Origin of the sequence: Methylobacterium sp. J-090 (genome assembly GCF_022829345.1) — a bacterium.
Lineage (GTDB): Bacteria > Pseudomonadota > Alphaproteobacteria > Rhizobiales > Beijerinckiaceae > Methylobacterium.
In genome coordinates, this window is the sequence record NZ_JAKSXV010000067.1 from 1 (window position 1) to 52291 (window position 52291).

38 protein-coding genes and 1 pseudogene are annotated in these 52291 nt (G+C 70.7%); 22 read left to right on the top strand and 17 right to left on the bottom strand.

The window, feature by feature from the left end; genetic code table 11:
- The 3 genes and pseudogenes from MKK49_RS10535 to MKK49_RS10545 form a co-directional block, all read left to right on the top strand.
- Positions 1–231: pseudogene (locus tag MKK49_RS10535) on the top strand (HlyD family type I secretion periplasmic adaptor subunit); the annotation flags it as partial.
- A gap of 318 nt (positions 232–549) precedes the next feature.
- Entirely contained in the window at positions 550–2916 is a 2367-nt protein-coding gene (locus MKK49_RS10540) for a calcium-binding protein (protein WP_244028206.1), read from the top strand.
- Positions 2917–3272: 356 nt separating this feature from the next.
- The gene (locus MKK49_RS10545; RefSeq protein ID WP_244028207.1) at positions 3273–3563 is read left to right on the top strand and encodes a PAAR domain-containing protein; all 291 of its coding nucleotides are present in this window, start codon (positions 3273–3275) and stop codon (positions 3561–3563) included.
- 79 nt (positions 3564–3642) lie between these two features.
- On the opposite strand, the gene MKK49_RS10550 is transcribed toward MKK49_RS10545, so the two are convergent.
- From MKK49_RS10550 to MKK49_RS10605, 12 genes are all read right to left on the bottom strand, one after another.
- Positions 3643–4164 carry a hypothetical protein gene (locus tag MKK49_RS10550; RefSeq protein ID WP_244028208.1) on the bottom strand — a complete coding sequence of 174 codons (522 nt, stop codon included), beginning with the start codon at positions 4162–4164 and terminating at the stop codon, positions 3643–3645.
- A 67-nt stretch (positions 4165–4231) separates the two neighbouring features.
- Positions 4232–5005: a hypothetical protein gene (locus MKK49_RS10555; protein WP_244028209.1), complete on the bottom strand. Its 774-nt coding sequence runs from the start codon at positions 5003–5005 to the stop codon at positions 4232–4234.
- A 42-nt stretch (positions 5006–5047) separates the two neighbouring features.
- Positions 5048–6724, bottom strand: a complete 1677-nt coding sequence (locus MKK49_RS24790) for a transglycosylase SLT domain-containing protein (RefSeq protein ID WP_409565053.1) — start codon at positions 6722–6724, stop codon at positions 5048–5050.
- A gap of 3 nt (positions 6725–6727) precedes the next feature.
- Positions 6728–8611, bottom strand: a complete 1884-nt coding sequence (locus tag MKK49_RS10565; RefSeq protein WP_244028210.1) for a serine/threonine-protein kinase — start codon at positions 8609–8611, stop codon at positions 6728–6730.
- Entirely contained in the window at positions 8608–9465 is an 858-nt protein-coding gene (locus MKK49_RS10570) for a PP2C family protein-serine/threonine phosphatase (protein WP_244028211.1), read from the bottom strand. Before MKK49_RS10570 ends, MKK49_RS10565 begins: the two co-directional genes overlap by 4 nt.
- Positions 9462–10151, bottom strand: a complete 690-nt coding sequence (tagF, locus tag MKK49_RS10575) for a type VI secretion system-associated protein TagF (protein ID WP_244028212.1) — start codon at positions 10149–10151, stop codon at positions 9462–9464. The genes MKK49_RS10570 and tagF overlap by 4 nt, the downstream gene beginning before the upstream one ends.
- 4 nt (positions 10152–10155) lie before the next feature.
- Entirely contained in the window at positions 10156–13794 is a 3639-nt protein-coding gene (gene tssM, locus MKK49_RS10580) for a type VI secretion system membrane subunit TssM (protein WP_244028213.1), read from the bottom strand.
- A gap of 159 nt (positions 13795–13953) precedes the next feature.
- Positions 13954–15399: a type VI secretion system protein TssL, long form gene (gene tssL / locus MKK49_RS10585; RefSeq protein ID WP_244028214.1), complete on the bottom strand. Its 1446-nt coding sequence runs from the start codon at positions 15397–15399 to the stop codon at positions 13954–13956.
- A 61-nt stretch (positions 15400–15460) separates the two neighbouring features.
- Complete coding sequence (gene tssK / locus MKK49_RS10590) at positions 15461–16798, bottom strand: type VI secretion system baseplate subunit TssK (RefSeq protein WP_244028215.1); 1338 nt, start codon at positions 16796–16798, stop codon at positions 15461–15463.
- Between the two features lie 250 nt (positions 16799–17048).
- Positions 17049–18476, bottom strand: coding sequence for a type VI secretion system-associated FHA domain protein TagH (tagH, locus tag MKK49_RS10595; RefSeq protein ID WP_244028216.1), 1428 nt, complete (start codon positions 18474–18476; stop codon positions 17049–17051).
- An 85-nt stretch (positions 18477–18561) separates the two neighbouring features.
- Positions 18562–19116: a DUF6931 family protein gene (locus tag MKK49_RS10600; RefSeq protein WP_244028217.1), complete on the bottom strand. Its 555-nt coding sequence runs from the start codon at positions 19114–19116 to the stop codon at positions 18562–18564.
- A gap of 8 nt (positions 19117–19124) precedes the next feature.
- Entirely contained in the window at positions 19125–20912 is a 1788-nt protein-coding gene (locus MKK49_RS10605; RefSeq protein WP_279595456.1) for a type VI secretion system tip protein TssI/VgrG, read from the bottom strand.
- A 157-nt stretch (positions 20913–21069) separates the two neighbouring features.
- Between MKK49_RS10605 and MKK49_RS10610 the strand changes: the two genes are divergently transcribed.
- The 14 genes from MKK49_RS10610 (at position 21070) to MKK49_RS10675 (ending at position 35816) form a co-directional block, all read left to right on the top strand.
- Positions 21070–21606: an OmpA family protein gene (locus tag MKK49_RS10610; protein ID WP_244028219.1), complete on the top strand. Its 537-nt coding sequence runs from the start codon at positions 21070–21072 to the stop codon at positions 21604–21606.
- Between the two features lie 50 nt (positions 21607–21656).
- Positions 21657–23030 carry an ImpA family type VI secretion system protein gene (locus MKK49_RS10615; RefSeq protein ID WP_244028221.1) on the top strand — a complete coding sequence of 458 codons (1374 nt, stop codon included), beginning with the start codon at positions 21657–21659 and terminating at the stop codon, positions 23028–23030.
- Between the two features lie 219 nt (positions 23031–23249).
- On the top strand, positions 23250–23801 hold the full coding sequence (tssB, locus tag MKK49_RS10620; RefSeq protein WP_244028222.1) for a type VI secretion system contractile sheath small subunit: 552 nt from the start codon (positions 23250–23252) through the stop codon (positions 23799–23801).
- Between the two features lie 50 nt (positions 23802–23851).
- Positions 23852–25378: a type VI secretion system contractile sheath large subunit gene (tssC, locus tag MKK49_RS10625; RefSeq protein WP_244028223.1), complete on the top strand. Its 1527-nt coding sequence runs from the start codon at positions 23852–23854 to the stop codon at positions 25376–25378.
- Positions 25379–25491: 113 nt separating this feature from the next.
- On the top strand, positions 25492–25971 hold the full coding sequence (locus MKK49_RS10630) for an Hcp family type VI secretion system effector (RefSeq protein WP_244028224.1): 480 nt from the start codon (positions 25492–25494) through the stop codon (positions 25969–25971).
- A 226-nt stretch (positions 25972–26197) separates the two neighbouring features.
- A complete protein-coding gene (gene tssE / locus MKK49_RS10635) occupies positions 26198–26746 on the top strand; it encodes a type VI secretion system baseplate subunit TssE (protein ID WP_244028225.1) in 549 nt (182 codons plus the stop codon).
- A gap of 49 nt (positions 26747–26795) precedes the next feature.
- Positions 26796–28748: a type VI secretion system baseplate subunit TssF gene (gene tssF, locus MKK49_RS10640; RefSeq protein ID WP_244028226.1), complete on the top strand. Its 1953-nt coding sequence runs from the start codon at positions 26796–26798 to the stop codon at positions 28746–28748.
- A gap of 46 nt (positions 28749–28794) precedes the next feature.
- A complete protein-coding gene (tssG, locus tag MKK49_RS10645) occupies positions 28795–29835 on the top strand; it encodes a type VI secretion system baseplate subunit TssG (RefSeq protein WP_244028227.1) in 1041 nt (346 codons plus the stop codon).
- A complete protein-coding gene (gene tssH, locus MKK49_RS10650; protein ID WP_244028229.1) occupies positions 29832–32597 on the top strand; it encodes a type VI secretion system ATPase TssH in 2766 nt (921 codons plus the stop codon). Before tssG ends, tssH begins: the two co-directional genes overlap by 4 nt.
- Before the next feature lie 64 nt (positions 32598–32661).
- The gene (locus MKK49_RS10655; RefSeq protein ID WP_244028231.1) at positions 32662–33090 is read left to right on the top strand and encodes a hypothetical protein; all 429 of its coding nucleotides are present in this window, start codon (positions 32662–32664) and stop codon (positions 33088–33090) included.
- A 69-nt stretch (positions 33091–33159) separates the two neighbouring features.
- Positions 33160–34602, top strand: coding sequence for a hypothetical protein (locus tag MKK49_RS10660; protein WP_244028233.1), 1443 nt, complete (start codon positions 33160–33162; stop codon positions 34600–34602).
- A 21-nt stretch (positions 34603–34623) separates the two neighbouring features.
- Positions 34624–34923, top strand: a complete 300-nt coding sequence (locus tag MKK49_RS10665; RefSeq protein WP_244028234.1) for a hypothetical protein — start codon at positions 34624–34626, stop codon at positions 34921–34923.
- A 115-nt stretch (positions 34924–35038) separates the two neighbouring features.
- Entirely contained in the window at positions 35039–35518 is a 480-nt protein-coding gene (locus MKK49_RS10670; RefSeq protein ID WP_244028235.1) for a hypothetical protein, read from the top strand.
- 4 nt (positions 35519–35522) lie between these two features.
- The gene (locus MKK49_RS10675) at positions 35523–35816 is read left to right on the top strand and encodes a hypothetical protein (protein WP_244028236.1); all 294 of its coding nucleotides are present in this window, start codon (positions 35523–35525) and stop codon (positions 35814–35816) included.
- A 48-nt stretch (positions 35817–35864) separates the two neighbouring features.
- Here MKK49_RS10675 and MKK49_RS24650 read toward each other — a convergent pair whose 3' ends face one another.
- Positions 35865–37220 (bottom strand): M23 family metallopeptidase, encoded by a 1356-nt coding sequence (locus MKK49_RS24650; RefSeq protein WP_244028238.1) that lies wholly within the window; start codon positions 37218–37220, stop codon positions 35865–35867.
- Between the two features lie 263 nt (positions 37221–37483).
- Here MKK49_RS24650 and MKK49_RS10685 point away from each other — a divergent pair, with 263 nt between their 5' ends.
- Positions 37484–38908 (top strand): tetratricopeptide repeat protein, encoded by a 1425-nt coding sequence (locus tag MKK49_RS10685; RefSeq protein WP_244028239.1) that lies wholly within the window; start codon positions 37484–37486, stop codon positions 38906–38908.
- On the opposite strand, the gene MKK49_RS10690 is transcribed toward MKK49_RS10685, so the two are convergent.
- Positions 38884–39621 (bottom strand): GntR family transcriptional regulator, encoded by a 738-nt coding sequence (locus tag MKK49_RS10690; protein WP_244028240.1) that lies wholly within the window; start codon positions 39619–39621, stop codon positions 38884–38886. The genes MKK49_RS10685 and MKK49_RS10690 overlap by 25 nt on opposite strands.
- A gap of 111 nt (positions 39622–39732) precedes the next feature.
- Here MKK49_RS10690 and MKK49_RS10695 point away from each other — a divergent pair, with 111 nt between their 5' ends.
- The 4 genes from MKK49_RS10695 to MKK49_RS10710 all read left to right on the top strand — a co-directional run bounded on the left by MKK49_RS10695 (position 39733) and on the right by MKK49_RS10710 (position 49761).
- The gene (locus tag MKK49_RS10695; protein ID WP_244028241.1) at positions 39733–40779 is read left to right on the top strand and encodes a PfkB family carbohydrate kinase; all 1047 of its coding nucleotides are present in this window, start codon (positions 39733–39735) and stop codon (positions 40777–40779) included.
- A 384-nt stretch (positions 40780–41163) separates the two neighbouring features.
- Positions 41164–42924, top strand: a complete 1761-nt coding sequence (locus MKK49_RS10700; RefSeq protein ID WP_244028242.1) for a ShlB/FhaC/HecB family hemolysin secretion/activation protein — start codon at positions 41164–41166, stop codon at positions 42922–42924.
- Positions 42925–42971: 47 nt separating this feature from the next.
- On the top strand, positions 42972–47750 hold the full coding sequence (locus tag MKK49_RS10705; protein WP_244028243.1) for a beta strand repeat-containing protein: 4779 nt from the start codon (positions 42972–42974) through the stop codon (positions 47748–47750).
- A gap of 55 nt (positions 47751–47805) precedes the next feature.
- Positions 47806–49761: a caspase family protein gene (locus MKK49_RS10710; protein ID WP_244028245.1), complete on the top strand. Its 1956-nt coding sequence runs from the start codon at positions 47806–47808 to the stop codon at positions 49759–49761.
- A gap of 449 nt (positions 49762–50210) precedes the next feature.
- On the opposite strand, the gene MKK49_RS10715 is transcribed toward MKK49_RS10710, so the two are convergent.
- The 3 genes from MKK49_RS10715 to MKK49_RS10725 form a co-directional block, all read right to left on the bottom strand.
- On the bottom strand, positions 50211–50654 hold the full coding sequence (locus MKK49_RS10715) for a ParB N-terminal domain-containing protein (protein WP_244028247.1): 444 nt from the start codon (positions 50652–50654) through the stop codon (positions 50211–50213).
- Between the two features lie 16 nt (positions 50655–50670).
- Positions 50671–51891, bottom strand: coding sequence for an MFS transporter (locus MKK49_RS10720; protein WP_244028250.1), 1221 nt, complete (start codon positions 51889–51891; stop codon positions 50671–50673).
- Between the two features lie 235 nt (positions 51892–52126).
- Positions 52127–52291 (bottom strand): integrase core domain-containing protein (locus MKK49_RS10725; protein WP_244028251.1); only part of this gene is annotated, 165 nt, incomplete at its 5' end.

Sequence of the window (52291 nt, forward strand, 5' to 3'; positions counted from 1 at the left end):
GGGGTGGTGAGCCGGGTCTCGGCGGACGTGACCACCGATCCGAAGACCGGCATGAGCCACTACACCGCCCGCATCCGCCTGCCGCCGGACCAGGCCGCCCGTCTCGGCGCCGTGCGCCTCATCCCCGGCATGCCGGTGGAAAGCTTCATGCAGCTCGGCGACCGCTCCGTGCTCAGCTACCTCGTCAAGCCGCTCTCCGATCAGATCGCTAAGGCATGGCGCGAGCGATGAAGAAGCTCGGACATTTCGAATGTCACCGCAGCAAAGGACAGAATACAAACCAAAACTTGAAAATACGAAACTATAGACCTATATAAACATCTTGATCTGATCTTAGGTCATACTTAATCGGCAATCATTCAAATTTCAGCATGCTTGTACGAATCTGAATTGAGATTTATCAAATTCTATATTATCTCAATATGGACTTATAACCAGTATTATCGGAGAAAATTATAATTTTATCAATTTACAAAACACAGTCGGTAAGTTGCTCCAGTAAAACCCGTCAAAGCCACTTGCGGTTGCTTTGGGCAGGAGAACCGGAAAATGACGACGATCACGACGAAGTGGGCCAGCGATTGGGCGCGCAATGCCGTGGGAGACAAGGCTGAAGTCTTTCTCGCCACCGCCCAAAGGGCCGCCAATGAATGGGCCAAGCATCTCCAGGGCGACCAGGACATCGTGATCGAGGTCGGGATCGGCAATGTCGGTGGCGCACGCTTCCACGCCAATGGCGGGCCGATCTATCATCACAATGGCTCGTGGTGGGAACAGCCAGCCATGACCAAGGCCCGTGATGGACGCGACATCAACGGCGCCATCTCGGACGGCCACGCGACGGTCGGTTTCGAAACCTGGGAGCACCTCTTCTACGATCCGAAGGTCGAGCATCACGTGCCCGGCCACCAGACGGATGCGTTCTCGCTATTCGTGCACGAAATCGGCCATGCCATCGGCTTCGTCGGCATTTCCTGGCAGAACGACCAGTGGGGCAACCCGATCTTCGATGGACCCAACGTCAGGGCGGTCGCCGGTGGACCCATCGGGATCGACGCGACCCGATCGCATATCTGGGGCGGCGCCAACGTCATGGATCCCTTTCTCGGCACGGGTGTCCGGGAATGGGTCTCGCCCCTCGACCTCGCCGTCCTCCAGGACCTCGGCATGCCGATCGCGTCCGAGCGGGCCGATACCATCGGGCTCGGCAGCGTCAACGACACGTTCTTCGCCTACGGCGGGGATGACCGGATCGATGGCGGCTGGGGGGACGACCGGATCGACGGCGGCGCCGGCAACGACACCCTGCTCGGCGGCGACGGGAACGACACGCTGATCGGCGGCGCCGGCGACGACATCCTCGAGGGCGGCGCGGGCCGGGATACGCTCGACGGCGGCGAAGGCACCGACCAGGCAAAGTTCTCCGGCAAGAGTTCGGACTACGTCGTGATCTACGACGCTTCGAGCGCCACGGGCGCGCTCAAGATCAAGCACCTCGCCACCGGCGACGTCGAAACCCTCACGGGGATCGAGACCGTGAAGATCGGCGACGATGCGCTCGACGCGAAGGGGCTGTTCGCCCACCTGCAGGGGCGCTTCGGTCCCGTCGCGGCCGGGTCGAAGACCGTGTTCGAGATGGCGTTGAACGCGGCCTCCGACAAGCCGTACGTCAATGACGTCCCCGAGATCGACGGCGCCTTCGTGGCGAGCGCCCTGGTGCGGTTCGACGACCTCGCCAGCGGCTTCTTCCAGCGCGTTTTCGACACCGGCAACGGGGCGTGGAGCGACAATGTCTGGCTCGGCCAGGTCGGCAGCGGCCGCGACATGGCGTTCGAGATCCTGGATGGGTCGACGACGCACCGGATCACGGCCAGGGACGCCATCGTCGAGGGCGTCGAGGCGCGCTGGACGGCCGCCGTGGACCCGAACGGCCGCATGAGCCTGTACAAGGACAACGTGCTCCTCGCCCAGGGCCAGGGCGCCGTGCCCCGGGACATCGCCCGCGCGAACGAATTCGTGGGCCAGTCCAACTGGTCCTGGGACACGAAACTCGTCGGCACCGTCCACGACCTGAGCTTCAAGGCGGACCCCTTCGCCGACATCGACGGGGCGTTCACCGCCACCGTGAAGGCGCGCTTCGACGACCTCGATGCCGGCGCCTGGCAGCGCGTCTACGATTTCGGCAACGGGCCCGATATCGACAGCGTGTGGCTGGGCCAAGTCGGCACCTCGAGCGACATGCAGTTCACGATCATCAACGGTAGCCAGGTCGGGCAGGTGGTGGCGAAGAACGCCATCGTGGAGGGCAAGGAGGCCACCTGGACGACCAGCGTCAACGAGGCGGGCTGGATGCGCCTGTTCAAAGATGGCGCGATCGTCGCCGAAGGGCAGGGCATCGTGCCGAAGGACGTCGACCGCGCCAATGAGTTCGTCGGCAAGTCGAACTGGTCGGACGTCAAGCCGCTGGTCGGCAAGGTGAGCGACCTGGAGATCACGCCGCACAAGGCCATTCCGGAGATCGACGGCGCCTTCAAGATGTTCGCCGAGGTCCGCTTCGACGACCTCGACAGCGGCTACTTCCAGCGCGTCTTCGACACCGGCAACGGCGCGGACAGCAACAACATCTGGCTCGGCCAGGACTGGAACGGCGACGACATGGTGTTCGAGATCCTCACCGGATCGACCAAGCACCGGATCACCGCGCCCGATACGATCGTGGAGGGCGAGATGGCGAAGTGGCAGGCCAGCGTGGACGAATCCGGCTACATGCGCCTCATGAAGAACAGCACGCTGGTGGCCGAGGGACAGGGCGCGGTTCCGCTGGATGTCCTGCGCACCAGCGACCTGATCGGCAAGTCCAACTGGTCGCATGACGGCGCCCTGGTGGGTCAGATCAACGAGCTGATCTTCATGTGACGCCCGTCTCGGGCGGGCGCCATCGATCCGAGCGCTTCCTGTCCGGGCGGGCCCCGCGCGGGTGAGGAAGCGGATCGGATCGGTGCCCCGTCTCCGTCGGGAAGCGGGTTTCCACCTGTCCGCCCCGTGCGGGACGCGTCTCGCACGGGCATCTCGCTCGGCCGTGTGCCGCGGGCGTGATGGGCCCCCGGGCCGCGCCCGGTCCGGTTGATCCGGCCCCCATAGCCTTGGTCTCTGTCGCCCGGACGGGGCGCGTCCGGTCCGGTCCGGCGATGCGAGGGGATCTGTTCGGGAGGGGGCAAGCCTGATAATTTCACGGGACTTTCCGGTAGACACGCCTCGGGGAACCGCGCGCCATGGGCCAGCCGTCGGCGAGGATCAGCGACCTGCATGTCTGCCCCATGGTGACGGGCATCGTCCCACATGTCGGCGGGCCGATCGTCCTCGGGTGCCCCACGGTCCTGATCGGGAGCCAGCCGGCGGCCCGGGTCGGGGATCTCGCCACCTGCGTCGGCCCGGTGGATTCCATCGTGAAGGGCTCGGCCACCGTGCTCATCGGCGGACAGCCCGCCGCGCGGATCGGCGACCTGACGGTCCATGGCGGCGTCATCACCACCGGCCTGCCGACGGTCCTGATCGGCGGATAGTCCGGCATCGGCCATCCTGCGGGCAAGGCTTGGCGCGCTTCACAGGCCTTGCGCGCCGCACGGTGCGCCGGGGCCCGCGTCAGGGGAACCGGGTCATGCCCTGCGCGCCGATCCAGGCGATGATGCCGTTCTCGAACCACATATAGGCCGGCTCGGTCCGCTTCATCACTTCGGTCTTGACGGCACGGCTGAGGCCGCACTTCTTGTCCATTTGATAGACCTTCTCGATCAGCTCCGCGGTCTCGCAGAGGAACAGCGGCGTCAAGGCCCCCTCGGTCGCCGCCGCCGCGGCCGCCGCACGGAACGACTTGAAGAAGCCGATCCCGACGATCGCCGCCGCCAGGCCGCATTGATACCGCTCGGCGGCGCTGCCCATCCGGGCGATGCCGATGCCCTTCTCGATCAAGGCGATCGACAGCTTCTCGGGCGTGATCTTCGCGCCCTTGGCGATCAGCTCGTAGGCGAAGGCGTACTGGTCCGCCAGGCCGCTGGCGACGTTGTCGTGGATGTCGGCCTTGATGAGGCCCCGCTTGAGCCCTTCCTTCGAGGCCTTCTTGATGATCTTGACGAAGACGTCCTTCGATACGTCGGAAACGGCCATCGGGTTCGAGTCTCGCAGGAGGAAAGGGATGCCCCGGTAACGGACCGCTCCGGGCCCGCGGTCGCCATCAGATCGCCGAGGCCACGGCCTCGAGGCCGAGCGCCCTGGCCCGGGCGCGGATACGGGCCTTCTGGTCCTCGCGCAGGACGCCGAGGAGGGGGCGCGCCGCCCAGTAGATCCGCATGGACACGCTGCTGCCGAAGGCGTCCTCGGCCTTGTGCCCGGCCTTCACCAGGGCGACCTGCTGCGCGCCGATCTCCTGGAGGAGCGCCTCCACGGGAGGCCAGTGCGGCGTCTGCTCCGGGGTCAGGCGCAGGGCGATCCGGATGCGCCTGACCTCGTCGGGCGTCAGCACGCCCTCCATGCGCGGATCGGCGCGGGGCCGCAGGACGGGGGCGGCGGTCAGGCGTGGCGGCTCCGGCGCCGCGCGGCGCAGGGGGGCTGGCGCGGGGGATGGGACTTGGGGCGGCTCCGAGGGCAGGGCCGCCATGTCCACACGGGGCGCGGTCCTGCGGGGCGGACCCGTGGGCCGTGCCGGCGGCACGACCGCCGCGTCGGTCTCCCGGGGCTCCGGGGCGGCGGATCGTGGCTCCGCCTCTCGCAGCGAAGGCTTCGGCGGCATGGAAGGGGCCGTCGCCCGCTCGGTGACGGGCTCCAGGGCCGGGGGCACCGGCGACGGCGTGCGCTCGATGAGGAGCGCTTCCCGCGGCAGGGTCGGTGGAGTGGCGGCCGGGGTCAGGCCGGTGACGATGGCGAAGGCGCCGGCCGCCACCGCCGCCGCGAAGGCCAGGGCGAGGCCCGCCGACAGGGCGATGGACCTCCAGCGCGTGGTGAGCCTCATGGTGCGCCTCCCGATGCAAATCCGCCGACATGAGGGACGTGGTCATCGCCCACGCGGCCCCTCGCCCATTCCCTTTCCGTCGCCCGTGCCTTTTCCGTCACCCATGCCCTTCACGGTTCGGTAGCGGTCCAGCCTCAGGGAGATCATCGTCTCGAACTTCCCATGCACCTGAGCCACCGACAGGCTCTTCGAGGCGCCCTCGCCCCCGGCGCCGTAGAAGATCGACTTGTTGGCCGCCGCCGGGCGCGGCAGGAGCTCGGCCGCCACCGTCTCGGGCTTGCGCGCCATCTGGGCGATGAAGCGCTCGGCCCCGTCGGGGCCGAGGAAATGGACGAGGTAGACCTCGCCGCCGGTGAGGTTGCGGCCGATGCGCTGGGCGATCCGGCCGCTGTCGCGCTTCAGCATCTCGGCGGCCATCACCGCCGACAGGTAGGCGTCGCGCCGGAGGTCGAGCACCTCCGTGCGCTCGGCCGGCGTGAGGTCGCGCTCGCGCATCAGCCGCGCCTGCGCGTCCATCCCGTGCTGCGGGCCGAACTCGCGCACGACGCCGAGCCAGGTCTTCTCGATGAACTGGAACAGGCCGGAGGCCGAGGAGGTGGCGGCCTGGACCTCGGTCTTGAAGCTCGATTCCTTGTCGGCGATGGCCATGAGCAGGACCGGGTCCATGCTGACCACCCGCGCGGCGCGCATGATCTTCTCGACGAGGTGACGCCGGATCTGCATCGGCCCGAACACCAGCAACTCGTCGGGGTTGCGCGGCCCCTTGGCCTCGAGCTCGCGGGCCAGCGACGTGTAGGCGGCGAGCTCCGGCCGGTCGCGCCCACCCGCCCGGGCCGCGGCGGCGTTGCCGTCGAGGAGCGACTTGCCGAGGCCGACCGAGAGCCGGACGGCCGGGATCGCCGCCGGGGGCGCCGCGGCGCGCTGCGCCGGTCCCGGGCCGGCCGGGGTGATGCGGATGGCGGAGGCGAGGGAGGCGGAGGGGTCGGCATCGACGTCGGTGACGTCGTAGAGCTGCGCCGCCACCTCGGCGGAGACCAGGATGACGGGCTTGTCCTCGCCGAGCGACAGGATCACCGTGGCCTGCGCCAGCTCGGCATCGGGCTCGGGCGGAGCCGGGGCCATCAGCCAGCCCACCCCCGCGCCGACGAGCATGAACCCGCCGAGGGCGGCGGCCACGCCGAGCGGCCGGCCCTCGATCTGCGGCAGGGCGATCACGGAGCGCAGGGTCTGCCACAGGGTCTCGCGCTCGGACGGATGCGCGGACGTTCCTCGATTCAGGGGGGCGCCGCGCGTTTCGGGAGCCCCTGCGGCTTCGTTCAGGCGCTCCGCCACGAAGGCGGCGATGCCGGCCGCGAGGGCGCGCTCGGTGGGTGCGGCCTCCGGCGCGGTCATCCGGGCCACCGCCTCCGCCAGGGGCCCGGCGACCTGCCGGCTCAGGCCGAGGCCGCGGCGCAGGAAGCGGGCGCTCACCGGCGCCCGCGCCGCCTGGTGGATCGCCCAGAACCAGACCGGCAGGGGCGGCTGGGGCCGGGCGAACGGCGTCCCCTGGCAGGGAAAGGTCTTCAGCCCGCAGGCGCGGCAGGAGAATGCCCGGTTCCGCGCCTCGCGCCGATGGCCGGCGCGCGCGTCGCAGGCGCGGCAGGGCGCGTCGCCCATCCGCAGTGTCATCAGGGCATCGAGGCAATCGGCCTCCGAAAGAGCGGCGGGCGGGAGCCGCATGCCTCACCCTCCCACCTTGACGTAGCGCACGGCGAGGCCGACGGGCGAGCCGGGACGGGTCGCCTCGTCGGCGAGCTGGCGGAACACCGCCTCGGTGCGCAGGCCGCGGCGCTCGGCGAGGAAGGGCAGGGCCGCCGGGCTCGACACGGCCACGAGCAGCTGCCCCCGCACCGCCGCGGCGGCCGGCGTTTCCAACCGAACGGCGAAGCTCGCCTTCCGGCCCTTGCGCGTGAGGTGGGCCGCGAGGTTGTGGGCCCCCCCCTCCCCGTCGAGCAGCAGCAGGGTGACGTCGGCGTCCTCGCCGAGCTCGATGGCGCCCCGCAGCTCCTCGCCGCTGCGCATGACGTCCCGCTCCAGGGTGAGCTTGGGCGCGTGGGCCCGGGTCAGCACGGCCGGATGCGCCAGCACGTCGACGGCCGGGCATTGCGGCGCGTCGATTTGCCGGAGCTGGATTCGGGGCTCGAAGCCGAGATCCGCCGTGAAGGCGGTGTCGAAGGCCGCGAACGGCGCGCGGGCCGCCCCGTAGGCCTCGATCACCGCCTCCCGCGCGCTCACCGTGAGGGGGTTCAGGTAGAAGCACGATCCGCCCCGATAGCCGCGGATATAGGCGGCGACCTGCTCCATGCTCGGGGCGGGTTTCGGGGCGGGCTTCGTCTCCGGATTTGGCGGCGCGGGCCGCAAGGTATCGGGCGGCGAATCGGGTTTGTCCGCACGGGGCGGGGCGGTGGGCGGCTTGGGAGGCTCGGGTGCGGGCGGGGTCGGCGGTGGGACGGACGGCTCGGCCGGGCGCGTCTCCAGCGGCGTCTCCGCCTGTTTCCGGGGCGGGTCCGGCGGTGGATCGGGCCGGGGAACCGGCCGCTCGTCCAGGATCACGTCCGGCGCGAAGACGGGACCGCCCGGATCGGACCCGAAGCCCAGGAACGCCAACCCGCCGGCGGCCAGCACGCAGGCGACGAGCCCGGCGGCAAAGGCGAGGGGCCGCCGGCGCAGGGGCAGGCGTTCCACCGCCTTCGGGGGGGGCGCGGCGACGCGGGGCGGATCGGCCGGCGGCGGCGACCAGGCCGCCACCTCGGCCATGCTGGCGGGCCGCCGCGCCGGGTCCGGATCGAGCATCGCCTCGAGGAGGGGGCGCAGGCGCGGATCGACGCCGGACAGGTCGGGGACCGACGCGCGCCGGACGATCACGTCGGCGGGGCTTGTACCCATGTCGATGCCGCGCCCGAGGCTCGCCTCCGCCAGGACGAGGCCGAGGCTGTAGATGTCCGAGCGGGCCGTGACCGCGCCGCCCTGGAGCCCGAGCTGCTCGGGCGAGACGTGGCTGTACTTGCCGGCAAAGCCGTCGCCGATCACGGTCTGGCCGCCGAGGGAGGAGCGCGCGATGCCGAAATCGATGATCTTGGCCCGGCCCGGGTCGCCGGCCGGCAGGATGACGTTGTCCGGCGTGACGTCGCGGTGGACGATCCCGGCCCGGTGGGCCACCTCCAGCCCCGAGGCGAGGCGCCGGCGCAGGATGTCGAGGGCTTCGTAGGGCAGCGGGCCGCGCCGGAACAGCTCCGCGAGGGCGATGCCCTCCACGAACTCCATGGCGAGGTAGGGCAGGTTCAGGACGCGGTCGATGGAGAACACGTAGTAGCGGATGATGGCTTCGTGATGCAGGTTGTGGAGGGCGGAGGCCTCCTTGCGGAACAGGGCCAGGGCCGGGCCGCTCCCGGCAAGGTCGGGCCGGATCGTCTTGATGGCGACGACGTCCCCGGTCTCGATGGCGTGGCCGCGGTAGATCTCGCCCATGCCGCCGACGGCGATGAGGCTCTCGATCTCGTAGAGCTCGTTGAGGCGCGTGCCCGCCGGGATGTGCGGGCGCGGATCGAACACCGTCGGCCCGGTCATGGCGCGCCTCCGCCGGCGGGTGGGGGATTGGGCGGAACGACCACCGTCTCGGAGGCGCGCCGCGTGGGCGCGGCCGTGCGCGCGGCCCCGGGCGCCACGCCCGAGCGCAGCACCACCACCGTCACGTTGTCGGCGGCGTCCCGCCGGAGGGTCATCGCCAGGAGCGCGTCGCAGGCGGCCTGGGGGGCGTTGGCCAGGACGCAGGCCAGGATCTCGGCATCGTCCACGTCGCCGACGAGGCCGTCGGAGCAGAGGATGAACACGTCCCCGTCGACCAGGGTGCCGTGCTCGAGTTCGAGCTCCGGGTCCGGCCGCGCGCCCACCGCCTTGGTGATCACGTTCCGGCGCGGCCAGACCTTGGCCTCCTCGGGCGAGAGGATGCCCTTCTCCACGAGGTCGCGGGCCTCCGTGTGGTCGCGCGAGAGCTGCGCGATGGCGCCGTCGCGCACGCGGTAGACCCGGCTGTCGCCGGACCAGACGCAGGCGAAATGGCTGTCGAAGGTGAGGAGAACGGCCAGCGTCGATCCGATGGTCGCGCCCCTGGCCCGCCCGAGGGACCACAGAGTCGCGTTGGCCCGCAGCACCCGGTCTTCCAGCCGCGCCAGGAGGTCGGGCGCCGACACGGCCGCCCCGATGGAGCCCAGCGCCTCCACCAGGGTGGCGCTGGCGAGCGCGCCGTCCTCGTGGCCGCCCATCCCGTCGGCGACGGCGAAGACGCCGAATTCAGGCGCGGCGAAGTAGCGGTCCTCGTTCTGGCTGCGGACCTTGCCCGCATGGGTCGCGCAGCCGAACTCGATGGGTGCCGGGTTGCCCTTGCCGGCATCGACAGGATGGGGATCGACAGGATGGGTCATGGTGCCCCCCCCTCGAACACGCCCGTGAGCATCCCGGCGAACAGGTCCGGCGCCGGCAGGCCCAGGCAGGCGGCGGCGCGCGGCGGGAACCCCTCGCCGCCGGCCGTCCACCAGTACGACATCCCGGCATGGACCCGGCCGCGGTCGATGGGGCGCAGGGCGGCCATCACCCGCGCGAAGGCCCCGGCCTCCGCCAGGGCGATCAGCGTCCCGTCCCGGGCGCGGGTGGCCCCCGCCTCCGCCGGATCGGGCCCCGCGCCCGCGGGCCCCGGAAGGCGCGCCGCCGCCTCGGTCAGGTCCTCGAAACGGGTCTCCTCCGCCAGGGCCGAGAGCAGCACCCGTTCGGCCTGCCCGAACCAGTCGTCGAAGGCGTCGTATTCGGGCGGAGCGACGGGGTCGTCCGCCGCCGCCCGGTCGAACAGGGTCAGGGGAAAGTAGCGGCCGATGCCGTCCACCGAGGGCATGAACGCGCCGAGCACCGGCGCGCCGCAGAGTCCCGCGCCGAGCCAGAACCGCCAGATCGGCGCCCGCAGGAACGCCGCCTGCCAGTCGCGCCCCAGGGCGAGGCGGCTCGCCGAGAGGCCGGCCTGCATCCACGGCTCGAAGGCGCCGAGGAACCCGCGCGAGGCGCCGACGGCGACGAAGTCGCGCTTGGCCGGCAGCTTTCCGTAGAGGCCCGAGGGCATGGCGTCAGATCCCGTTCGGACAGCGGAACTCGCGCAGGGCCTGGAGCGCGAGCGGATTCTGGGCGGTGGCGGCGGTGAACCGGTACGACAGCTCGCGGCCCGCTGCGGCGAGGGTGACCACCACCGCGTCGCCCTGCTTCAGGACCGAGCCGGAATCGACGAGGCGGAACAGCGACCAGGTCCCGGTCTTCTCCGCGAGGGTGGTGGGCGCGGTGCCGCCGCCGAAGAAGCCCGCCGGCGTGCCCTCGATGACGATGGAGGTCCGCGCCGGGCTCGCGGGGCCCGGCCACGTCACCGTGGACGGCGTGTTCACCCCCTGCTGGGTCACCACCGCGCTGCCGTTGACGTCGAGCTTCGCCCGCACCGCGTCGCCCGAGAGGGTGAGGGGCGCCACCGCGAAGGTCACCAGCGGCATGTTGCCCCCCGTCGAGAAGAACGCGTCGCGGATCTCGGCCGCGCGCTGGAACTCGCGCAGGGTCGCGGCCGAGAGCCCGCGCGCCACCTGATCGTCCGGCCGCCACGCCCATTGCGGGCGCGAGCGGTCCGTGCGCGACGCGAGGTTCTGGGTGAAGAAGCGGTCGAACACGCCGTTGGGCGCGAACAGCTTGGCGAAGTCCGCCGCCGGAATCTCGCGCTCGCTCGTCCGGATGAAGGGGTAGCGGTTGGCGGCGACCTGCTGGCATTCGCGGATCACCTGATCGGTCAGGGCCTGGGCGATCTGCGACACGGCGGCCCCCGCGGCGTTGCCCTCGAACTCGTTGGCCACCTGCCGGATCATCGGCTCGAACGGCGCGGGGAAGCGCGCGGCCAGGGAGCGCAGGGCGCGCGTCTGCGTCACCAGGGTGGCGTTGGCCGGCTCGGCCTGATTGGGGTTGGTCGCCTCGATGGCCGCGTTCTTGATCTCGTTGAGGGTCGTGATCAGCACGTCGATGGTGCGGCGGCCGGCCTCGCCCTCCAGCAGCAGGTGGAACGGGCGGAACGCCGCTTCGATGTTGGCGCCCGGCGCCTCGTTGGCGGGCGCCGCGTACCGGTCCCCGGCGGCACTCGGACCGCCCTCCAGGGCGATGCGCCCGAGGGCTGAGGCCGCGCCGGCGGCGGCCCCCGGCAGGATCGCCCCGGCCCTGGATTCGGCCTCCTTCGCCGCGCCGGCGGCCAGGACGGTCTTGATCCTGGCCGTTCGCGGATCGGTGCCGTCGCCGGGCTTGGCCGGCCGCTCGCGGGTGAGCCGCGTCTCGTCACGCAGGGATTCGAGGAGCTGGCGCAGGGGCGAGGTCGGGGCGGCGATGGCCTGGAGCGCCACGTAGCGCGGCTTGTCGGCGGCGAGCGAACGCAGCTTGAGCTTGCCCAGGGCCTGCATCCAGGCGGGCTGGAAATCGCGGGCGTAGAGCTTGAGCAGGTCGGCGAAGAGCGAGCCGTACTGCGCGGTGTAGGCCTGCTGGCGTCCGGCCTCGCCCAGCACCCAGCGGTCGCGCTCGGCCGCCTCGGCGACATCGCCGAAGCGGTCGATGAAGGCCTGGAAGAAGCCGTCGTAGGTGAAGAAGAACGGCACCCGCAGGGTGTCGAGGCCGGCCCCGCCCGGCGCGTCGAAGACGAGGCCGGAATCGGGGCCGCCGGCGCGGGCCACGGTCCAGTCCCGCGCCGTGGCCGACCGGGCCTGGGACTTCAGCAGCTCGTAGGCGCGCTCGGCGACGCTGAGGCGGGCGAGTGTCCGCTGGCTGTCCTCTACCAGGGATTGGTTGATCGAGACGAGGGGCGGGGTGCCGTCGTCGAGGTCGAGCATCGCCGTGAGATGATCTTCGAGGAGCTGGCGCCCCCGCGCGAAGCCGGCGCCGGGGTAGAGGTTCTCGGCCCAGTCGCGCCGCATCCACTGCACCACGAGGTCGCGGTCGAGGGGCGCGTCCGGGCGGCCGCCGAGCATGAGGTAGACCTTGAGCCCCTCGTAGACGAAGCTCGTGTTGGCGCGGTTGGCCTCGAGCTGCTCCTCCAGGCGGAAGATCAGGCGCGGCCGGAACAGGCGCTCGAGCCCGGCGCGATAACTCGTCTCGGCCGCCGAGCCGAGGCGCGGCCGCTGGCTCAGGCCGAAGGTGGCGAGCACCGGCGCGCCCTCGTCCCGGCCGGCGAAGCCCGCCGGCAGGTAGCGCAGGGTGTTGAGCAGGGGCAGGACCTTGGAGAAGTTGCGGTCCGAGACCACCGGCTCGCGCAGGGTCTCCGCCGCCTCGCCGCGGTACTTGCCCAGCAGGGTGTTGCTGAGGCCGATCAGCTGCTCGTTGCGCAGGTAGCTCGTCCACCACAGGCCCACCATCACGGCGGAGGCGAGGGCGAGGCCGCCGAACGCGGCAAGCCGCAGCACGTTGGCGCGCCGCAGGGCCGCCTGGTTGGTGGAGACCCAGCCCGCCTCGCCGATCACCACCTTCCGCAGGAGGTCGCCGAGGAAGAAGCTGCGGCCCCGGCCCGAATAGACCGCGGCGTCCACGTCCTGCGCACCGAAGCTGCGCGACAGGGCGCCGATGAGCTGGTCGATGGGCGTGCCCGCCTGGGTGCCGGAGGTGAAGTAGAACCCGCGCAGGGTCGCGTTGACGTGGAACCGGCTCGGCTCGAACACGCGGTCGAGGAACGCGGCGATCTTCGGGCGCGTCGCCGCCATCTGACTGGGGAAGCCGAACAGCACCACCCGCGCCGTCGGCACCGGCTCGTCCTGCAGCCGGTCGGGCAGCCAGTCGTTGAGCCGCTCGATCAGGGCGTCGAACTCGCCCGGCACCTCGCCGATCATGTTCCGGGTCTTGTCGGCGGTCTGGAAGGTGTGGCCCCAGACCATCTGCCGGTCCGTCTCGGAGAGGTGGCCGAAGAACTCCATGAAGCCGGCCACGAGGTCGGCCTTGGTGAACAGGGCGTAGACCGGGAAATCCACCTTGAGCCGGTCGTGCAGCTCGACGAGGCGCTTGCGGATGGCGTCCGCATGGGCCGCGATGGTCTCGGGCGTGCCTGTGAGCAGGTCCTCCAGGCTGATCGCCACGATCACGCCGTTGATCGGCTGTTTCGGCCGGTTCACCCGGAGGAGGTCGAGGAAGGAGAGCCAGCTCGCCCGGTCGCCCTTCGGGTCGGAATCCTGCGTGGTGTAGCGCCCGGCCGTGTCGATGAGCACGGCGTCCTCGGTGAACCACCAGTCGCAGTAGCGGGTGCCGCCGAGTCCGGCGACGGCCTCCGGCGTGCGGCCCCGGCTCAACGGGAACTTGAGCCCGGAATTCACCAGGGCCGTGGTCTTGCCCGCCCCCGGCGGCCCGATGATGATGTACCAGGGCAGGTCGTAGAGGGCGTCGCCCTTGGGGCCGCGCGCCTTGCGCAGGGTGGCGAGCGCGTCGGTCATGCCCGCCTTCAGGGTCTCGCCGTCGTCCTGGACGGCCTCCGCCTCGCTCAGGCCCGCCCGGAGCGCGCGGGCGGCGCGATGGCGGCGGTACAGGCTCCAGCCGATGGCGCCGGCGGCGGCCAGGAACACCGCGAGGCACAGGCCGGCGCGGACCCCGGTCGCCTCGAACGGCCGCACGTCGCCGAACCCGACGAGGGGGCCGGCCCACCAGATGAGGGCCATGATCGCCAGGGCGCCCAAAGCCGGAGCGCCGAGGCGGAGCCACCACCAGCCCGTCATCGGCGGCCCCCCGGCTCATATGATACCAACCGGCCATGAGGCTTCCTCATCGCCGGTTGCCCGCGCGACGGCGCGGCGGCTTTCGTCAGCCGGACGCGTCGATCTCGACCATGGGTCGAGATCGACGCAGATTGGTGTGCGGCGGGGATGGTGCGCATCCTAGCGGCTCCGCGACACGATGATCTCGACACGCCGGTTGCGGGCGCGCCCCTCGACGGTCTTGTTCGACGTGACCGGGACGTCGGCGCCCTTGCCCTCGATCTCGACGCGGTCCGGCTTCGACAGGCCGGCCTTCACGATCTTCGCCACCGCCCTGGCCCGCTCCAGCGAGAGCTGGAAGTTCGACGGGAACCGCACCGTGCGGATCGGCGCGCTGTCGGTGTGGCCGACCACCCGCACGGTGCCGGCCTCCCGCTCGACGAGGCCGCCGACCCGCTGGAGCATCGCCTGGAAGGCCGGCTTCACGCTGGCGTCGCCGGGGGCGAACAGGGCAGAGGCGAGGCGGATGACGACCTGTCCGCCGTTCTCCACCACGGTGAGGGACTGATCCGCGATGTCGGCGCGCAGGGCGTTCTGGATCTGGCCGGCCTGGCTGTCGGGCGGGGGCGGCGGAGGCGGGGGGGGCGGGGCGTGGACCCGGCGCTGGATTCCGATCTCCGTGTCGGGATGGACGGTGACGAGGGCGGTGGCCGCGGCGTCCGCGCTGCCCGCGAGCAGCATCCGCAGCAGGAGGAAGAAGCCGAGCAGCAGCACGCCGACCACGGCGCCCACCGCCCAGAGCGGCGTCCTGTACCCGAAGGTCTCGGTGGCGATCGCCTGCCCCTGCCAGCGCGGCGACACCTCGCGGTCGGACTGGCGGGTGCGGCGCAGGAGTTCGTAGAGGTTGCGCTGGATCTGCTGGAGCGTCGCGGCACCGCTGGCCGAGGTCCGGTGGACCCCCTGGAAGCCCACGGCGAGGCAGGCGTGGAGCAGTTCCAGCAGGTCGTAGTTCCCCACCGGATCGACCTTGGCCCGGTCGAGTTCGGCAAAGAAGCGCACCCCGCCGGTGCGCTCGCCGAAGAAGCGGCTGAGCATGCTGTACTGGGCCCAGACGTGGCGCTCCTCGGCCGGGATGTTCTGGACGATGTCGTCGGCCGTGGCGCAGACGATGTACTGGGCCGAGCGGGCCTGCTCGGCCGGGACGCCGGACGCGCGGGTATCGGCCTCGAAATCCTCGATGCTGGCGGCGACCTGCTCCATCAGGTTGGCGAAGGAGGCGTGCGAGAGCTGCACCCGCAGGCGCCCGAGCAGGAGCAGCAGCGGCCCGGCCGCCCTGAGGTAGGGGTTGCGGTTGGGCGCCACCACCACGTCGCGCTTCATCACCAGGGCGCGGGCGCGCTCGCCCGGGGGCGGCGCCACCGGGGGCGGCGGGGCGGCGGGGCCGCCGAGATCGGAGGTCGCCCAGTCGTCCTGATCGGGCGCGGATGGCGCGGGCGTGCGCCGCGGCGGCGTCGAGGCCGGAGACTGGGGCGGCATTCGCGCGGGCGACTCGGGCGCCGGGCGCAGGCGCCCGCCGGGGTCCGGCACGATGATGGTGCGGTCGTTGCGGCCGAACGGATCGCTCATGGTGCGCGGCCCGTTCGCGGGCGGCCGGTCCCGGTCGGCCGGGTCGTGTCGGGGGAGCCGCTCATCGGCGCCCCTCCAGCACGGCCCACAGCTCCAGTTCGAGCTGTGGCCAGTCGCCCGAGAAGTGCATCCCGATGGAACTCGCCACGCTGAAGTCCGGCCACAGCGACGATTGCCGGTCGAGCAGGAAGTAGACGTGGTCGGCGATGGCGCGAATCTGCGGCGGCGGGGCCGGCAGGTGCACGAGGGGCACGCCCGGCAGGTGGGCGTGGACGATCTCATTCATCTTGGTGTTGGGCCCGATCTTGAACAGGTTCGGGAACTGCGCCTGGATTTCCGTGAGGGGCCGCAGGGCCGAGACCTCCAGCACCAGGCTGGCGTTCCGGAACAGGTTGCGGTCGCGGATCATCGACACGAAGGCGTTGGGCGCCCGCTCGATGATCTCCAGGCGGATCGCGCGCCGGCCGAGCTGGGCGCTGAGGAAGTCCTGGATGTCGCGCACCACGGGCGTGAACGTGGTCTCGAGGTCGTCGTGGTCGTAGGCCGCGTAGGTCCGGGCCCGCCGGTCGGCGGTGGTGAAGGTCGCGAGCTCGCCCGCCATCCGCAGCAGCTCCTCGTAGAGGCGCTCCGGGTGGATGAACCGCGACTGATGGAAATGCCGCAGGACCGGGATGTGCCGGTTCAGGAGTTGCAGGATGAAGTAATCCGCGCTCTGCAGCCCGCCGCCGGCCGTAGGGTCGGCGGCGTAGCGCGCCAGTTCCTCGAGCTTGTTCTCGACCCAGCCGATGACGCGCTCGATCCAGCCCTGGACCACCGGATGCGTCGCGCAGGTGAGGACCGGCGGCGCGAACGTCTCGTCGAACACGATGTTGCGGTCGCGCACCTCGACGATGCGCCCGATGGGCAGGCTGACATAGCCGGGCTTGGCCGTCTTGCGCAGCTCGAAGGCGAGGCGCGGGAAGGCGACGTCGATCTCCTCCTCGATCCGCAGGGCCGACGTCGAGTCGATGAGCTGCTCGACCCCGGGGATGTAGCGGCTGGCGCTCTCGGCGTCGGCGGCCTCCACCTCGCGGGTGTTGGCCGCCCCGATGGGCATGGAGAGCCAGACCAGCATCTTGCCGGCCCCCTCCGGCACGTCGATGGGCGGCGGCAGCGGCGAATCGGCGGGAATGTCGAACGGCGTCCCGTCGGGCATGATCCCGGTGGCGCGCCGCACGGAGAACTTGCTCTGCTGCGCCAGGTCGCGGTCGATCTCGATGGAGGAGAAGCCCCACGGATAGGGCGTCACGTGGCGCACCCGGCTCTCGACGAGGGCCTCGAGATAGCGGTCGCTCTGCTGGAGATGGTGAGGCCGCAGGAACAGGCCCTCGGACCAGACGACCTTGCTCTTCCAGGACATCCCCGCCCGCTCTCCCGCCCTGGACGTCATCGGGAGGGCGCGGCCGCGACGGCGGTCGCTCCCGCGCCGCGGCGTTCCGCCCCTCCCGAAAGGCATACTGGTTTTTCTTGGTCTGGCCAACGCCCATCCAAGGATGATCCAAGGGAAGACCTTCCCAAAACGAAATCTCCCCGTGGGCAACGATCGCGAGGCCGGCGGGGCGGGCGCGCGCCGACAGATGAGCGCAAGCAGAACCCATCGCCGTCCGGCGTCAGCGGCCCCGGTCGTAGCAATCGGCGAAGTAGATCATGAAGGCGTCGATCATGCCGTCCTCGTGCTGCGCCGTGAGGGCGTCCCAGCGCGTCGCGTAGAGGTCCCACAATCGGGCCTTGCGCGAGCCGAGCAGGCCCGCGAGTCCGCGGTCGCCCTCGTCGGACGCCGCGATGGCGTCGGGGTCGAGGTCGTCCATGAGCAGCCGGAGCGCGTTCTGCATGGCCGAGTAGGTCTTGATCTGGTGGGTCTTGAGGTCGCGAAACCCCGTCTCCAGGGCGCGGCGCGCGTCGAGATAGCCGCCGGAGGGGCGCCCGAGCATGATCCGCAGGGCGTCGTCCACCGTGGGAGCGAATTTCAGCGGGTTGTTGTCCAGGGCCTGGATCATGGTCTGGCTGGTGGCGCGGGCGGCGCGCTTGGTCTCGGCCCGGGCGGCCAGCAACTGCTTCACGCCCTCCGCCGCGAGCCGGACCAGGGCCCCCGCCTCCTCGGCGAGGTCGCCCGGGTCCCGCCACGCCACCACCTCGGGCGCGAGGCCGGCCCCCTTGGCGAACCGGGCCACGAGGGCCTCGGCGTCGGCCGTAACGACGGGAGCGGGCGGGCGCGCCGTCACCGATGCCGGCGGCCGGCCGTCCCCGAAGCCGCCGGCGGCCGGTTCCGACGCGCTCCAATCGGGGGGCGGCCGGCTCCCGGCCCGCGGCGCGTCCCCCCCGGGGGCGGGGGGAGGCGACGGCCCATCGCTCCACGGCGCGGCGGCGGGCGGGGGACGGCGCGGCGCCGGCATCGGCGGCGGCGCGGGCGGTGGCGGCGGCGGCGTGGCGGCGGCCCAGGCCATGTCCCGGTTCGCGTCCTCGCCTCTGTCCTGGCTCGTGTCCCGGATCATCTCCCCGGCCGGCGCGGGGCGGGGTGGCGGAGCCTGGAACGCGGCGGGCGGCATCGCCTCGGCCACGTCCACCGCCCAGTCGATGAAATCGGGCTGGACCGGCCGGGCCTGGCCGCGCGGTTTGAGATCGCGGCGCGCGATCGGGGGCGGCGCGTCGCCGGACACGTCCCAGTAATCGCCCGCGGCACCGGGGGGCGCCCCGGGGAGGTCGGCGGTTGGGGCCTCCTCGCCGTCGATGCGGGCGACGATGAGGTAGTGCCCGATCTGGATGCGGTCGCCGTCCTTGAGGCGGTGGGTGCCCTGAATCCGCTGCGGGTTGCGGTTGAGGTAGACCCCGTTGCGGGAGACGTCGTTGATCCAGTAGGCGCCGTCCCGGTGGCGAACCTCGGCGTGCTTGCCGGAGATGAGCCGCTCGGTGTCGGGCAGGGTCCAGTCGAGGTACTGGTCCCGCCCGATGTCGATGCCGCGGCGCCCGGTGACGGCGATGGAGAGCGGGCCGCCATCGGGCAGGGACCCGTGGTTCTCGATCGTCAGGTGCAGCGTCATCGTCCCAGGACCTCCCTCTCGTGTTCCTCGCTCTCGTGTTCCTCGCTCTCGAGATCCGCGTGTTCCGGGCCCGCCCGGTCCCCCGTCACGTCCCGGTCCCCGCCTGCATCAGGCGCGCGCCGGCATCGACGCAGAGCTGGAGGCGGCTCGCCCGCTCGCGCGCGGTCACCGTCGCGAGGGCGACGAGGATGCCCGTGCGGGCCGCCTTCGGGGTCATCTCGGGCGTCGCCATCACCACCACCTGACCCGGCGCCACGTTGCCGCCGGACCACGCCGCCGCGAGGGCGACCCAGGTGGTGGCGAGCCGCCGGTCCGAGGCCATCCCGAGGCGCAGGGCCTCGCGCCGCCGCAGGTCCTCGGGGTCGCGGACCCAGCTCTCCGCGGCGAGCAGCATCGCATCCTCCCCGCCGTTGGCGATCCGGCCGAGCAGGCGCACGCTCTGGGCCGCCCACCACACCGCCTCGCGGCGGCCGAGGGCGTAGGCGAGGAAGGTGACGGCGTCCTCCGGCGTATCGCTCCGCCGCAGGGCGTCGAGGAAGGCCGCGGGCGCCTCCGGGGTGGGCGCGGCGCGGATGTCGTCGCGGGCGCTCGGGAAGGCGTCGAACACCTCCAGGGCCGTCGTGAAGCGCAGGCGGGACATGACGGCGCTCAGTTGATCTTGATCAGGGGCGCTTGCTGCTCGATCAGCGCCGTGCCCTGGACCTTGATCTCGCCGGCCTCGATCTTGATCGAGGACGGCGTCATCGTGACCTTGCTGGCGCCCACCTCGATCACGATCTGCGTCCCGGCCTTGATGTGGATCTTCTCGGCGATGTCGACGTTCCAGTCGCCGCTCTCGACCTTCAGCTTCTCGTCGCCGTTCTTCAGGGTGGTGGAGCGCGACGGCTTTCCCTGCGGCGTCTCGAAGGCGACCCCGATCTCGCGGGTCTCGGCGTTGCGCACCACCGCATCGAGGTCCTTCTCGGCCCGCAGGGCGATGGCCTCCGAGGATTTCTTGTCGTCGAAGGTGAGCTTGTTGTGGCCGCCATGGCCCTTGGTCGAATCCGATTTGAAGCCCGAGACGGTCTTCTCGTCGGGCAGCTTGAAGGGATGGGGGTAATCCTTGTTGTAGACCGTGCCGACCACGAGGGGCTGATCGGGATCGCCCTCCAGGAACTCGACCACCACCTCCTGGCCCACCCGCGGGATGACCTGCCAGCCCCAGGACTTGCCGGACCATTGCTGGGCCACGCGCACGGGCCGGGAGATCCGGTCCTTGTCGCGGTTCCAGTGGAACTGCACGAAGATCCGGCCCTCCTCGTCGACGTCGATCTCCTCGCTCTCCTTGCCCTTGCGGGTCACCACCAGGGCGGTCTGGGGGCCGTGGACCAGGGGCCGGGCCGTGACGAAGGGCGCCCGGAACGGCCGGTCCGCCGGCTGCAACTCGTAGAGGCCGGCATAGAGCGGCACCGTTCCGGCGCCCTCACCCGACCGGTAGAGCTCGGCTTCCACCCTGTGGGTGGCGCGCACCACGAGGTACTGGCCGTCATCGGTCGGATGCTGCCTGAGCGTCACCAGGGCGCCGGGAAACAGGCTCGCGGCGTCGCCGGCGGCATGCTTGCGGTGATCCTGCGCCTGCTCGGCCTCGAGGCGCACCTTCGCGCGCTTCTGGCCGAGGTCGCGCTCGGTGTAGCGGCCGGGATAGTCGTAGGCTTCGAGGGCGCCCTTCTCGTAGCCGGCGCCGGCCTGCTGCTCCGCCTTCAGGTTGGCGGTGGGCTTCATGTAGTCGAAGTCGTTGGCGCAGAACTTCCCCGTCCGGAACCGGCGCTCGGCGCGCCAGGCCGACAGGTGCTCGCGGTCGCGGCGGTCCGCGCCGGTGAGCTGGACGAAGGGCAGGCTGCCGCCCCCCGCCGCGACCGGCCTGTGGCAGGACCGGGCGTCGGACAGGACGAGCTGGTGGCGCTGCGCGCTGTGCTCGAAATGGGTGTAGACGCCCCATTCCTCCATCAGCCGGGAGACGAAGGCGAGATCGGTCTCGCGATACTGCACGCAATATTCGATCTTTTCGTAGTCGCCGCGGCTGGCCTTGATCTCGAAATCCTTGAAGCCGCCGTCGTCGAACACCTCCTCGATGATGTCGAAGACGGTCTTGTCCTTGAAGATCCGGCACGTCGCCCGGCGGCCGAGCAGCCACAGCCACGGCTTGAGAACGAGGCGATAGGCGTTCGCCGCCTGCCGCGGACCGGACCAGTCGGCATCCACCAGGACACCGTTGAAGAACCGCTCGACGTTGTCGTAGGACTTGAACTTGACGTGGCAGTTCTTGCCAATGAGCTTATCGAAATCGATATTCTCCAAGTTTGAGATCGCATCAACCTTGTATTCGAACAGCTCGCTCAAGCCCTCCACGCCCTCGAAACGGGTCATGACGAGTTTATTCTTGCCAAGAGGGGTCATCAGCTCCGCGACGCGGTTTTTCTGCAATCTATCGATACCGCGATCACCGTGGAGACCATCGTTCAAGACAAAATCCTTTGCGCAGTTCTGTTTTCAAGGATTGACGCAGAGATGATCCGGTGACATGAATCGCGCGAAATCGAGGGGGACTGAGCGCATGACATCGTTCCGGGGATTTCTTACAGGCGCGGCGGCTTTCGCTCTCATGAACACCGTCGCGCTGGCTGGCCCTGCCTACAAAGCGTCCGACATCGTCAGCCACTTCTCCCGCAAGCCCGATCTCGGCGCGACGCGCTCCCTCTGCATCGGAACCGAGAGCGAGTGCTCCAAAGAAATACCAGATCGGACCAAGGCTGTCGACAGCTTCGATCTGCGCGTCCAGTTCGAGTACAACTCGTCGATCCTGACGGGCCTGGCGCGGGCGAATCTCGACGAGTTCGCCGCCGCGCTGAAGGACCCGAACCTGCCCGGCGGCTCCTTCCTCGTCGAGGGACACACGGACGGGATCGGCGGCGACGCCTACAACCTCGACCTCTCCATGCGCCGCGCCAGCGCGGTGGTGGACTACCTCCGGAACAAGGGCGTGCCGGACTCGCGCCTCGTGGCCCGGGGTCTCGGCAAGCAGCGTCCCCTCACCAAGGACCCGATGTCGAGCGCCAACCGCCGCGTCGAGACTCGCCTGAAGACCGAATAATTTTTTCGCGCGGGCAGGCCTCTCACGAAGAACAGGGACGCGAGCCGGGGATGGCGACGGACGATGCAGCGCGCCTGAGCGCGCCGATCTCGGCGGACGCGCCGTGCGGCCCCGACCTCGACGCGGAGGGAGACCCGGAATACCTGCAATGCGTCGCCTTCGTCGAAGGCCTGCTGCCCCTGTCGTTCTTCACCCGCGACGACGAGGGGCGCCAGCAGGTCTTCGATCGCGCGTCCATCGACATCCCGGGCGCCCTGACGCGCGTCGTCGCCCTCCTCGACGCGACGCGCGACCTGCGGCTCCTGACGCTGCTCGGGCGCCTCCACGCCCTGAACCGGGACCTGGGCGGCCTCGCCGAGGCCCTGACGGTCAGCGCGGCCCTGCTGCGGGCGGCGTGGGCCGACGTGCACCCGCGCGGCGAGGGGGCGGATTTCTCCTTCCGCACCGCCGTCCTGCAGACCTTCGACGACATGCCGACGGTGGTGCTCCCGGTGCAGCACATCGCCCTGTGCGAGAACCGGCGCCACGGCCCCATCAGCTTCCGGACCGTGATGGTCGCCCACGGCGAGGCCGCCGCGCGGGAGGGCGAACCGCCCGTCGACCGCGCCGCCCTCGACCGCGCCTTCGCGGAGGCGGATCTCGACGCGCTGCAGGCCACGGCCGCCCGGCTCGCCGCCATCGAGACCGCCGCCGCCGCCATCCGCGAGACCTGCGTGGCGAATGCCGGCTACGATCAGGCCCTGTCCCTCACACGGCTGTCCACCCTGGTCGGGCGGGCCCTCGCCCTGGTCCGGCCGGCGATCCAGGCGCGCACGGGCGTCGTCCCCGGCGCCGCGGCGGCCGGGCCCGACGGACCGGATGGCCCGGCGGGATCGGCAGAGACCGCCGGCGGACCGCCCGCGGGGGCCGTGCGGGCCGGCCGGATCACGGGTGTGCGGGACGCGTCCGCCGCCCTCGCGGCGGCGGCTTCGTACCTGCGCCGCTCGGAACCCTCGAGCCCGGCCGAGCTCCTCACCCGCCAGGCCCAGATGCTGGTGGGCAAATCGTTCCTCGACGTGATGAGCATCCTGATCCCGGATCACGCCGCCGCGGCGGTCATCGCCATCGGCGCCGGCAGCCCCCTGCGGCTGTCCTTCGGCCAGCTCGAGGCGGTGCCCCGCGAGGACGGCGCCGATTCGGACCCCGAATCGGAGGCCGGGGCGCCGGACGCGGAGTCCGAAGCCGGGACCGAAAGGGTCCGGGCCGCGACGCGGGCCGAGGCCGTAGCCCTGCTGGTGGAGGTCGGCCAGTTCTACCGGTCGGCCGAGCCATCGAGCCCGATCCCCCTGCTCCTCGACCGCGCCACGGGCCTGATCGAGCGGGATTTCCTCAGCATTCTCAGGGACGTCCTCCCGGATCTCGCCCTCGGGGCCGACGGGTCCTAGGGCCACTTGCGCGCAGCCCGGACGCGCGGCCGTTCCGGGCCGCATCTTTTCGGGGCCGCATCCGCAAGCACCCCTTGCATCGCCGCCTGAAATCTGTTGGACTGCTTTTGGTACTGTCGAGGTTGAAATTCAGTCTTCGGCAAAACGAGCCGCGTCCCATCACGGCGCGTGGGGCGGCGTTGTCTTGTTTACACTGCAATCGTGCGAGGGGGAGGCGAGATGTCTGATTCCGGTCAGAAGTTCATCAAGCGCAACAGGGCCCCGCGCGTCCACATCACCTACGAAGATCCCTACGACGCCGAGAAGAACATCGAGCTTCCGTTCGTCATGGGCGTCCTAGCCGATCTTTCGGGGAACGCCTCCCCGGTGGAGAAGGCGGACGTCGCCGACCGGAAGATGACCGAGTTCGACATGGACAATTTCGACCAGCGCATGGCCGCGGTCGCGCCGGGCGTGGCCTTCACCATTCAGGACAAGCTCTCGGGCGATGCCGACGTGAAGATGCCGGTGCAGCTGAACTTCCGGAAGATGGACGATTTCAGCCCGGCGGCCATCGCGCGCCAGGTTCCATCCCTGGCAAAGCTGCTGGAAGCGCGCGACCAGCTCGCGAACCTCCTGCGCTACATGGACGGCAAGGTCGCTGCCAGCGACCAGATCAAGGCCCTGCTGAAGGACCCGGCCCTGATGGCCTCCCTCAAGGACAGGATGGCCGAGCAGGCCCGGGGGTCTGAACCGGTGAAGGCGCCCGACACGTCCGGCCCCGCATCCTGATCCTCGAAGCCCCCGAGAGCCCATTCCCCGGCGCGTTGCGAGAGACGAAGATGGCATCCGGAACGAACGAACTGAGTGGTCAGGCCGTCGGCGCGCAAGTCGGGACGGCGCAAGTCGGAACGGTGGAAGCCGACGAATTCTCGAGCCTGCTCAAGCAGAGCTTCAAGCCGCGCACCGAGCGCGCGGCGACGGAGGTCGAGAACGCGGTGGGCACCCTGGTGCGCCAGGCCCTGGCCGATACCAGCCTCATCAAGGACGACGTCCTCGACACCATCGAGGAGATGATCGCCCGGATCGACGAGAAGCTCACGCTCCAGGTCAACGAGATCCTGCACGCGCAGGAATTCCAGAAGATCGAGAGCGCGTGGCGCGGGCTGAACTACCTGGTCTTCAACTCGGAAACCGATGCGAGCCTGAAGATCAAGGTGATGAACATCTCGAAGACCGAGCTGTCGCGCAATCTCAAGATGTATCCCGGCGCACGCTGGGACCAGAGCCCGCTGTTCAAGAAGGTCTACGAATCCGAGTTCGGCCAGCTCGGCGGCGAGCCCTACGGCTGCCTCGTGGCGGATTACCATTTCAGCCACCTGCCGACCGACGTGCAGCTGCTGCGCGACCTGAGCAAGATCGCCGGTGCCGCCCACGCGCCGTTCTTCGCCGGGGCCGATCCGATGCTGCTCGGCATGGACAGCTACACCGAACTCGCCAACCCGCGCGACCTCGGCAAGATCTTCGAGACGCCCGATTACGGTCCGTGGAAGTCCCTGCGCGACGCGCCGGATTCGCGCTACCTCGGCCTGTGCATGCCGCGCGTGCTGTCGCGCCTGCCCTACGGCGCCAAGACCGAGCCGGTGGAGGAATTCGCCTTCGAGGAGACGACGGACGGGCATGCGGGCGAGAGCTACGCCTGGATGAACGCCGCCTACGCCATGGCGGTGAACATCAACCGCGCCTACAAGGAATGCGGCTGGACCGTGCGGATCCGCGGCGTCCAGTCCGGCGGCGAGGTGGTCAACCTCCCCAACCACACCTTCCCGACGGATGACGGCGGCGTCGACCTCAAGTGCCCCACCGAGATCGCCATCAGCGACCGGCGCGAGGCGGAACTCGCCAAGGCCGGCCTGATCCCGCTGATCCACCGCAAGAACACCGACAAGGCCGCCTTCATCGGCGCGCAGTCGGTCTACAAGCCGAAAACCTTCTACGGCGAGAAGGGCGTCGAGGCCACCGCCTCCGACAACCTGTCGGCGCGCCTGCCCTACATGTTCGCCGTGTCACGCTTCGCGCATTACTTGAAATGCATGGTGCGCGACAAGATCGGGTCGACCAAGGAAAAAGATCAGCTCACCAAGTGGCTGCAGGAATGGATCAACCAGTACGTCGACGGTGATCCGACCAATTCGAGCGAGCAGACCAAGGCCCGCAAGCCCCTCGCCGACGCGCGGGTCGACATCTTCGAGAACGAGGAGAACCCGGGGTACTACTCGGCCCGGTTCTACCTTCGTCCGCACTACCAGCTCGAAGGCATGGATATCGGCATGAGCCTCGTCTCGCGGCTCCCGGCGCCGTCCCAGTAGCGCCGCCCCGGCACCGGCCGGCGTGACACGCACAGCCTCCGCGTTCCCTTCAGCGTGCGTCCAGTCAATCCAACCCATCCATACGGGCCAACCATCCAACACGGGAGTGCGTCATGGCAGTCGACATGTTTCTCAAGATCGACGGGATCAAGGGCGAGTCGCAGGACGGCAAGCACAAGGAGGAGATCGACGTCCTGGCCTGGTCCTGGGGCATGGCCCAGTCGGGCACGTCGCACATGGGCTCCGGCGGCGGGTCGGGCAAGGTCTCGGTGCAGGATCTGAGCATCACCAAGTATATCGACAAGGCGAGCCCGCCGCTCTCGTCCCATTGCTGCAGCGGCAAGCATATCCCCAAGGCGTCCCTGATCGTCCGCAAGGCCGGCGACAAGCCGGTGGAATACGTGAAGATCGAGATGGAGGATCTGATCGTGACGCACGTCTCCGTCGGCGGCTCGGGCGGCGAGGACCGGCTGACGGAGAACGTCACCCTCAACTTCGCGAAGTTCAAGTACGTCTACACCACCCAGGCCAAGGACGGCAGCGCCGGCCCCGAGGTCGAGGCGACCTGGAACATCGCCAAGGGCGAGAAGTAGGCGACCACGCCGCCGGCGCCGCGCCGGCGACACCCGGCGGGAGAAAGGCGCGGTTCCGTTGCGGGGATCGCGCCCATTCGGGACCGAAGGCCGGGTCCGGGCCCACGGGCACGGTGCTCCGGCGTCCCTCACGAAACGCCCGTCGCCCTGTCGCGCCAGAAGGCGCGGACCAGCGGCGATCGGGCGTCTGCCATTGAGGCAGTCCGACGACCCGCGAGGCCCTCCGATGACCCGCAAGGGCAGCTCAACCCGCGTCCGCCTCCCCCTCGCCGAGGCGTTCCGCCAGGCGCACGGGCACCGCGACGCGCGCCTGCGCATCGACCAGCGGGACGAAGCGGGCGAGCGCGTCATCGCGGGGCGCAGGGGCGGGGCCCGCGCGGCGATGAGCGCGGCGGACCTCCAGCGCGGCGTGGCGCGCGACCTGGAGGACCTCATGAACACCGTCAACTTCGCCGCCAGCACCGACGTGACGGACTTTCCGGCGGTGGCCCGCTCGATCCTGAACTACGGCTTCACCGACATCTCGCGGCGCTCCATCGACGAGGGGGCGGTGGCGGAGATCGCCGCCGAGATAGAGACCGCGCTCACGCTCTTCGAGCCGCGTCTGGCCGCCGGCACCGTGGTCGCCTGGCGCGACGACACCGTCGATCCGGCGGAGCTGAAGCTGCGGTTCGTGGTGCGCGCCGAGATCGATTGCGATCCCCTCAACCTGCCGGTCGAGTTCGTCGCCGACCTCGAGCAGGACACCGGCAAGATCGCGGTCCGCTACCGGTGACGCCGCCATGAAGACAGCCTCATGAAGACTTTGCCATGAAGACCCCGCCATGAACCGGGAATTCCTCGATCTCTACAATCGCGAGCTCGGCCTGCTGCAGGAGCAGGCGCACGAGTTCGCCGAGGAGTTTCCCGGCATCGCCGAGCGCCTCGGCGGCCTCCTGGACGAGCGGGCCGATCCGATGATCGCCGGCCTGCTGGAGGGCACGGCCTTCCTGGCGGCCCGGGTCCAGCTGAAGATCAAGCACGAATTCCCGGAATTCACCCAGAACCTGCTGGAACAGCTCGTTCCCAACTACCTCGCGCCGACCCCCTCGGTGCTCCTCGCGCGGGTCAAGCCCGCTTATGGCGATCCGGCCCTGCGCGACGGCCCCCGCATCCTGCGCGGCGCCCATCTCGAGGCGACCTATCGCGAGCGGGAGCGGCGGATCGCCTGCCGCTACGGGCTCTGCGCCGACATCCGGCTCTGGCCGTTCGAGCTCACGGCCGCCGAGTACCTTGCCCATGCCGGCCCGATCCAGGCCCTCGGCGTCGGGGCCGACGCCGTGGCGGGGCTACGGCTGACCCTGACCCACCGCACGGCGGCCCGGATCGAGGACGAGGCCACGGGCCAGAAGGCGGCCGAGGACCCGATGTCCTGGTTCGCCGGCTGCGCCATCGACGCGCTGCCGATCCACCTCGTCGGACCGGAAGCGGACGCGGTGGCGCTCTACGAGCAGCTGTTCGCCAATTGCACGGGGATCTTCGTGCGCCACCTCGACGGGTTCGGCGATCCGGTGGTGACGGCGCTCGGAGTCGAACATCTCCAGCCCGTGGGCTTCGAGGCGGACGAGGCGCTGTTTCCCAAGGACAACCGCCTGTTCGACGGGTTCGATCTTCTGCGCGAATACTTCACCTTCCCGCGCAAGTTCCTGGCGTTCCGGCTGACGGGGCTGGCGCGCGTCCTGTCCCGCGCCAGGGCCCGGTCCATCGACCTGATCTTCACCTTCGACGAGGCCAACGGCCGGATGGCGGCAGCCGTGCGTCCCGACGCCTTCGCGCTCTACGCGGCGCCCGCCATCAACCTGTTCGAGATGACCCTCGACCGCGTGCCGGTGCAGACCCGCCGGCACGAGCACCACCTCGTGCCCGACCGCAGCCGCGCCCTCGATTTCGAGCCGCACCGGGTGCTGCAGGTCTACGCCCACCAGCCCGGCCGCCCGGAGAAGGCGGTGGTGCGGCCGCTCTACGCCGCCGATGGCGGCGGCCCGCAGACCGGCCTGTACTACACCCTGCGCCGGATGCCGCGCCGGCGCACGGCCAAGGAGCGCGCCTTCGGCGCGGCCTCGGACTATACCGGCACGGACGTGTTCCTCTCCCTGATCGAGCCGGCCGGCCTCGACGCGGAGAGCGACGTGGTCGAGCTCAGCGTGCGCGCCCTGTGCTCGAACCGGCACCTGCCGGAGCACCTGCCCGTGGGCGAGGCCGGCGCCGATTTCCGCTTCACCGAGGACGGCGCCCTCGACGTGGCCTGCGCCGCCGGACCGACGCGCCCGCGCGAGCCCGTGGTCGCCCAGCTCCGCAGCCGGACCGAGACCACCTTCGCGGGCGCCGTCGCCTGGCGGCTGATCAGCCTGCTGCGGCTCAATCCCCTCGGCCTGGTCGAGCGCGGCGGCGGCCGCGGCGGCGAGGCCCTGCGCGAGATGCTCACCCTGTTCGCCGACCTCTCCGACAGCGCCGTGGAGCGGCGCATCCGCGGCCTGCGCAGCGTCGCGAGCCGGCCCGTGGTGCGGCGCCTGCGCCAGCGGGCCGGCACCGGCGCCGCCCGGGGCACGGAGGTGACGGTCACCCTCGACGACAAGGCGTTCGAGGGCACCGGCGCGTTCCTGCTGGGGGCGATCCTCGAGCGGTTCCTCGCCGAATACGCCTCCCTCAATCACTTCACCCAGACGGTGATCCGCACGGTGGAGCGCGGGCAGATCATGCGCTGGCCGCCCCGCTCGGGCGCCCGGAGGCTGCTGTGAGCCGCGCGCCGACGAGCACCGCGCCGATGGGCGCCGGGAGGCGGCCATGACCTTCCGCCGGGACATCCAGGCCGCGCCCTGGGCCTTCGACCTGCTCGCGGCCCTGCGCCGGATCGAGCGCAGCTTTCCCGACAAGCCGCGCATCGGCGACAGCGCCGCGCGGCGCGACGATTACGTGGCGCTGGGCGAGGACCCCTACCTCGCCTTCCCGGTGGCGACCATCGGGCGGGCCGACGAGGACGCCCAGGGCCGGCTGCGCCTGTTCGTGAAGTTCCTCGGGCTCCTCGGGCCGCAGGGGCCGCTGCCGCTCTCGGTCACCGACGAGGCCCATGGCTGGTTCCTGGCGCGCGACGACGCCTTCGCCCGCTTCCTCGACATCCTCAACCACCGCTTCCTCCAGCTGTTCTACCGGGCCTGGGCCGATGCCCGCCCCATCGCGCAGGCCGAGATCCCGCAATCCGACCGGTTCACCGCCTATCTCGGCGCCTTCGTCGGCCTCGGCTCGCCCTGCCTGCGCGACCGCGATTCCGTGCCGGATGCGGCCAAACTCGCCTATGCGGGGCTGCTCGCCCCGGCCGCGCGCTCGGCCTCCCGCCTGCGCAACGCGCTGACCGGCCTCCTCGGCGTCGCCGTCGAGGTCGAGGAATTCGTCGGCAGCCGCCTCGAATTCGAGCCCGGCGACCGCAGCCGCCTCGGCCGCGCCAACGTCCGCCTCGGCGCCGACCTGCTCCTCGGATCGAGCGTGTTCAGCGTCGACGACAAGATCCGCCTGCGCATCACCGCCGCCAACCTGCCCGGCTACGAGCGGCTGCTGCCCGGCGGCGAACACTGCCGGCCGCTCGCCGACCTGATCTTCTTCTACCTCGGCGACGAGCTCGACTGCGACGTCGAGCTGGCGCTGCCCGTGGCGGCCGTGGCGCCCGTGAGCCTCGGGCGCTTCGGCCGGCTCGGCTACACGAGCTGGATCGGCCCGGCGGCGCCCGGCGCCGGGGACGGGTTCCGGCGCGACGCCCGCTTCCACCCGGCCGAGCGCGCCGCGCGGCCGGACGCCCCGCCATCCCCGCACACCGGAAGGCCACAGGCATGAGCGAGATCAGCCTCGAGACCGTCACGGGCAAGCTCAACCGGGTCGGCTACGACGCCTTCATCCAGGCCCTGCGCACGGCCAAGGGGGCGGGCAACCGCAACGTCGAGCCGGCCCACTGGCTGCTCCACCTCCTGCGGCGGGAGAGCACCGACCTCACCCTCACGGTCGATCGCTACGGCCTCGACGGGGCGCGGCTCGCCGCCGACCTCGCCCGGGCGGTCGACGCCTTGCGCCGCAACGAGACCGAGATGCCGGGCATCTCCAACGTGATCATCGACCTGCTCGACCGGGGCTGGCACTACGCGACCCTGTTCTTCGGCGAGACCCAGATCCGGTCCGGGCACATCCTCGTCGGCGCCCTGAAATCGAGCGAATTGCGCCGCGCCCTGCTGGCGCTCTCGGGCGAGTTCGGCCGGATTCCCGTGGACGCGCTGACGGGCGAGCACGCCGCCGTCTGGGCCCGGTCCGAGGAGGAGAACCTGCGGCCGATGGACGGCTCGGGCGCCATCGCGGCGGGCACGCCGGGGGCCGCGGCCGCCGCCACGGGCCAGACCGCCCTCGCGCGCTTCTCGCAGGACCTCACCGCCAAGGCGCAGGCCGGCGAGATGGACCCGATCCGCGGGCGCGACGCGGAGATCCGCCAGCTCATCGACGTGCTCATGCGCCGGCGCCAGAACAACCCGATCCTCACGGGCGAGGCGGGCGTCGGCAAGACCGCCGTGGTGGAGGGCTTCGCCCAGGCCATCGCCGCCGGCGCCGTACCGCCGCCTCTGCGCGGCGTGCGCCTGTGCGCCCTCGACATCGGCCTGATGCAGGCCGGCGCCGCGATGAAGGGCGAGTTCGAGCAGCGCCTGCGCGCGGTGATCGACGAGGTGCAGGCCTCGCCGGTCCCCATCATCCTGTTCATCGACGAGGCCCACACCCTCATCGGCGCCGGCGGCCAGGCCGGCACCGGGGACGCCGCCAACCTGCTCAAGCCGGCGCTCGCCCGCGGCACCCTCAAGACCATCGCGGCCACCACCTGGGCCGAGTACCGCCAGCACATCGAGAAGGACCCGGCCCTGACCCGCCGGTTCCAGCCGATCCAGGTCGGCGAGCCCGGTGTGGCGCAGTGCTGCGACATGCTGCGCGGGCTGCTGGCGCCCATGGAGGCGCATCACGGCGTGCGCATCGCGGACGCGGCGATCGTCGCCGCCGTGACCCTGTCGCACCGCTATATCCCGGCGCGCCAGCTGCCCGACAAGGCGGTGAGCCTCCTCGACACGGCGAGCGCCCGCGTCTCCATCAGCCAGACCGCGGTTCCCGCGGCCATCGCGGATGCGCGGGTGACCCTGCGCGCCCTCGAAGGCGAGCGCGCCGCCCTCGTCGCCGACCGCGACCTCGGCGACGGCGACGAGGCGCGGGTCGCCGCCATCGACGCCGAGCACGCGGCGCTGGGCGAGACGCTCGCCGCCCTCGAGACCGCGTGGCGCGACGAGACCGCCCTGGTGCAGGAGATCCGCGCCCTGCGCGCCGGCCTCGCCTCGGACGCGACCGCCGCTCCCGTTCCCATCGGCGCGGCGATCGAGGCCGACGCCGTGGCGCCCCCCGATCCCCCCTCCCCCGCCCCCCTGCCCGCCGCACCCGAGGACCGGCGGGCGGCGCTGAAGGCCTGCGCCGGGCGCCTGGAGGCCATCGAGCCCGAAGCGCGCATGATCTACGCCCACGTGGACGCCCAGGCCGTGGCCTCGGTGGTGGCCGACTGGACCGGCATCCCGGTGGGGCGGATGGTGAAGGACGAGATCGAGACCGTCCTGCGCCTGCCCGAGATCCTCAACCGCCGGGTGGTCGGCCAGACCCACGGGCTCGCGGCGATCGCCAAGCGCATCGAGACCAACCGGGCCCGGCTCGACAACCCGAACAAGCCCATCGGCGTGTTCATGCTCTGCGGCCCCTCCGGCGTCGGCAAGACCGAGACGGCCCTGGCGCTCGCCGAAGCCCTCAACGGCGGCGAGCAGAACATGATCACCATCAACATGAGCGAGTTCCAGGAGGCCCACACGGTCTCGACGCTCAAGGGCGCGCCGCCGGGCTACGTCGGCTACGGCGAGGGCGGGCGCCTCACCGAGGCCGTGCGGCGAAAACCCTACAGCGTGATCCTCCTCGACGAGGTCGAGAAGGCGCATCCCGACGTCCACGAGATCTTCTTCCAGGTGTTCGACAAGGGCGTGATGGAGGACGGCACCGGCCGGCGCATCGACTTTAGGAACACGCTCATCATCCTCACCTCCAACGTCGGCACCGACGTGATCCTGCAGCTCGCCCGCGACCCGGGCTACGCCTCCGATGCCAAGGCCCTCGCCCAGGCCCTGCGCCCGAGCCTGCTCAAGGTGTTCCCGCCGGCGCTGCTCGGCCGGATCGTCACCATTCCGTACCTGCCGCTCTCGCCCGACATGCTCGGCGGCATCGTCCGGCTCCAGCTCGACCGCATCGGCCGGCGCATCGCCGAGAACCACGGCGCGGCGTTCACCACCGACGACGCGGTGGTCGAGCACATCGTCGCCCTGTGCAACGACCCGGATTCGGGCGGCCGGATGATCGACAACATCCTCACCAACACCGTGTTGCCGGCGCTCTCGCGCGAGTTCCTGAACCGGACGCTCGTCGGTGATCGGCCGACGGGGGTGCGGATGGGCGTCGCGGACGGGCGATTTGTCTACCACTGGAACGATGCGAGCGCAGACCCGATGGGTGCGGACCCGTCCGCCGATCGAACGGCATGAAACGAGAGAGCAGCCCCAGAGGACAGCCGAAACTCAAGCATCCTACAGCAACGGTGGCGATCCCATGGGCGACAACTACTCCTTCGACGACGCCTACGACTCGAACAGCTACGGCCTGTTCACGCTGTCGTGGGACGGCGAAAGCTTCACCTTCAAGCTCAAGGTCAAAGCCAAGGAAACGATTTCCGTCTGGGCGAAGCGCGAAGGCAAGAAATTCCTCATCGATTTCGGCGCCGGCGACGAGGAATACGAGGAAGGCTCGCTCCCGAATCCGATCAAGAAGCTGATCGAGAGCAAGGGTGGCGGGCCGGGGGGCAATTCCGTCCGGCTGCCGCCCAGGAAGGTCTTCATCAACAACAGCGGCCACGTGAGAAGCTACGGAGAGTATGCATCGATCTGGAAGACGCGCTTCGAGGCCGGGGACAAGACCTTGGAAAAGCCGTTGCCCAAGGCACTCTTCGCATCGATCGCCGCCTTCTATCAGAGCATCTGACCAGAAACCGTCTCACGCGAACGGCATGCTTCATCGACTGTGACCGAGACCATAGACAAGGATGCGATCATGGCTAAAGGTATCGTCACAAAGATCCCGTTTCATTACCTGCCGACACCGGACTGCAAGGTGGCCGACGGCGACGCCAACGTCCGGTTCGAGAATTTTGCCGTCGGATCATCCGCTCCGCGCAAGTATCACGTCAATTTCATCGGCAATTTTCTCGTTCCGCACTACATCAAGTTGATCGATGCGATGGGCGCCCCGGCGCACAACACGTTCAAGGTGCCGGCCATCGGCCAGGCGAGTGCCACCGGTGACGTCAACAAGAACAAAGCCCTGTCCGCCGCCAGGATCGAAGCGATCGGCGCGGTCATCGTCGCCGAGTTCGAGAAGCAGAAGCGCCGGAGCGCCGTCGCCGCTCAGTGCCAGATCGTCATCGCCCCGGACGCCTGGGGCGATACGGAATCCCGCAAGCAACGCAAACTCGCGGAGGATTCGCAGAAGACTCAGTTCAGCGATCAGGTCGTCGAGGTCGGCCAGAAGCATTGCCGCTCGGTCATCACCGCGATCAATGCCTACGACGAGATCGATCCGGGAGACATCCTCTATCAGTGCCGCGAACTCTACGAAGTCGACTTCGAGGTGAAGCGGGTTCCCGAAAACCTTCTGGAACAGACCCTGGAAAACCTCGGCACATCCCTCGGCACCGCCGGCAAGCTCGCGGGGCTGGGTGTCTTCAAGGTGATCGTCTGGCGCCTTCAGAAGGCCTACAAGTATCAGATCAAGAACCTTTTGAAGAACGCCGGCAAGCTCATCGAGGACATTCCCGAAATCAAAATCCTGCTGTTCGTCGTCGATTTCGTGATCCCGGAGGATATCAGCCTCCTGTTCGAGTTTCGGGACAACCGCAAGAAATCGGCGAGCTATGCGTTCGTCGGAAAGATCCACAAGAAGAACACCTCCGATCTGCTCACCATCCTGATGTATCTCCTCAGCGTTCGCCGCTACCTGCAGAAGGCCGTCAAGGCCCTGAGGATGGCGCTCGCGCATCCGAGGCTGGCCCCGTTCCGCCAGGAGATTCAGGTGGTCCTGACGGAGGTCCTCGCCATCGAGGCCGAGTTCGACCGTCAGTTCGCGAGTGTCACCGGACCGAACGGCTTCGTGCGGAAAACCCTCGGCAGCGCGGTGACGGACACGTTGATCAGCCTCATGCAGAAAGATCCGCCGGATCATGTCCGCATTCCCGTCTCCGCATGGTCGCCACCGTTCTCCCTCACCGGCAAGAGCTACTACGATGTCCGATCGTTCAGCGGTCCCGCGCGAACGACGTCGTGGGATCTTCTGTTCAAGACCCATGTCTCCCTGGAATTCGCCGGTGGCGACGAGCACGGTTACCTCGGATACGCCGGAACCGTCGATATCGTGAGCGACGTCTCCGCGCAGAACCAGGCCCTGGGCATCGGCATCGCGAACGGCCGATTGCAGCTTTCGCCGGCAACGTTCGCCTGACGGGATCGGGAGCACGACGTCATGACGATCAACCGCTTCGAACAGGTCGACCATCCGCCCGACGACGCCATGACGCTCACCCTGGCGCGGGACGGCGCGGCGTCGTCCGGATTCGTCACCTGCCCGGCCTCGGCCACCGGCGGGCGGCTGCCGAAGGATTTCTCGTCCGGCGCATTGCCGCCGAAGGACGCGTTCCGCGCGGCGATCCGCTTCGCCAACGAGGTCAAGGTTCCCCTGGTCGTGCTCGACCACGACGGCCTGTGGCAGCCCGAATGGGGCGACTTGTATCGGGACGGCGGTCAGGAGCCGGACGCGGGGTGAAGGGGCGCCCTCGCAAGCGAACGCAGTTTTGGCAAGCAAACGCAGTCCCGGCAAACGAAAACCAAGGCCGAATCGACGAAGCGATACCAGCGTCAGCCAACGATGGAGTGGATCGATGATGCAGATCAATGTCGGCGATCACACCAGTTCCCAATCCGCCAGCGGCTGGATCGCCGTCCCGCCGAAACACCGGGAGATGATGCGCTGGGCGCGGTCCAAGGCGGTCTGGATCGCCGCCAACAAGCCGGCCGCCAACGTCTACTTCCGATCGCTCAAGCACGGCCGGTCCCTGTCCCAGATCGTCGCCGACCGGAACGTCTGGATCAACTTCATCGTCGATGCGAGCAATTACGGCTGGGGGGAGACGCCCGGTCTCGAGGTCGCCATGTCCACGCGCTCGTTCCGGGAAGGGCGCTGGCAGCTTTTGGCGAGCCTCTGCCACGAACTCGCGCACACGAACGGCGCCGACGAGGACGTTCCCGGTGGCAAGCAGGCCGAGGAGGCCGTGCTTCACTGCGGGATGGGCTACGCGTCCGAGAAGTCGTCCGGCAAGGACGACACGTTCAGCCCCTACAGTCCGGCCATCAGCGGTTGAGCCGATGCGGCGCGCCGCCCTCATCCTCGCCGTGATCCTCGCGCCCGGCGGCCAGACCCTGGCCGAATCCCGGCCGCCGGTCCGGGATTCCGACGCGGCGTTCGAGGGCCGGCCCCTGGTCAGGCGCCCGCCGAGGGGAACCTGCTTCGATCCGAAGAACCGGCAGCTCTGCAAGGCGGCGTGCAAGGCGGCGTTCGCGGCGTGCGGCCCCGCCCGACCCGCCTGCGAGACGACGCAGGCCGCTTGTGTCGCCCGATGCCCCCCGATGCTCTGCTCGCGCGGCCGATCGGCCGAGTAGGCCGCGGACGTTCATCGGCGGGCCTGCCGATCCGCGATGCGGGCGGGCTCAATCCGCCGCGTCGGCGGGCGCCTCGGCTTGAGGGACGGCTTGAGGGACGGCCTGGGATTCGGACGGCGCCTCGGCCGCCGCCAGCAGGGTGCGCCCGGCGGCGAGGAAGCGGGCCGGATCGACGGGGACCGTGGACAGGCGGGTCTCGTAATGCAGGTGCGGCCCCGTCGAGCGCCCCGTCGAGCCGACGAGGCCGACCACCGCCCCGGCGGCGACGGGCTGATCGACGGCGACCTGGATCGCCGAGAGATGGCCGTAGCGGGTGACGAGGTCGTGGCCGTGGTCGATCTCCACGAGGTTGCCGTAGCCGCCGCTCGGCCCCGCCGTGACCACCCGCCCGCCCGCCGCGGCGCGCACGGGCGTGCCGGGGGGCGACCGGAAATCCATCCCGGCATGCATCCGCGCCCCGCCGGTGAACGGGTCCGCGCGCATCCCGAAATTGCTGCTCAGGGCCGCCGCCCCGTCGATGGGCGCGCGCAGGGGCAGGCTGTCGGTGACGCCGTGCCAGCGCCCCGCCTCGGCGAAGGCCCCTTCGGCCCGGGCCACGGCCACCGCGAAGGCATCGCGCGGGTCCGGCGCGGCCGGAGACGGAACGGGGGCCGGCGCGAGGGCGACGCGCAGGTCGGCGAGGACCGCGCGGACCCGCGCGACCGCCGCCCGCGCCGAATCGGCCAGGGTGAGGACGATCCGGTGCTGGCCGGCTTCCACCCGGCCGAGGGACGCCTCGATCCGGGCGAACTGGTCGCGCGTCGCGAGGGCGGGACCATCCCGCGCCGGGAGATCGTCGAGGCGGGTGCCGCGGCCGGGGCGCGGCCCCGGCGGGACGGCGGCGGGCGCCGCCGGGTCCCGTCCCTCCGCGCCGCGTCGCGGGCGGCTGCCCGGGGCCGGGTCGCCGTCGCGCTCCGGGACCGGCGGCGGCGCGGCGGCGCCCGGCGCGACCCCCGCGAGGGCGCGCTCCGCCATGGCGGCCAGCAGCGCCTGGCGCGTCTCGAGCTCGACCTGGCGGGTGATGATGTCGGCGAGCCGGCCGGAGAGCCCCTCCTCCTCCAGGACCTGATGGCTGGCGACGCCGACGAGGCGGCGGGTCAGGGCGCGGACCCTGTCCTCGTGCGCGAGGCGCTGGGTCTCGGCCTCCTCGGCGAGGCGCCGCGCCGCGCCGTGGCCGGACACGGCGAGCCAGCTCGCCCCGGCGGCCCAGGCGAGGCTGAGAACGAGGACATAGACGGGAGGGCGGGCGCGCTTGCGGGCGGCACGCGGCGCGGCCTTGAACCCCGTCGGCCGGGCACCGGGCAGGCGCCGGCCCTTGCCCTCGATCCTGCCCGTGACCTTGCCCGCCGGCGTGCCCGTGGTCACGGATGAGGCCCCCGCGCACGAACCGCCGGCGCGGCGCGGCGGGCGGGGGCAGGACGTCGCGATCGGTCGGTCATCGGGTCTGGGAGTCTCAGAGACTGAAGTCTGGCTCGCGCCGCGGCCCCCGGCGGAAGGCGGGCGATGGAAATCGGGGTCGCCCCCGCGCCGCAGCGGTCGCGCAGGGCGGCGGCGCCTGAATTATGGACTGGTTTTGGTTATACGCAAGGCTTAGGTTGCGTGGGACGGTTTCACGAGGCGGGGGCGCCATGACTGTACCGGCGAAGAACGGACCGGCCGGGGGCATGCCGGCAGAGGCGCCGGAAGACGCCCGCGACCCGGCTCCGCCGACGCAGCACCGGCTCCCCGTGGACAACGCCCTGGAGCTCGCGGTGCAGCTCCACCGCTCGGGCGAGGTCGTCATCGCCGAGCGGGTCTATCGCCGCATCCTCGAGAGCATCCCGGACCAGCCGGACGCCACGCATTATCTCGGCGTCCTCCATCACGCCACCGGGCGCTCCGACGAGGCCGTGCGCCTGATCCGGCGGGCGATCGCGCTCAACGGCGACGATCCCGGGATGCGCAACAACCTCGGCAACGTCCTGTCCGAGCTCGGGCGGGCGGAGGAGGCCGCCGAGGCCTACTTCGCCGCCTTCGAGCGCGATCCGTCCAACCTCGACGTCCTCAACAATCTCGGCGTCACCCTGCGGGCGCTGAACCGGTTCAACGATTCCGAGGCCGCCTATCGCCGGGTCATCGCCCTCGATCCGACGCACCGCGAGGCGCATGACAATCTCGGGCGGCTCCTGGCGAGCCGGGGCCGGTTCGACGAGGCCGCCGCCTGCCACCAGCGCGCCCTCACCCTGGAGCCGAGGAACGCCGAAACCCGCCGGCTTCTCGCCGACATGCACGCCATGCGGGGCGACCGCGCCAAGGCCGTGGCCGTCCTCGACGATTGGCTGGACGACGAGCCCGGCAGCGTCACCGCCCGCCACCTGCGGGCGGCGATCTCCGGGGAGGACGTTCCGGCGAGGGCGAGCGACGATTACGTCGCCCTGGTGTTCGACCGCTTCGCCGCGAGCTTCGACAGGAAGCTGCAGAGCCTCGACTACCGGGCGCCGACCCTGGTGGCCGACGCCCTCGCCGCCGTGGTCGCCCCCGGCGCGGCCCTCGACATCCTGGACGCCGGCTGCGGGACGGGCCTGTGCGGCCCCCTCGTCGCGGTTTGGGCGCGCCGCCTCGACGGCGTCGATCTGTCGGAGGAGATGCTGGCGCGGGCGGCGCGGCGGGACTGCTACCACGCCCTGGCCCACGCCGAGCTCACGCGGTTCCTGGGCGACAGGCCGGGCGCCTACGACCTCGTCCTCTCGGCCGACACCCTGTGCTACTTCGGCGATCTCTCGGGGGCGCTGCTTGCGGCGCGGCACGCCCTGCGGCCGGACGGCCGCCTGATCTTCACGGTGGAGGCCGCATCGGAGGATTCCGCCTCCGGATCGTTCACCCTCAACCATCACGGCCGCTACAGCCACGGCGCGGCCTACGTCACCGAGGCCCTGGTCGCGGCCGGGTTCGTGCCCGAGACCGTCGGCCGCCACACCCTCCGGCTTCAGCGCGGCGAGCCGGTGGCGGGCCTCGTGGTCACGGCGCGTCGGGCGGAGGGCGACGCGCCTCAGCCGTTGAGCTTGAGCCGGTAGCGATACATGTCGCCGCGAAACAGCCCCTCGACGTACTCGATCATCCGCGCGCCCTGGGCGAAGCTGTGACGCTTGATCAGCAGGCAGGGCAAGGGATCGTCGAACCCGAACAGGTCGCATTCCTGCCGGGTCGGGGTCGTGGCCTCGATGGTCTGGTCGCAGCTCACCAGCCGCGCGTCGCACTGCTCGGCGAGATAGGCGTAGACCGACCCCGACAGGTCGGCGTGCTCCAGGGCCGGGGCGACGGTGAGGTTGTACCACGCCACCTCGCGCGACATCGGGATTCCGTCCCCGTAGCGCACGCGGGTGAGCTTGAGCAGCGGCGCCGTCGAGGGAAGGCCGAAGATCGACGAGATCGAGCGGTCCTGCACCACGGTCTGCTCGAGGATGCGCGAGGACGGCACCTTGCCGATCTCCCGCATCTCCTCCGTGAACCCCTTGAGCCGGTCCATCCCGGGGCGGATCTGGTCGCCGACGCCGCGGACGACGAAGCCCTTGCGCCCCTGGGACATCAGCAATTGCCGCTGCCGCATGGCGACGTAGGCCCGCTGGACCGTGACGCGGCTGACCCCGAGGCTCTCGGCGAGCTGGCGCTCGGCGGGCAGGATGGTGCCGACCGGAAGGGTGCCGGACTCGATCAGCACGCAGAGCTGCTCCTCGAGCTGCTGGTAGAGCGGCATCGCCGTGTCGTCCCGGAGCTTCAGGTACGACATGATCGAGGGCCGATCGTGCGCGAACACGGGCCCCCCGGGAGACTTCTCAACTCTGGGTTGTGACAGGAGCCGCAGGTTGGGTTTGTTCAAGAACTGATTCTACCGAGAGGGATGATGACCAAGGTGCCGGAATCGACCGAAATCTTCATCGTTGGCAGCTTCGTCGTTGCGTGCACCGTGAAGGTAGCACGTTTGCCCCGTCCGGGTGAGTCCCTTGATGCCACAGGCTTCGTCGTCGAGCCGGGCGGCAAGGGGTTCAACCTCGCCGTGACGGCGCATCGCCTCGGCGCCCGCGTCGACGGCGTGTTCGCCATCGGACGCGACCCCTTCGCCGACCTCGCGCTGGCCGCGTTCAAGCGCGCCGGATTGTCCACCGACATGGTCGGACGCCACGACACCTCCACGGGCGCCGGCGTCGGCTTCATCGATGCGCGCGGCGAGAACTGCCTCGCCGTCCATCTCGGCGCCAATGCCCGCCTGTCCGCCGCCGACATCCGGCGCGTCGCGGATTCGGTGTCCGGGGCGGTCCTGGTGATGGCGACCTTCGAATCGCCGGACGCACCGATCCTGGCCGCCTTCACCCTGGCGCGGGAGGCCGGCCGGCCGACCCTGCTCAATCCCTCGCCCCACCGGCGCATGGACCCGGAGATCCTCGCGCGCACGGCGATCCTCGTCGTCAACGAGGTCGAGGCGGCGGCCCTCGGATCGGACCTGGGCCTCGAATCAGACCTGGGCGAGGAAGTTTTGGAAACCGAGCCCTCCGCCGGCCTCGCGGGGCCGGCCGAAGCGTATCGCCCGATCGCCCAGCGTCTCATGGCCGGAGGGCCGGAGATGGTCGTCGTCACCCTGGGGGCGGCCGGCGCGGTGGCGTTCCGCCGGGGCCACGCCCCGCTCCATCAGGCGGCGATCCCGGTCGAGACCGTCGACACCATCGGGGCCGGCGACGCCTTCGCCGCCGGCCTCGCCGCGGGCCTCGTCCGCGACCGCCCCTTCGCCGAATGCCTCCTGCGGGCGGCGGCCTGCGGCGCGATCGCCACCCGGACGTTCGGGGCCTTCGACGCGTTCCCCACGGATCAGGAATTGGAGGCGTTCCTCGCGACGGAAGCGGGTCTGGCGCGCCCCAGCGCGGTGCCGGAGGCGGCCGGCGCCCGCCTGTGATCGGACGGGCGTTCGGGGGCCCGATCCATCTGGACCGGTCCAAAAAAGACTGCTAGATTTCCGAATCGGTGCCACCGCGCGGCCGGATGCCGAAGCAACGATTCGGACGATCATTCCCGATTCGGGAAAATCAAAGCATCGATAAATCTTTAACAAGAATTCGTTTGGCGAGCCATAGCTTAAAAAAGTGGTGCATTAATCATACACTTGGTTTTCAAATCTCCAGTCCTAAGCAAGGACGCCGGATTCTGATTGACCCCTCTTCGGCGGCCGGACATTTCTAGTCGAGCACAACGGAAGTCCTGTTGCGCTGACATCGTCCGAGCGACTTCGAAGATGCGGCCGAATCACACCCTTGCTCTGTTGTCGGATTGCGTCGAGCAAATGCTTGGCAAGCGGCATCGTAGCGGCAACAAGCGCAGTCTCGCGACAGGGTGCGTCCTCGCCGCAGGCCTCCTGGGCGCCCCCCCGGCCTGGGCACAGACCGCCAGCCAGATCACGCCGCCGAGCTTTCGCCCGAACCAGAACACTGTGGGCGGCGCGCTGGTCTTCTCCGGGCAGCCCGGCCTCGGCACCCCGGCCGGGGCCGAGCGCCTGTCCGTGCGCCTGTCGGGCGTCACGATCGAGAACCTGCCCCCGGACTTCGCCGGCGAGGCGCGCGCCCTAGAGACCCGCCTCGTGGAGCGGCGCATCCCCGCCTCGGAGATCTTCGCCGCCGCCCGCGATCTCGAAGCCGCCTTCGTCCGCACCGGCGCGATCCTGGTGCGCGTGGTGCTGCCGGCCCAGACGCTGAAGGACGGCAACCGGCTCCGCCTCGTCGTCGTCAACGGCTTCGTCGAGCGCATCGACACCAGCCGGCTTCCCGAGGCGACGCGGGGCCGGATCGAGGCGGTGATCGCGCCCCTCATCGGCCGCCGCGACCTGCAGCTCGGCGAGATCGAGCGCCGGCTGCTCTTGGCCGGCGACACGCCGGGCGTCGCCCTGCGCTCGACCCTGCAGCCGAGCGGCGCGGCCGGGGGCACCATTCTCATCATCGAGGGGGCCTATCGGCCCGTCACCGGATATTTCGGCGGCGACAACACCGTGGGCCGGGCGCTCGGCGGCTTCTCCGTCGGCGGAGGCTTCGACGCCAACACCGTGTTCGGGCAGGGCGAAACCCTGTACGTCCGCACGCTGGGCCATCCGACCGGCGACCGCGCCGACGGGATCGGCGGCCTGTTCGGCGACAACCCGACCCTGCGCACCTTATCCGGCGGCTTCATCCTGCCGCTCGGGACCGACGGCCTCACCCTGAACATCGAGGCCACCAACAGCCGCACGGCGCCCAAGCTGCGCAACCTCGCCCAGACCACGAGCGACTACGACCGCCTGTCGTTCCGGCTGCGCTACCCCGTCCTGCGCAGCCGCACCGGCAACCTCTTCACCGAGGTCGCCTTCGACGCGACCCGGGAGAAGCTCGGCCTGGCCCTGCCGGGCGTCATCGCCCCCTTGAGCCTCGACGAGCTGCGCGTGCTACGCTTCAGCGCCGACGGCGACCTGCGGGTCGCCACCGGCGGCCTGTTCGCGGCGCGCGGCACGGCCTCGTTCGGCCTCGACGCCCTCGGCGCGCGCAGCCGGGCGGACGCGACGCCCCTGCTGCCCCTGTCCCGCTTCGGCGCCGATGCCGAGTTCCAGAAGGTCGACGTCTCGGTCAGCTTCAGCCAACCGCTCGCCGAATCCCTGGTGCTCGGCCTCTACGCCCGCGGCCAAACCTCCTTCGGCCAGACCCTGGCGCGCAGCGAGCAGATCGGCACGGCCTCGTTCCAGGAGCTGTCGACCTTCGACGCCGGCAGCCTCGGCGGCGACAGCGGCTGGCTCGTCCGCAGCGAGCTCGCCACGCCCTTCACGGTGACGCCCGAGGGCGTGCCGCTCACGATTTCCCCCTACCTCTTCGGCGTGACCGGCGCGCTCTACCTCGAACGCCCAACGGCGCTCGAAGTCGGCACGCTCCACGTCTCCTCCGTCGGCGTCGGCGTGCGCTTCGGCGCGCCTTTGGGCCCGGACGGCCCGTTGGCCTCCCTCACCCTCGAATTCGGGCGCCGCTTCCGGGACGATTCCATTCCGGACGCGAACCGCTTCACCGTCCTCGGCTCGGTTCGCTTCTGATGCTTCGCTCGTCCGTCATCCGGGTCACAGGGCCGCAGAGAACGCTCATGACGCGCACCGTCCATCGCCTCATCACGACGCTCCTGGCGGGCACGGCGCTCACCACGCCGCTGGCGGTCGCGGCCGGCGAACTTCCGACGGGGGCCTCAATCGTCCACGGCAGCGTCGGCATCGCGATGCCGGGCGCCAACGCCATGGCGATCCAGCAATCGTCGCAGACGGCCATCGTCAACTGGCAGACCTTCTCCATCGGCCAGGGCGCGCGGGTGGACGTCGCCCAGCCCAACGCCTCGGCCGCGCTCCTCAGCCGGGTGACCGGGTCGACGCCCTCCACCATCGCCGGCCAGTTGAACGCCAACGGGCAGATCTACCTCGTGAACCCCAACGGCATCGTCATCACCCCGTCCGGCGTGGTGCGGGCCGGCGGGTTCGTCGGCTCGACCCTCGGGATCAGCGACGAGGACTTCAAGGCGGGCCGGCGCGCGTTCAAGGGCAACGGCGCCTCCGCCACCGTGTCGAACCAGGGCTCCATCGACATCGCCCAAGGGGGCTATGCCGCCCTCCTCGGCGGCCGGGTCGAGAATGCCGGCGTGGTGAGCGTGCCGCTCGGCCGGGTCGGCTTCGGCGCCGGCGAGCGCGCAACCCTCGACCTGTCGGGCGACGGGTTCCTCCAGGTCGCGGTTCCGTCGCGGGCCGACGGGTCGGACGCGGCGCTCATCAGCCACAGCGGCCGCATCAGCGCCGCCGGCGGGCGCGTCGAGATGCAGGCGGCCACGGCGCGCGACCTGGCGCGCAACGCCATCAACCTGTCCGGCCTCGTCGAGGCGCGCAGCGTCAGCGGGCGATCGGGGGCGATCGTGCTCGGCGGCGGCGAGGGCGGCACCGTGACCGTCTCCGGCCGCCTCGACGCCTCCGCGCGGGGCGCCAGGGCGGTCACCCGCACGGCCACCCACACGGCGAAGGCCGCGCGGGGCGGCGACATCACCGTCACGGGCGACGCGATCCGCCTCACCGGCGCGCGCCTGCAGGCGGACGGCACGGCCGGGGGCGGCCGGATCCGGGTCGGCGGCGACTTCCAGGGCGGCGGCACCCTCCAGCGGGCGCGCGTCACGACGGTGGATTCCGCCAGCACCCTCAGCGCCGATGCCGGCCGGTCGGGCCGGGGCGGCGACGTGGTCGTGTGGTCCGACGGGAGCACGGCGTTCGCCGGCACCATCCGCGCGCGCGGCGGCGCGACGCTCGGCGACGGCGGCGCGACGGAGGTGTCGAGCAAGGGGCTGCTCGCCTATACGGGCACCACGGACCTCTCGGCGGCCCACGGCGCCTTCGGCACCCTGCTGCTCGACCCCTACAACGTCACGATCTCCGGCGGCGGCACCGCCGGCCAGACCCAGGGGACGGACGGCTTCACGCCGAACGCCGACAACAGCGTCATCAACGCCAGCGACCTTGCGATGGCGCTGGCCAAGGCCAACGTCACCGTCACCACCGGGGCCGCCAACAGCGCCGGTGGGCAGGACGGCAACATCGCCGTGCAGACAAACGTGACCTGGAACGCAGCGACGACGCTGACCCTGTCGGCCTTCAACAGCATTAGGGTCGGTCCCACGGATAATGCGCCGTCGGCACCGGCGGGATCCATCGCCGTACCGACGGGAGGCGGCCTGATCCTGCGGGCGGACAATAGCGGAAGGGGAATCGGCACGGTCGATTTCAGGCCGACTTCGATCGTCGCATTCGACGCGGCTGCCCCTATCGCGGTCTACTACAATCCGGCGAGCAATCCGGCGGGCAGCGGCGTCAACACGACAAGCTACACTGGTCCAACACCCTACACGGCCAGTCTGATCAATGCGGCTGGAGCGATTACGGGCACTCGGTCGGTCGCATCGTACATGCTCGTCAACACGGCCAACGACCTGCAGAACATGCGCAACAACCTGACCGGCAGCTACGCGCAGGGACGCGACATCGACGCCGCTGCCGCGAGCGGCTTCTCGCCCATCGGCGGCCTCGGCGAGGGGCAGGCCTTCTCCGGGACCTTCGACGGGCAGGGCCTGAGGATCTCGAACCTCACGATCAACCAGCCGACCTTGGACAATGTCGGCTTGTTCGGTGTCACGACCAACGCACAGCTCAGCAACATCGCTCTTTTCGGCACCGTCCTCAACGGCCGGAACAACGTCGGCGGCCTCGTCGGCAGCGCGACCCGCGGTTCCATCGTCAACGTTTCGAACACACGTGCTGTCAACGCGACGACAGGCTTGGGCTCGGTGGACGGCATCGGCAACGTCGGCGGCCTCGTCGGCCTGCTCGACGGCGCGATCACGAACGGTTCCACGTCGGTCAACGTCACCGGCTCTGGCTCCGGCAGCAGCATCGGCGGCCTTGTGGGTGCCGTGCGCCAGGTCGGCGCTGACACACCCTTCGTCAGCCGGTCCTTTGCCTCGGGCGTCGTACGCGGTGTCAGCACGAGCGGTCTCAACGCCATCGGCGGCCTCGTTGGGACGGTTGAGAACGGGCGGGTTGAGCAATCCTACGCCAACGGAGCAGTGGCCGGCGCGGGCTCAGTAGGCGGTCTCGTGGGCGATCTGGTCAATCGCGGCACCATCAGCGCCACCTACGCCACAGGCCTTGTCAGCAACGCCGCGGCGGCCGGCAGCGCCGGCGGCCTGGTGGGGTCCATCACCGCGGCGGCCGGCCTCGGCGCCAGCGTCGACCAAAGCTATTCCACCGGTCTCGTCACCGGGGCCGGAACGCTCGGCGGTCTTGTCGGTACGGCGAATGGGCAGGCCACCGTCACCAACGCCTATTGGGACGCCCAGACCAGCGGGCGGCTGACCAGCGCGGGGGGCACCGGGCAAACGACGGCGCAGCTTCAGGGCGCGCTGCCCGGGGGCTTCAACCCCACGATCTGGAGCCGGGCGGCGGGAACCTACCCCTACCTGAGTTGGCGGTTCCCCACCGGAATCCTCGCGGTGTCGGGCATCGCGCAGGCCGCGGCCGATCCGGGAGCGCCGATTCCAGGAACGACCGTCACGCTCCTCGCCGGTGGCGCGCAATCCGCGACCCAGACCGGCGCGAACGGCACCTACTATATCGCTTTGGCGCCGCTGGCCGGAACCGCCCAGGCGGTAACCGCCATTCTTCCGGCGCCCCTCAACGGCGGTGCCCTCGCCGACGCGCCCACGGGTGCCGGCGCGCTCACCCTCAACGTCCGGGCAGGCCGGGGCGTGGCCACCACCGCGGCCATCGACACCACCGGCCTCACCACTCGCCTGACGAACAGCGGCGTCATCGGCGGCGTTCCCACCTTCGCCGCCGCCGGCGTTCCGATCTTCATCGAGCTTCTGAATCCGGCCGGGTTCACCGTCGATCAGCCGATCACGGTAACGGGCCGGTTGCAGATCGCAGGCGCGGGGTCCACAGCCTCGGCCGGCCCGATCACCATCGGCGCGGCCGGGTTCCTGCGCAGCGGCGGGGATGTTGTGGTCGCAACCACACTGTTCACCAACAATGCCGGCGCCACCGGAATCCAGACCGGTGGCCGATCCCTCGTCTACAGCCAGGACTACGCCAACGACACGCGCGGCGGCCTTCCCGGCGGCAACCTCTACGCCCGCAGCTTCTCGGCCAACCCGCCCGCCACCATCACCGAGGCCGGCAACCAGTTCATCTTCACCAGCCGGCCCATCCTCACCGTCACGGCCACGGGGGGGACCCGGGAGTACGGTTCGACGACGCTAACCGCCACGCCGACCATCACGGGGCTCGTCAACAACGATACGGCGGCCCAGGCCTACACGGGCACCCCGTCGGTGACCGACGCCACCCCCGTGACGGCGGGGGTAGGCACCTATGCCACCGGTGTCCAGACCAGGACGGGCACCCTCACCTCGCCCATCGGCTACGCGATCAACACCGTCGACGCACAGCTCACCATCACGCCGGCGCCGCTCACGATCACGGCCCGCGACGCCACCAAGCCGTTCGGCACGAACCTCGCCTTCGACGGATCCGAATTCAACTTCAGTCGCGCCGACCTGCGCAACGGCGATACGGTGACGCGGGTGACCCTGACGAGCGACGGTGCGCCGGCCGAGGCGCCCGTGGCGGGAAGCCCCTACCCCATCGTCGCCAGCAATGCAGTCGGGACGGGCCTCGTCAGCACCGGGCCGGGTGCGAGCGCCCTCGGCGGGTTGAACTACCGGGTGACCTACCTGCCCGGCCTTCTCACGGTGACGCAGCCCCCGACGCCGCAGGGACCGACGCCGCTGGAGGTCGCGACGAACGCGCCGACCCTGACGCGGAACCTGCCCAACCTCTTCCAGCCCGTCGTTCCGCGCAACGACACCCTCGATATCGCCAACCTCGAAGGCGGCGGCCCGAGCCTCGGCGTCGGCGAGCCGGCGGGGGCGAAGGGCGCCACCCTCGGCTATCTCAAGGGGGCCTCGGCCGAGCTCGACGCCGCCATGGCGGCCTGCGAGCGGCAGGACGGGCGCCGGGTGAAGGCCTATGCGGATTGCGTCGGCGGCGCCCTCGACACCTATGCGGGCAAGCTCGAGCTGCGCCTCGCGCAGCTTCCGCCGGCCTTCCGCAACATCCCGGCCGTCGTGCGCCAGGCCGCGCAGAAAATCCGGGCGGCGCGGACGATCACCGAGGCGCGCCAGGCCGTGCGCGTCGCCGTGGTCGCGGTGCGCAAGGCCATCGCCCTGATCCGGGCCGACGAGCCGGCGGTGGCGCAGCGCCAGAGGAGGGAAGGCAATGCCATCGCATCCGCCCTGCAATCCGTGGACAGCCGGCTGTCGCGCTCCGTCGGCCTCTGAGGCGCGGGACGCGGGCGCCCCCGGGGCGCCGCGGCGGTCCGGGGCGGCTCGGTTCGTGTCAGCTTGGCTCGCGGCGGCCTGGCTCGCGGGCACATGGCTCGCCGTAAGCGCGGGGCCGGCGCGCGCCGAGACCCGCGTCGCCCTGGTCATCGGCAACACCGGCTACCGCAATCTGAAGCCGCTCGCGAACCCGGCCAACGACGCGGGCGACGTGGCGGCGGCCCTGAAGGCCCGCGGCTTCACGGTGCTCCAGGGCGTCGACCTCGACCGGGGCGCCATGACCCGCCTCGTCGAGCGGTTCCAGTCCGAGGCCCGCACGGCCGACGTCTCCCTCGTCTACTATGCCGGCCACGGCTTCCAGGTCGACGGCCAGAACTACCTCGTGCCGGTGGATGCCAGCATCCGGAGCCGGCAGGACGTCGAGACCGCGACCCTGAACCTGCGGACGATCACGGAGCGCCTCGAGGGCGGGCGCGGCATCCACCTCGTCTTCCTCGACGCCTGCCGCAACAATCCCCTGCGCGGCACCGCCGGCACGTCCGACGCGGCCGTGCCGAACGGCCTCGCCCGCATGGGCAACGCCGCCGGGTTCCTGTTCGCCTACGCCACCCAGCCCGACAACGTCGCCTTCGACGGCGGCGGCCGCAACAGCCCCTTCGCCCAGGCCTTCCTCAGCCACGTGGCCACGCGCGGCCAGGACATCGCCGCGATGATGATCGCCGTGCGCAAGGACGTGATCGCGGCCACCGGCGGGTTCCAGGTGCCGTGGGAGAACTCGTCCCTCACGAGCCAGTTCGCCTTCGTGCCGGGCCAGGCCGCCGCGGCCTCACCCGAGACCCAGCTCTGGCAGCTCGCCGCCGCCGGCCGCGACCCGGCCCTGCTGCGGATCTACCTCGCGCGCTATCCCGAAGGGGCGCATGCCGACGAGGTCAAGGCGATGGCGCTCGCGCCGGCGCCGCCGGAGGCCGCGCCGGGCGCGATCCGCAGCACGCCGGAGGGCGACCGGGTGTCCGACGACCGCCTGTGGGATTTCGCGCAGCGCTCGCGCCTGCGCCAGCTCGTGGAGTTCTACATCAGCCGCCGCCCGGACGGGCGCCACGCCCACGAGGCACGGGAGCTGCTCCAGGCGCTGCCGACGACGGAGGATTCGGACGTCCGGCCCGAGAGCCTGTGCGAGCGCGCGGCGACCCATCCCCGCGACGCCACGGCGAACACCGCCGGCGTCCCCCTGGCCGAGCTCGGCCGCAACGCCGAGACGGCGATCCAGGCCTGCCGGGCCGCGCGGGAGAGCCATCCGGACATGCCGCACTACACGGCGCTCCTCGCCCGGGCGCTGGCCGCGCGCGGCGAGCGCGAGGCGGCGATCGGCTACTACCGGGAGGCGGCGGCGCGGGGAAACCTGCGGGCGATGGTCAGCCTCGGCCTGCTCATGGAGACGGGGGACGGCCTGCCGCGCGATCCCAGGGGCGCCGCCGCCCTGTACGAGACGGCGGCCCGCGGCGGCAGCCCGGACGGCGCCATCAACCTCGCGGTGGCCCTGATGGAGGGGGTGGGGGTCCGGAAGGACCCGGGCCGCGCCGTCACCCTGCTGAAGCAGGCCTCCGAGGCCGGCTCGGCCATCGCCACCTACAATCTCGGCGTGCTGGCCCAGCAGGGGCTGGTGACGGAGCCGGGCTCCGCCCTCGCCTATTTCCGCAAGGCGACCGAGCTCGGCGACCCGCGCGGCTTCGTGCCGGCGGCGATCCTCCTCGACGAGGGCCGGGGCGGCGTGCGCAAGGACCCCGCCGCCGCCGCCGAGATGCTGCTGCTCGGTGTGGCCTCGGATTCCGGCGATGCGGCGAGCCAGATCGTCACTCGCGCCGCGACGTGGTCGCAGGACACGATCCGCCTCCTGCAGGAGCGGCTCAAGCGCGCCGGCTACTACACCGGCGCGGTGGACGGCCGGGGCGGACCGAAGATGGCGGCCCCCCTGCGCCAGTGGCGCCGGGTGGGCAACCTCGACCTGAAGTGAGGCGACCGCCGCCCGATCGGTACGGTCCCCCGTGCGTCTGGCCGAAGGACGCGGTGAAGCGCGGGTCCCCTCTCCAGGAAGGGGGGGACAGGGTGACGAGTCCGAAAGGCCTCCCCGGCAGTGCAAGAAAGCCGAAGAGATCGATTGTACCGCCTCGTCTGCCTGGGCAGGAGGAATGCAGCTTTACCATTGTTCGGCATCGTGCGGTGGGCGCGTTGCACCGGACCGGGTGGGTTTTGCGGGTTCGGAGTTGCTGACAAATCCGGCACGCAAAGGGGTGGACGACCCGTGTCGTCGTCCGCACCGCTGGGGCGGCCGGCGGTCAAGGCGTCATCCACGACGTCCGGCTTGGCCGGAGGTCCGTTCCTGGCCGGCTCCCGGCCAAGGTCAGATATGGGGCGGGACCAGCCGCCGGATCAGCGGCCCGGCTCCAACCAGACCGTCCCATTTTAGGGCAGGTCCGCCGGGCATCGACGAAGTAAGCGAACCTCGCCTGGGCCGCGCAGCCCCTGGAGTGTCCAAAGGGGGACGGACCAGACTTGGCGAGGCGGGAAGACATGGCGCGTCGTCTTGGGCGGGTACAACTCGCCGCTCAGAGCGCGGGCCAGTACCTCGGCGCGGGTTGGCGCAAAGTCCGGCCGCCACGAGAGCAGTTCGACCTCAGCATAATCGAAAACTTGGACGGGGACACGGACGAGGCCGAGCTCCCGTGCGGCTACAAGCCGATGGTGGCCGTCGAGGAGGGCGTGCACCGTTCCTTCGATGCAGATCGGCTGCTTCCAGGCCTGATCCGCCAGGATCATCGCGACGACCTCGCGCGCGCGCGCGGGGATCGCCTCCTCCGTAGGGCGAAGCAGCTTCACCGGGAAGAGCGCGCAATCGGGGTCGATCATGGGGATGGCCTCCACGTCAGCGTCCGAGATCGCCGGCTCCTGTCGAGCGCGCTCGGAGCAGAAGCCCACAGGAGAGTAGGTACAGGACTGAGACGGCGGGGAAGACGGCGGCGGCACCTGCCGCCTGGTTGACGAGGCCGCCGAGCGCTACGCCCGCCATCGAGGAGGCCTGGGTCATGCTCTGGACGACACCGAGGATATGGCCCTGCCTGTTGACCGCAGCCTCGCGCGAGATGAGGCCGGTCAGCACCGGAGTCGTGGCGCCGAGGAGCGCTCCCCAGATGAAGTAAGTCGCCGCGAATACGGCGATGCTGTTCGTCACGCCCGCAACGAGGGCGGCGCCGGCACAGGCGAGGGCCACAAGGGCGACGCCGCCTAATGTCCCGCGCAGCGTCCTGCTTTCGAACACCCGCGACCACAGCGCTGCCGAGGCGACGAAGCCGGTCGCCATCACGCCGTAGCAGAGGCCGATCTCCCAGTTCTCGGCCCCAAAGGCCGAGCGCACGTAGAGCGCGAACGGCATCTGTGGCAGGAGCCGGCTCGCGAGCAGGCAGCCATGGGCGAGTAGGAGACCGCGGATAACCGGATTGCGCCAGACGGTGGCGATCGGCGCCGCATCTTGCGCCGCGGTCTTGGGAGCCGCGGTCTTGGGAGACGCGGTCTTGGGAGACGCGGCCGAGGGTGGGAGGAGAGCGAGCACGGCGAGGGCGCAGGCCACGCACAACCCGGAGGCGGCGGCGTTGATCCAGAAGAAACTCGCATGGTCGAGAATGGCGCCGCCGAGGACGGCACCGCCCAGCGAACCGACGTTGGTTGCGACCTGCAGGAAGGCGAACAGACGGCCGCGGCGCTCCGGCGTCTCAAGGTCGACCCCGTAGGCCTGGGCCGGTGCCGAGAACCCGGCGCAGGCGCCCTGCACGAAGCGCAGCAGCACGATCGTCCACGGATCACCAGCGAGGGCGAGGCCGAGCTGGGTCAGGGCCAGCCCTGCCAGGGCGCGCAGCATCATCAGCCTGTGGCCGTAGCGGTCCCCCATTCGCCCCCAGAGGCTGCCGGTCAGGGCGATCCCGAGCATCGGGGCGACGTAGGTGCCCGTAGCCGCCATGCTGAACGCGAGGTCCGAAGCGCTGATCTCCTTCAGGCGCAGTGGCCAGAACGGCCCGCTCATCTCCATCGCCGCCATGGTGACGAGTTGGATGGCGAAGAGCAGGCGTATGGTCCCGATCGTACCTGCCATGTCAGAGGCCGCGCGTCGCCGGGTCGAGCGGGTTCGGCAACTCGTGCTGGAGCCGGTAGTCGGCATAGTGGGACAGATGCATGCGCAGAAGGGAGCGGGCCGTCCACGGGGCGCGAAGGAAGGCGTCTCGCTCTGCTGGCCTGCCCCCGTTCGGTGGCCCATGTTCGAAGTTAGTGCATCGTCGGTCTGAGGGTCCCCCGGATTTTGGTCCAGCCGGAAGGTGAGCTTCCGGGTCTCATTCGGCGGCCTGCAGGGCCGCCGCCAAGGCAAATTCCTGAGGCGTTCGCCACCCCAGGGCTGTGTGAGGACGGCTCTCGTTGTACTGCCGCCGCCACGTCTCGATCTTGCTCCTCGCGTCGGCCAACGACAAGAACCAGTTCGCGTTCAGGCACTCGTCGCG

Coding starts and splice junctions, on each gene's coding strand:
- MKK49_RS10540 (WP_244028206.1), top strand. CDS start 550: ATGACGACGATCACGACGAAGTGGGCCAGCGATTGGGCGCGCAATGCC.
- MKK49_RS10685 (WP_244028239.1), top strand. CDS start 37,484: ATGACTGTACCGGCGAAGAACGGACCGGCCGGGGGCATGCCGGCAGAG.
- MKK49_RS10610 (WP_244028219.1), top strand. CDS start 21,070: ATGACATCGTTCCGGGGATTTCTTACAGGCGCGGCGGCTTTCGCTCTC.
- tssF (WP_244028226.1), top strand. CDS start 26,796: ATGAACCGGGAATTCCTCGATCTCTACAATCGCGAGCTCGGCCTGCTG.
- tagH (WP_244028216.1), bottom strand. CDS start 18,476: ATGACGCTGCACCTGACGATCGAGAACCACGGGTCCCTGCCCGATGGC.
- MKK49_RS10660 (WP_244028233.1), top strand. CDS start 33,160: ATGGCTAAAGGTATCGTCACAAAGATCCCGTTTCATTACCTGCCGACA.
- MKK49_RS10655 (WP_244028231.1), top strand. CDS start 32,662: ATGGGCGACAACTACTCCTTCGACGACGCCTACGACTCGAACAGCTAC.
- MKK49_RS10565 (WP_244028210.1), bottom strand. CDS start 8,611: ATGACCGGGCCGACGGTGTTCGATCCGCGCCCGCACATCCCGGCGGGC.
- MKK49_RS24790 (WP_409565053.1), bottom strand. CDS start 6,724: ATGCGGCTCCCGCCCGCCGCTCTTTCGGAGGCCGATTGCCTCGATGCC.
- MKK49_RS10630 (WP_244028224.1), top strand. CDS start 25,492: ATGGCAGTCGACATGTTTCTCAAGATCGACGGGATCAAGGGCGAGTCG.
- tssL (WP_244028214.1), bottom strand. CDS start 15,399: ATGAGCGATCCGTTCGGCCGCAACGACCGCACCATCATCGTGCCGGAC.
- MKK49_RS10605 (WP_279595456.1), bottom strand. CDS start 20,912: ATGACCCCTCTTGGCAAGAATAAACTCGTCATGACCCGTTTCGAGGGC.
- MKK49_RS10715 (WP_244028247.1), bottom strand. CDS start 50,654: ATGATCGACCCCGATTGCGCGCTCTTCCCGGTGAAGCTGCTTCGCCCT.
- MKK49_RS10550 (WP_244028208.1), bottom strand. CDS start 4,164: ATGGCCGTTTCCGACGTATCGAAGGACGTCTTCGTCAAGATCATCAAG.
- MKK49_RS10695 (WP_244028241.1), top strand. CDS start 39,733: ATGATGACCAAGGTGCCGGAATCGACCGAAATCTTCATCGTTGGCAGC.
- MKK49_RS10600 (WP_244028217.1), bottom strand. CDS start 19,116: ATGTCCCGCCTGCGCTTCACGACGGCCCTGGAGGTGTTCGACGCCTTC.
- MKK49_RS10615 (WP_244028221.1), top strand. CDS start 21,657: ATGGCGACGGACGATGCAGCGCGCCTGAGCGCGCCGATCTCGGCGGAC.
- tagF (WP_244028212.1), bottom strand. CDS start 10,151: ATGCCCTCGGGCCTCTACGGAAAGCTGCCGGCCAAGCGCGACTTCGTC.
- MKK49_RS10705 (WP_244028243.1), top strand. CDS start 42,972: ATGACGCGCACCGTCCATCGCCTCATCACGACGCTCCTGGCGGGCACG.
- MKK49_RS10545 (WP_244028207.1), top strand. CDS start 3,273: ATGGGCCAGCCGTCGGCGAGGATCAGCGACCTGCATGTCTGCCCCATG.
- tssE (WP_244028225.1), top strand. CDS start 26,198: ATGACCCGCAAGGGCAGCTCAACCCGCGTCCGCCTCCCCCTCGCCGAG.
- MKK49_RS10690 (WP_244028240.1), bottom strand. CDS start 39,621: ATGTCGTACCTGAAGCTCCGGGACGACACGGCGATGCCGCTCTACCAG.
- tssH (WP_244028229.1), top strand. CDS start 29,832: ATGAGCGAGATCAGCCTCGAGACCGTCACGGGCAAGCTCAACCGGGTC.
- tssG (WP_244028227.1), top strand. CDS start 28,795: ATGACCTTCCGCCGGGACATCCAGGCCGCGCCCTGGGCCTTCGACCTG.
- MKK49_RS10675 (WP_244028236.1), top strand. CDS start 35,523: ATGCGGCGCGCCGCCCTCATCCTCGCCGTGATCCTCGCGCCCGGCGGC.
- MKK49_RS10670 (WP_244028235.1), top strand. CDS start 35,039: ATGATGCAGATCAATGTCGGCGATCACACCAGTTCCCAATCCGCCAGC.
- tssM (WP_244028213.1), bottom strand. CDS start 13,794: ATGACGGGCTGGTGGTGGCTCCGCCTCGGCGCTCCGGCTTTGGGCGCC.
- MKK49_RS10555 (WP_244028209.1), bottom strand. CDS start 5,005: ATGAGGCTCACCACGCGCTGGAGGTCCATCGCCCTGTCGGCGGGCCTC.
- tssC (WP_244028223.1), top strand. CDS start 23,852: ATGGCATCCGGAACGAACGAACTGAGTGGTCAGGCCGTCGGCGCGCAA.
- tssB (WP_244028222.1), top strand. CDS start 23,250: ATGTCTGATTCCGGTCAGAAGTTCATCAAGCGCAACAGGGCCCCGCGC.
- tssK (WP_244028215.1), bottom strand. CDS start 16,798: ATGTCCTGGAAGAGCAAGGTCGTCTGGTCCGAGGGCCTGTTCCTGCGG.
- MKK49_RS10700 (WP_244028242.1), top strand. CDS start 41,164: ATGCTTGGCAAGCGGCATCGTAGCGGCAACAAGCGCAGTCTCGCGACA.
- MKK49_RS10570 (WP_244028211.1), bottom strand. CDS start 9,465: ATGACCCATCCTGTCGATCCCCATCCTGTCGATGCCGGCAAGGGCAAC.
- MKK49_RS10665 (WP_244028234.1), top strand. CDS start 34,624: ATGACGATCAACCGCTTCGAACAGGTCGACCATCCGCCCGACGACGCC.
- MKK49_RS10720 (WP_244028250.1), bottom strand. CDS start 51,891: ATGGCAGGTACGATCGGGACCATACGCCTGCTCTTCGCCATCCAACTC.